44 protein-coding genes and 1 pseudogene (2 of these 45 cut by a window edge) are annotated in these 57,671 nt (G+C 70.3%); 30 read left to right on the top strand and 15 right to left on the bottom strand.

What is annotated here, in order from left to right:
* From LXT23_RS06490 to LXT23_RS06480, 3 genes are all read left to right on the top strand, one after another.
* Positions 1-289 carry the end of an ABC transporter permease gene (locus tag LXT23_RS06490; RefSeq protein ID WP_253979182.1) on the top strand. The gene continues 932 nt to the left of window position 1, outside the view, so only the last 289 of its 1,221 coding nucleotides appear in the window; the start codon falls outside the window, past its left edge; it ends in the stop codon at positions 287-289.
* Between the two features lie 175 nt (positions 290-464).
* Complete coding sequence (locus LXT23_RS06485) at positions 465-1,082, top strand: hypothetical protein (protein ID WP_253979181.1); 618 nt, start codon at positions 465-467, stop codon at positions 1,080-1,082.
* Between the two features lie 62 nt (positions 1,083-1,144).
* On the top strand, positions 1,145-1,663 hold the full coding sequence (locus tag LXT23_RS06480) for a hypothetical protein (RefSeq protein WP_253979180.1): 519 nt from the start codon (positions 1,145-1,147) through the stop codon (positions 1,661-1,663).
* A gap of 140 nt (positions 1,664-1,803) precedes the next feature.
* Here the strand turns inward: LXT23_RS06480 and LXT23_RS06475 are convergent, their stop codons facing one another.
* Both LXT23_RS06475 and LXT23_RS06470 read right to left on the bottom strand, forming a co-directional pair.
* The gene (locus LXT23_RS06475) at positions 1,804-1,971 is read right to left on the bottom strand and encodes a hypothetical protein (RefSeq protein WP_253979179.1); all 168 of its coding nucleotides are present in this window, start codon (positions 1,969-1,971) and stop codon (positions 1,804-1,806) included.
* Positions 1,972-2,154: 183 nt separating this feature from the next.
* On the bottom strand, positions 2,155-2,967 hold the full coding sequence (locus tag LXT23_RS06470) for a hypothetical protein (RefSeq protein WP_253979540.1): 813 nt from the start codon (positions 2,965-2,967) through the stop codon (positions 2,155-2,157).
* A 210-nt stretch (positions 2,968-3,177) separates the two neighbouring features.
* Between LXT23_RS06470 and LXT23_RS06465 the strand changes: the two genes are divergently transcribed.
* Entirely contained in the window at positions 3,178-4,425 is a 1,248-nt protein-coding gene (locus tag LXT23_RS06465) for a phospholipase D-like domain-containing protein (protein ID WP_253979178.1), read from the top strand.
* Positions 4,426-4,479: 54 nt separating this feature from the next.
* On the top strand, positions 4,480-5,007 hold the full coding sequence (locus LXT23_RS06460; RefSeq protein WP_253979177.1) for a GNAT family N-acetyltransferase: 528 nt from the start codon (positions 4,480-4,482) through the stop codon (positions 5,005-5,007).
* Between the two features lie 9 nt (positions 5,008-5,016).
* Here the strand turns inward: LXT23_RS06460 and LXT23_RS06455 are convergent, their stop codons facing one another.
* A complete protein-coding gene (locus LXT23_RS06455) occupies positions 5,017-5,988 on the bottom strand; it encodes a Xaa-Pro aminopeptidase (protein WP_253979176.1) in 972 nt (323 codons plus the stop codon).
* A gap of 53 nt (positions 5,989-6,041) precedes the next feature.
* Between LXT23_RS06455 and LXT23_RS50300 the strand changes: the two genes are divergently transcribed.
* Both LXT23_RS50300 and LXT23_RS06445 read left to right on the top strand, forming a co-directional pair.
* Positions 6,042-6,956, top strand: a complete 915-nt coding sequence (locus LXT23_RS50300) for a helix-turn-helix transcriptional regulator (RefSeq protein ID WP_253979175.1) — start codon at positions 6,042-6,044, stop codon at positions 6,954-6,956.
* 240 nt (positions 6,957-7,196) lie between these two features.
* On the top strand, positions 7,197-8,033 hold the full coding sequence (locus LXT23_RS06445; protein ID WP_253979174.1) for a hypothetical protein: 837 nt from the start codon (positions 7,197-7,199) through the stop codon (positions 8,031-8,033).
* Between the two features lie 1,115 nt (positions 8,034-9,148).
* Here LXT23_RS06445 and LXT23_RS06440 read toward each other — a convergent pair.
* Entirely contained in the window at positions 9,149-10,825 is a 1,677-nt protein-coding gene (locus tag LXT23_RS06440; RefSeq protein ID WP_253979173.1) for a type VI secretion system contractile sheath domain-containing protein, read from the bottom strand.
* A 133-nt stretch (positions 10,826-10,958) separates the two neighbouring features.
* On the opposite strand from LXT23_RS06440, the gene LXT23_RS06435 reads away from it, so the two are divergent.
* From LXT23_RS06435 to LXT23_RS06410, 6 genes are all read left to right on the top strand, one after another.
* Positions 10,959-11,369: a hypothetical protein gene (locus LXT23_RS06435; RefSeq protein ID WP_253979172.1), complete on the top strand. Its 411-nt coding sequence runs from the start codon at positions 10,959-10,961 to the stop codon at positions 11,367-11,369.
* 310 nt (positions 11,370-11,679) lie between these two features.
* Entirely contained in the window at positions 11,680-13,164 is a 1,485-nt protein-coding gene (locus tag LXT23_RS06430; protein WP_253979171.1) for a CoA-acylating methylmalonate-semialdehyde dehydrogenase, read from the top strand.
* Between the two features lie 58 nt (positions 13,165-13,222).
* Complete coding sequence (locus LXT23_RS06425) at positions 13,223-14,476, top strand: GTP cyclohydrolase II (RefSeq protein WP_253979170.1); 1,254 nt, start codon at positions 13,223-13,225, stop codon at positions 14,474-14,476.
* A complete protein-coding gene (locus LXT23_RS06420; protein ID WP_253979169.1) occupies positions 14,469-15,680 on the top strand; it encodes a URC4/urg3 family protein in 1,212 nt (403 codons plus the stop codon). The genes LXT23_RS06425 and LXT23_RS06420 overlap by 8 nt, the downstream gene beginning before the upstream one ends.
* 25 nt (positions 15,681-15,705) lie before the next feature.
* Positions 15,706-16,341, top strand: a complete 636-nt coding sequence (upp, locus tag LXT23_RS06415) for a uracil phosphoribosyltransferase (protein ID WP_253979168.1) — start codon at positions 15,706-15,708, stop codon at positions 16,339-16,341.
* 199 nt (positions 16,342-16,540) lie between these two features.
* Positions 16,541-17,905 carry a PASTA domain-containing protein gene (locus tag LXT23_RS06410; protein ID WP_253979167.1) on the top strand — a complete coding sequence of 455 codons (1,365 nt, stop codon included), beginning with the start codon at positions 16,541-16,543 and terminating at the stop codon, positions 17,903-17,905.
* A gap of 15 nt (positions 17,906-17,920) precedes the next feature.
* Here LXT23_RS06410 and LXT23_RS06405 read toward each other — a convergent pair whose 3' ends face one another.
* A complete protein-coding gene (locus LXT23_RS06405) occupies positions 17,921-19,120 on the bottom strand; it encodes a discoidin domain-containing protein (protein ID WP_253979166.1) in 1,200 nt (399 codons plus the stop codon).
* 136 nt (positions 19,121-19,256) lie between these two features.
* Here LXT23_RS06405 and LXT23_RS06400 point away from each other — a divergent pair, with 136 nt between their 5' ends.
* Positions 19,257-19,793 carry an MXAN_0125 family MYXO-CTERM protein gene (locus LXT23_RS06400; protein ID WP_253979165.1) on the top strand — a complete coding sequence of 179 codons (537 nt, stop codon included), beginning with the start codon at positions 19,257-19,259 and terminating at the stop codon, positions 19,791-19,793.
* 62 nt (positions 19,794-19,855) lie between these two features.
* Complete coding sequence (locus tag LXT23_RS06395; RefSeq protein ID WP_253979164.1) at positions 19,856-21,364, top strand: Kelch repeat-containing protein; 1,509 nt, start codon at positions 19,856-19,858, stop codon at positions 21,362-21,364.
* Positions 21,365-21,409: 45 nt separating this feature from the next.
* Here LXT23_RS06395 and LXT23_RS06390 read toward each other — a convergent pair whose 3' ends face one another.
* A complete protein-coding gene (locus tag LXT23_RS06390) occupies positions 21,410-22,798 on the bottom strand; it encodes an RluA family pseudouridine synthase (protein WP_323378796.1) in 1,389 nt (462 codons plus the stop codon).
* 343 nt (positions 22,799-23,141) lie between these two features.
* On the opposite strand from LXT23_RS06390, the gene LXT23_RS06385 reads away from it, so the two are divergent.
* From LXT23_RS06385 to LXT23_RS50855, 3 genes and pseudogenes are all read left to right on the top strand, one after another.
* Entirely contained in the window at positions 23,142-23,678 is a 537-nt protein-coding gene (locus LXT23_RS06385) for a peptide chain release factor-like protein (protein ID WP_253979163.1), read from the top strand.
* Positions 23,679-23,795: 117 nt separating this feature from the next.
* The gene (locus LXT23_RS06380; protein ID WP_253979162.1) at positions 23,796-24,215 is read left to right on the top strand and encodes a translation initiation factor; all 420 of its coding nucleotides are present in this window, start codon (positions 23,796-23,798) and stop codon (positions 24,213-24,215) included.
* A gap of 990 nt (positions 24,216-25,205) precedes the next feature.
* Positions 25,206-26,099 (top strand): annotated as a pseudogene (locus LXT23_RS50855) (Kelch repeat-containing protein); the annotation flags it as partial.
* A gap of 74 nt (positions 26,100-26,173) precedes the next feature.
* Here LXT23_RS50855 and LXT23_RS06370 read toward each other — a convergent pair.
* Complete coding sequence (locus LXT23_RS06370; protein WP_253979160.1) at positions 26,174-26,983, bottom strand: GNAT family N-acetyltransferase; 810 nt, start codon at positions 26,981-26,983, stop codon at positions 26,174-26,176.
* Between the two features lie 107 nt (positions 26,984-27,090).
* Positions 27,091-27,321 (bottom strand): hypothetical protein, encoded by a 231-nt coding sequence (locus LXT23_RS06365; RefSeq protein WP_253979159.1) that lies wholly within the window; start codon positions 27,319-27,321, stop codon positions 27,091-27,093.
* 606 nt (positions 27,322-27,927) lie between these two features.
* Here LXT23_RS06365 and LXT23_RS06360 point away from each other — a divergent pair.
* From LXT23_RS06360 to LXT23_RS06325, 8 genes are all read left to right on the top strand, one after another.
* A complete protein-coding gene (locus LXT23_RS06360; protein ID WP_253979158.1) occupies positions 27,928-28,464 on the top strand; it encodes a peptide chain release factor-like protein in 537 nt (178 codons plus the stop codon).
* 178 nt (positions 28,465-28,642) lie between these two features.
* The gene (locus tag LXT23_RS06355; RefSeq protein WP_253979157.1) at positions 28,643-30,139 is read left to right on the top strand and encodes a S28 family serine protease; all 1,497 of its coding nucleotides are present in this window, start codon (positions 28,643-28,645) and stop codon (positions 30,137-30,139) included.
* 135 nt (positions 30,140-30,274) lie between these two features.
* Positions 30,275-31,390 (top strand): serine hydrolase domain-containing protein, encoded by a 1,116-nt coding sequence (locus LXT23_RS06350; protein WP_253979156.1) that lies wholly within the window; start codon positions 30,275-30,277, stop codon positions 31,388-31,390.
* 112 nt (positions 31,391-31,502) lie between these two features.
* Positions 31,503-32,822, top strand: a complete 1,320-nt coding sequence (locus tag LXT23_RS06345; protein ID WP_253979155.1) for a CapA family protein — start codon at positions 31,503-31,505, stop codon at positions 32,820-32,822.
* A 190-nt stretch (positions 32,823-33,012) separates the two neighbouring features.
* Positions 33,013-35,232 carry a membrane dipeptidase gene (locus LXT23_RS06340; protein WP_253979154.1) on the top strand — a complete coding sequence of 740 codons (2,220 nt, stop codon included), beginning with the start codon at positions 33,013-33,015 and terminating at the stop codon, positions 35,230-35,232.
* 189 nt (positions 35,233-35,421) lie between these two features.
* Complete coding sequence (locus LXT23_RS06335; protein WP_253979153.1) at positions 35,422-37,542, top strand: putative metal-binding motif-containing protein; 2,121 nt, start codon at positions 35,422-35,424, stop codon at positions 37,540-37,542.
* A 155-nt stretch (positions 37,543-37,697) separates the two neighbouring features.
* Entirely contained in the window at positions 37,698-38,543 is an 846-nt protein-coding gene (locus tag LXT23_RS06330) for a hypothetical protein (RefSeq protein ID WP_253979152.1), read from the top strand.
* A complete protein-coding gene (locus tag LXT23_RS06325) occupies positions 38,540-40,660 on the top strand; it encodes a putative metal-binding motif-containing protein (protein WP_253979151.1) in 2,121 nt (706 codons plus the stop codon). The genes LXT23_RS06330 and LXT23_RS06325 overlap by 4 nt, the downstream gene beginning before the upstream one ends.
* A gap of 3 nt (positions 40,661-40,663) precedes the next feature.
* Here the strand turns inward: LXT23_RS06325 and LXT23_RS06320 are convergent, their stop codons facing one another.
* Positions 40,664-41,956 (bottom strand): chloride channel protein, encoded by a 1,293-nt coding sequence (locus tag LXT23_RS06320; protein ID WP_253979150.1) that lies wholly within the window; start codon positions 41,954-41,956, stop codon positions 40,664-40,666.
* A 222-nt stretch (positions 41,957-42,178) separates the two neighbouring features.
* Between LXT23_RS06320 and LXT23_RS06315 the strand changes: the two genes are divergently transcribed.
* Complete coding sequence (locus LXT23_RS06315; protein ID WP_253979149.1) at positions 42,179-43,267, top strand: SGNH/GDSL hydrolase family protein; 1,089 nt, start codon at positions 42,179-42,181, stop codon at positions 43,265-43,267.
* A gap of 101 nt (positions 43,268-43,368) precedes the next feature.
* On the opposite strand, the gene LXT23_RS06310 is transcribed toward LXT23_RS06315, so the two are convergent.
* On the bottom strand, positions 43,369-44,301 hold the full coding sequence (locus LXT23_RS06310) for a hypothetical protein (RefSeq protein WP_253979148.1): 933 nt from the start codon (positions 44,299-44,301) through the stop codon (positions 43,369-43,371).
* Positions 44,302-44,410: 109 nt separating this feature from the next.
* Here LXT23_RS06310 and LXT23_RS06305 point away from each other — a divergent pair, with 109 nt between their 5' ends.
* Together LXT23_RS06305 and lnt are read left to right on the top strand one after the other, a co-directional pair.
* Positions 44,411-45,049 (top strand): hypothetical protein, encoded by a 639-nt coding sequence (locus tag LXT23_RS06305; protein WP_253979147.1) that lies wholly within the window; start codon positions 44,411-44,413, stop codon positions 45,047-45,049.
* A gap of 68 nt (positions 45,050-45,117) precedes the next feature.
* Positions 45,118-46,674 (top strand): apolipoprotein N-acyltransferase, encoded by a 1,557-nt coding sequence (lnt, locus tag LXT23_RS06300; protein ID WP_253979538.1) that lies wholly within the window; start codon positions 45,118-45,120, stop codon positions 46,672-46,674.
* Positions 46,675-46,683: 9 nt separating this feature from the next.
* Here lnt and LXT23_RS06295 read toward each other — a convergent pair whose 3' ends face one another.
* Positions 46,684-49,311, bottom strand: coding sequence for a hypothetical protein (locus tag LXT23_RS06295; RefSeq protein ID WP_253979146.1), 2,628 nt, complete (start codon positions 49,309-49,311; stop codon positions 46,684-46,686).
* Positions 49,312-49,323: 12 nt separating this feature from the next.
* The gene (locus tag LXT23_RS50295) at positions 49,324-50,850 is read right to left on the bottom strand and encodes a GMC family oxidoreductase (RefSeq protein ID WP_253979145.1); all 1,527 of its coding nucleotides are present in this window, start codon (positions 50,848-50,850) and stop codon (positions 49,324-49,326) included.
* Positions 50,851-50,991: 141 nt separating this feature from the next.
* On the opposite strand from LXT23_RS50295, the gene LXT23_RS06285 reads away from it, so the two are divergent.
* Entirely contained in the window at positions 50,992-51,894 is a 903-nt protein-coding gene (locus LXT23_RS06285; RefSeq protein WP_253979144.1) for an alpha/beta hydrolase, read from the top strand.
* 3 nt (positions 51,895-51,897) lie between these two features.
* On the opposite strand, the gene LXT23_RS06280 is transcribed toward LXT23_RS06285, so the two are convergent.
* From LXT23_RS06280 to LXT23_RS06270, 3 genes are all read right to left on the bottom strand, one after another.
* Positions 51,898-53,352 carry a reverse transcriptase family protein gene (locus LXT23_RS06280; RefSeq protein ID WP_253979143.1) on the bottom strand — a complete coding sequence of 485 codons (1,455 nt, stop codon included), beginning with the start codon at positions 53,350-53,352 and terminating at the stop codon, positions 51,898-51,900.
* Positions 53,353-53,754: 402 nt separating this feature from the next.
* Positions 53,755-55,605 (bottom strand): SWIM zinc finger family protein, encoded by a 1,851-nt coding sequence (locus tag LXT23_RS06275; RefSeq protein ID WP_253979142.1) that lies wholly within the window; start codon positions 55,603-55,605, stop codon positions 53,755-53,757.
* Positions 55,602-57,671: the final stretch of a HEAT repeat domain-containing protein gene (locus LXT23_RS06270; protein ID WP_253979141.1), read on the bottom strand. The gene runs 4,464 nt beyond the window's last position; 2,070 of the gene's 6,534 nt are visible here — the last part of the coding sequence; the start codon falls outside the window, past its right edge; the stop codon is at positions 55,602-55,604. Before LXT23_RS06270 ends, LXT23_RS06275 begins: the two co-directional genes overlap by 4 nt.

Genomic DNA, 57,671 nt, shown 5'->3' with positions numbered 1-57,671 from the left:
GCGGGAGATAGGCATCCGCAAGGCGCTGGGGGCGAAGAAGCGGCGCATCCTGGCGCAGTTCGCGACGGAGGCGGTGGTGCTGTCGCTGACGGGCGGCGTGCTGGGCGTGGCGCTGGGCGTGGGGCTGGCGCACCTGGCGCGCTGGGTGCTGGGGCTGCCCACGGAGGTGCCGATGTGGGCGGTGCTGCTGTCGCTGGGGATGAGCTGCGGGGTGGGGCTGGGCTTCGGCATCTACCCGGCCGCGCGCGCGGCGAAGCTCGACCCCGTGGAGGCGATGCGGACGGAGTAGGGCGCGGGACCAAGGCACTGCCGTCTGCTAGACTGACGTCATGCGTTCAGGATGGCGGCGCTCCTGTCAGCTTGCGCTCGGGGTTGCGTTGGGTTGTGTATCACCCCGCGCAGTGGACCCTGACGTCGTAAGGCCCGGGCCGGGTCAGCCCTTCCTGGAGAAGCTACCGGGGCCGATGCTCGGGCCCTTCGAGAGCTACTCAGCCGCGCTGCTCGCTGCCTGCAAGAAGATTCTCGAGAAGCCTCACGCGAGCGCGGGACGTCAGGGGCAACAGGAGTCCGGTACATTCTGGCGGACCTCCAGCGAATACTGCGCATGGGTGTATTACACGCCGGACGACCAGTACCTGGTGAGCAAGCTGACGGACCAGTCGATGGTCGACCCGCTGAACCGGAGCAAGAACTGCGTGCTGCCTTCCGAGGTGGAGGACCCACGCCATCCTGCCAGCAGCATCAAGTACATCTTCGCCCTCCATAACCACCCCCACGGAAGCATGCTCTCCAAGAGCGATATTCGCGTCATCGTCGACAAGGGGAGCATGCATGGCTTCGAGACCCGGACACGTGAAGGCGTTGTCCGGCTCGCCGTCGTTGCGTTCTACTCCCACGACGTGTCGAATTCGACCTGCGATGGATTCCACCAATATGTCCCCGTGACCGGGCAGATCATGAACTGGACCCAGACGCGAGGTCGGTGGCGTTGTGAGCAGACTGGGCGCGTAACGTGGAACGGTGACGGAACCGACTTCTCCATCGAGGAGACCCGGGCTCCCTGCTTCGGAGGTTCCCCGTGAGGTGTTTGCTCCTCACGCTGGCCGTTGTGGCTTCTGGGTGTCCGAAGCATGCGGCGCCTCGCATGAGTCCGTTGGATGAGGACCCGTCCATCGTCTTCCCGAAGTTCTTCTCGCAGCCCGCGCAGAGGGTCGGTGCGTCGGGCATCATCCATGACCTGGATGGCGTGACATTCCAGGCCCTCCGCGTTGCTGCTGACGACTTCCTGCCCGTGCCCTCCCGGAGCGGTGCTTGCTGGGAGCGGCAAGCCGCGCACCGTTACCGGGTCATTCGCGAGGCAGACATCATCTTCGTCCGCATCGACATGGACCCCGCAGCTTGCGACCTCAAGGTGCTCCCATTGGATTCGGGAGTTGAATACGCCATCAGCCTCGACGGCCGCATCCTGAGGCGCCGCTTCGATGGCGAGCCCCAGAGCGCGACGGAGGTTCCCGACGCAGGAGCATCAATCGATGCAGGTGAGCCAGGTCCCGTGTCGCCAGTGGGAGCCACCTGGGGCGAGCCGGCACCGGACATCCCCCGAGCATGGCTGGACGGAGGAGTGATTCACGACGGAAGCACGCCGACGATGCCAGGACCGTGAGCGGAACCGCCACCGTCAGGAGCTGACTCGGGCGTACTGGCCCGGTGTCATGCCGACGATGCGCACGTGGCGCTCATGCGAGGGGCCCCACCCGCGTGACGCGGATGAGGCCCCGGTGCTTCAAGCCGTGTGCGGTGTGACTACGGACACGGGGTGCCGCAGATGATCTCCCCGGTGATGGGGTGCTTGTAGCAGGGCGGCTGGCACTCGGCCGAGGCCGAGGCGGGCGTCATGGCAACGCCGAGGCCGAGCACGGCGGCAGCGGCGGTGAGGACCACGGCGATACGGAGGTTCTTGCGAGCAGACATGGTGTGTCTCCTGTTGCGGTGTCCGTACTGCGACGCGAAGTCTCATGCTGGCGTCACCGGATGGCAACAGGCGCTGTGTCTCTGCGCATTCCAGTGCAGCGCCATCGGAAGCCTGCGCATGCAGCGCAAGCCACACGCGCGGCGTGTGCGCGACACGGCGCGCTTCATGCGGCGTGCGTGTAACTATCGCGCGTGTTCGTCCGCGCGCCGTCCTCCACCGGCCCACTGGTAGCCGAGCGTCGCACCGGCGCCGATGAAGCCCAGCGCGATGAGCTCACGCCCGGCCCTCAAGCGGGCATTCGGTCCGGAGAGCTTCGTCAGCACCGCGTGTGCAACGACGCCGAGCAGCGCGCCCGTCGCGGCGCCGCCGAGCGCGCCGAGGTACGCGTCACCACGGTTCCTGCTTCCTCCGAATGCGAGCTCGCCCACGCCCCACGTGCCGAGCGCGGCCAGCGGTGGTGTCAGCACGAGGCCACCGCCGAAGGCAACCACCTCCAGCTCCAGCCAGCGCTCCGGACTGGGCGCCACCGGCCGGAAGAAGAGCAGCCCGATGGTCAGCGAGCCCAGCAGCATCCCCGACGCCGTCTCCGACGCCGTGGCCGCCAGCCGCGTGTCCCCGCCCACGCGCGTCGCACCCCAGACACCTGCGAGCGGAAGGAGGGTCATCCCTCCGTGCGCCGCCCAGAGGCCCGCGGAGAGGGGACGCTCCTCGTCCTCCGGACGCCTGGGCCCACTCATTCCCGGCGGCCGCATGCCTCCGCTGCCCGAGGCGGCGGGGCCGTCCGCCGTGTCGTGAGCGCCACTGTCCGTGGGCGCCCAGTCTTCCGACCTGTCGTCACCAGCGGCTGCGGGGGCCGCGTGAGCTGCCGGCGCGGCCCCAGGCGCTTGTCTCAGCGGCGCATCCGAGGCCGCATGCGCCGCAGGCGCCAGCAGGTACGCCAGCAGCAGCACGGACACGGTGACGGAGGCGCGAGAGACGGAGCAGGGCAGGAACATAGGCACACACGGGCCGCACGTCCTCCGGCCTGGAGCACGGTGGCGGGGAACGGTGTGCACTCCCCGGGCGTGCTTCCACCCTTCCCCGGGCTCCGGGACGTCCAGCACACAGTGTCCCCGCGTCCATCTGTTCGCAGCCGGACGCCACAACCGTTCGGACCCTGCCCGCGGACAGGTGCGTCTGCGGCGCTGAGCGCTTAGCTTCCGGCGGTGAAGCTGGCCTGGTTCGCGTTCGCCGCAGTGCTGGTCACCGGGTGCCCTGCTCCCAACCACCGGCATGACCTGCGCCTGCGCTCGCTGCCCGGGGGCGGGCCGGAGACGCGCTCGCTCGCGTTCTTCCAGTCGCTCGGCGTGTCACTCGAGCCCGGCCACCGCGTGGAGCTGGTGGAGAACGGCCGCATCTTCGACGCCATCGAGGAGGAGGTCCTCGCCGCGCGCACCAGCATCCACATCGCCAGCTACATCTGGCGGCCGGGCGAGCCGTCGGACCGGATGGTGCGCGCGCTCCAGCAACGCCAGCCCGGCGTCACCTGCCGCATCCTGGTGGACCCGCTGGGCAGCATCAACTTCGAGGCAGTGGCGCCCGCCCTGACCGAGGCCGGCTGTGAGACGCGCGTCTACCGCCCCATCCAGGGGGCCTTCGCCGCGCTGGATGCCCAGCGCATCAAGACGCGCATGCACCGCAAGCTGGTGGTGCGCGACGGCGAGGTGGGCCTCACCGGGGGCTGGGGTATCTGGAAGAGCTGGCTCGGCGACGCCGAGGGCCCGGACTTCTGGCGCGACATGAACGTCCGCGTCGAGGGCCCCGCCGTGCGCGAGATGCAGGTGGCCTTCGCCCAGAACTGGCAGGAGTCCGGCGGCGACTTCCTCCGGCCCGAGGACTTCCCGGCGCCCCGGTACTCCGGCGACGCGCGCGCCGGCTTCGTCGCCAGCACCAACAGCCGCTACCTCTCCGATGCCCGGCGGATGACGCTGCTCACCATCGCCGCGGCGAGGCAGCGGCTGTGGATTGCCAACTCGTACTTCATCCCCTCCGACGCCATCAGCGACATGCTCATCGAGAAGGTGAAGCAGGGCGTGGACGTGCGCGTGCTCGTGCCCGGGCGGCACCACGACATCGCCCCGGTCCACGCGGCGCAGCGCGCCTCCTACGAGCGGCTGCTCGAGGGCGGCGTGCGCATCTGGGAGTACGAGCTGTCCATGATGCACGCCAAGACGATGCTCGTGGACGACTCGCTGTCCGTCATCGGCTCCACCAACATGGACCCGCTGGCGCTGAGCACGTCGGACGAGTGCTCGGTGGTGGTGGAGGACGCGGAGCTGGCCGCGCGGCTGGCCGGGGCCTTCGAGAAGGACCTGGTCCGCTCGCGCGAAATCCACTGGGAGGGGTGGAGGCGGCGCGGGCTCTTGCAGAAGCTGGGCGAGCAGCTTCCTTGGATTATCGGCGACTACCTCTGAGCGGCCCCTCTTGGGAGCGGCACGCGTCGCGGCACCATGCTAGAGCGCGGGGGCATGGACAGCAGGAACGTGGCGGACCGGGCCCTCGTCCGCGAGGCGCGGCCCGAGGATGACGCGGTGGTGGGAGAGCTGCTCGTCGAGGCCTTCATCACCCAGTACGCGAAGAAGCTCCCCGAGGTCGTCTACACCGAGCAGCGCAAGGCGGAGCTGCGTGACGTGGCCGCGCGCCGCAAGGTGGCCACGGTGCTGGTGGCGGAGGTGGACGGCGAGGTGGTGGGCACGGTGGCCCTCCTCCCTCCGGGCGCGGAGGGCTCCGAGGCGTGGCTGCCGAACTCGGCGGACCTGCGCGGTCTCGCCACGTCGGTGCGCCACCACGGCTCGGGCCTGGGCAAGCCGCTGCTGGACGCGGCCGAGGCCCTGGCGCGCAAGTGGAACATGGACGCCGTGTGCCTCCACGTCCGCAAGGGCGCGGAGGGCGTGGCGCGCATGTACATGAAGCGCGGCTACGTGCGCGAGCCGGTGGGAGACATGTCGCTGCCGAGCGTCTTCCTCGAGGCGTACGTGCTGCGCCTCAAGGGCTGACGCCGGGGCTCACAGGCCGAGCACGCTCATGGGCACGCGGTAGATGTCGCCCGTGCCGCTGCCGATGCCCTGGAGGGGCGGTGTGCCGGTGAAGGGGCGGGTGCTGCTGAAGTAGAGCCACTTCCCGTCCGGCGTGACGCTGTGGTTGTAGTCGCTGGCTCGCGAGTTGATGCCCTCTGCGAGCCGTTGTGCCTGCTCCCAGCGTCCGTCAGGGAGCCTGCGGCTGAGGTACAGGTCATACCCGCCGAGGCCATCGGGGCGGCGCAGGGCGCTGAAGAGGAGGTAGCGCTCGTCCGGCGCAATCCAGGGCTCCAGCTCGTGCGCGCTCGTGTTGATGGCGTCGCCCAGGTTCTCCGGAGGCTGGTACACGCCGTCCACGAGGCGGGAGACCCACAGGTCGCTGCCGCCCCGGGTGCCGGCGCGCTCGCCGCCGAAGTAGAGGTTTCCATTGGCGGCCACGGCAGGGGACCACTCGTCGAGGCTCGCGTCATTCACCGGAGCGGGGAGGCGCGTGGCTTCGCCCCATTCGCCGTCGGGTTGCAGAGAAGCGGACCAGATGTCGTAGCTCGCGCGTGGCTCCGTCTCTCCGGGATGATGTGGGCGGTTGGAGATGAAGAACACGGTGCGCCCGTCCGGGGAGATGTGTGGGTCCGCGTTGCTCCACTGGGTCGCGAAGCGTGGCTTGATGGGCTGGGACCACGTCCCGTCCTCGCCGAGCCGGGTCTCGAACAGCTCGTAGCGCTCGAAGGCGTCATCGGCGCGGCCGAAGAGCACGCGCCGCTGGTCGGAGGAGAAGGCCAGGAAGAAGTCCCAGGCGCCTGTGGTGAAGAGGCCCACGCCATACAGCTCCGGGGCGCCGGGTTGCTTCGCCGGTGTGAGCTGCGGCGTGGGCGCGCGACAGCTGGCGATTACTGTGAGCAGTAACAGGACGAGCCACGACGGAGTCGAATGGGCGGTGGTGGCTTCAGGCAGGTCGAGCATGCTTCGGGCCTCTGGCTTTCCGGTGCAGTGGCTCGTGGCAGTAGCATCGGGCCGTGGCGCGAAACTTTGGGAATGTTGCGGCGTCGCGGCCAGGTCTCCCCGACAGGCCGAGCGGCTACTACGTGCTCGCGGAGGACGCGTCATTTGGCGCGGGGGACTGCGTGTGTTGCGCGGACGCTCGCAGCCCGCTCTCCGAGGGAGAGCACCCGCGTGCCCACATCAGCGTGATGCTGGCCGGTGCCTTCCATGCCCGGTCTCGGCAGGGTGCGCGGGTGGTGGGGCCGGGCGCGCTGCTGCTCGGCAACGCGTCGGCGCCGTACGAGTATCGGCACGTCGACGCGGGCGGAGACCGCTCCATCGTCTTCGACTATGGGGAGGCGCTGCTGGAGGACATGGGGCGCTCGCTCGGGATGCGGCTGACCGGAGCGCGGGCTTTCGAGGGAGTCTGCATTCCCGCGTCGCCGGCCTCGGCGGAGGCCGTGGTCCTCGCGCAGGAGGCGCTGCGTGGTGGCGAGCCGGACGCGCTGCGCGAGGCCGCGCTGACGGTCGCGGAAGTCGCACTGGCGGCGGACCGTGGTGGTGCGGTTGCCGGAGCCGAGCTGTCCTCACGGCAGGCCCGGCGAATCACCCGGACGCTGCGGTACGTGGAGGCCCATGGCGCGGAGGACTGCTCGCTCGACGCGCTGGCGGCGCTCGCGGGGCTGAGCAGCTTCCACTTCCTGCGGCTCTTCCGGGCGATGACGGGACAGACGCCGCGGCAGTTCGTCATCGCCACCCGGCTGCGGATGGCGGCAATGGCGCTGCGGACACGGCGCGAGCCCATCACAGAGGTGGCGATGGACGCGGGCTTCGGGGACCTGTCGCACTTCACGGCGAGCTTCACGCGCGTATTCGGTGTGTCGCCGCGCGACTACCGGAAGCGGCATGGGGTCGCTGCTCGCGCCGGCTTCCTCGCGAGGCGTCCCTGAAAGGAATCCGTGGCTGGGCCTGCCCTCGAGGGGTGGGCAGTTCGGCACGTCAGCCGAAGCGACACCTTCTGACATACGGGGATAGCCCAGTGTGGCCGAAGAAGCTGCGGAACCGAGGCAACTTCAGGCTGTTGACTTCCACACGACGCGCAAGCACCTTTGCGTCCGCGTTGGGGCATCCGGTCGCGTGCAGCATATCTGGAACTTCCGAGAGCGCGGTATTCGCGGGGGGCACGGGGTTTGGGGCTGCGTAAGTTCCCAGCAGGGGTTGAGACGGTCGCGAACGAATGGGCGCAGACGGCCATTCTGGAGCGCGCTTGGAAGCACACGGCGGAGGCTCCACTTGGCGAGTCCAAGCCGTTCTACGTCCGTAGCGGCGACCTTGCCGGGGTCGCCAAGCCGAGGGAGACCAAGCCTCCCCCAGAGACGTGGCCCCGCGCCGCCATAGAGAAGATCTGCGCTGATCTCGCCTACGAGTTGGATCTGCCGGTTCCACCTGCAATCCTGTGGAGGGCATCCAAGAAGCTGGATCTCCCTATAAAAACGCTTTCTGTCTCCCTCTTTCCTTTTGATGGCCCCATCGTTCCCTGGGGAGCTGTCGAAGATGACCCCGCCTCTGTGGAGCATCTTCTCCCACACTTCCTTGAACCAGGATCGGCACTCGTGGCCTTCGACTCTTGGGTCGGCAACACCGACCGCAAGAACCCGGGTAACCTCATTTTCAAGGAAGAGGAGGACCCGAGCCTAGTCCGGGTCGCGTACATTGATTTCGCGGGGTCACTTATGTTCGGGCTCTCTGCTGGCGCGGATCCCAGCGCCGTAGCTCCTGTGCTCGCCTACCCGGACGCTAGCCAACTGGACGTTCACGTACTCAAAACTACGATTGAAGCAATCGAGCGCCTGCCTCGCTCGAAGATTGGTGAGATTGTGGGTCGGATTCCCGATGAGTTTCTGTCAGCTAGTCAGAAGCACGGGATACAGAGCGGACTGGTGGAGAGGCAGTCGACTCTGCGGGCGTCGTTGGTTAAGTTCTTTGGGGAGCTAGCATGGGCTGGAGAGCCGGAAACATGTGGGTAGCCCTTATCGAGTTCCGACGAGATCCCACCCGTCCGTCCGAGGACCGAATCCCATTGGGCCTTGCCATGGGGTTTGAATCTCGGAACGGGAAGACGCGGTTCCTTGTGTTGTGGACTCGCGACCCGGAGCAATTCTCTCAAAGGGAGCGTACCGCACTAGGCCCCACTTATCGTCGCCTGCTCCTCGAACGCCCAGGATACATCGCCCGTGCCTTCGAGCGGGCCGCGCGCGGTACACAGCGGCCACTTGAGGCCCTAAAGAATCTTGCTGAGGAAAACAGGGCGGCTCTATTCGTGACGGAACCGCAGGAAGTCGAGGTACCGCGCTCCTTTCTGGTACCGATGCAGACGCGAGTCCGCACTGTCTTCCACGAAGTCGTCACAGCATTTATGGCAGGGGCTCGGCCACAAGACTTGGCGACCCCTCGTCGGAAACGATTCCTCCGCGAGCGCTCCGTTCCCGCTGAACTGCCAGATCCTTGGATGCTCGGACGTCGGTTCAACGGTCAGAGCTGGGCTGCGGCGGTTAGTTAGAGGAACTCACAGGCGTATTGTGACAGGCCCTCCAAGCTGGGTTTCGTTTCAATTGGGGGCCTCAAGGAGCTTGGTTTCCTAGCGAATCAGGGACGAACGACCGGCTACATGCACTGGCGTTTCGTAGCCGCGTGTTCCTCCCGTGCAACGAAGTATCGGAGCCTGTACTCCCTCGGAGCCAACAAGGCCCTCTGTGCATCCCTCAAGACCACCTCGGCACGCATGAGACGCGCTGCTAGGGCTCGCCGCATCTCCATTCGGGTCTACATTCGCAATAGGGGAGCGCCTGCACGGCGGTGCTCGCCGTCCTCAGAATCGCCGGTGAGATTTTCGCGGTGCCGATCGACCCCGTTTGCTCCGCCCGCTTCCCCCCGTAGCCCCAGCTGACAACACCACGACGCCGCCCCCCACCCCCTTGTTCTGCGAAGCGCCCGCGCGCCCGGAGGCAGGGGGTTTGGGGTCTTGACGTCACCAACATGAACGTTGTCGGTTCATCCCTCGGCTCGCCGAGCCTCTTCGCCTCGTGGAAGGAGCGTTCCTTCCGGCCAACGAAGCACCGAGGGGGTACGTCCCTGCCCTGGCTCAGTCGCGCAGCGGCAGCACGAAGCCGAGCTGGAAGCGCGTGCCGGCGTGCTCCGGACGCACCGTGGCGCTGACGGCGACGCCCCGGCCATTCTCGGTGGAGACGACCTCGGCGCGGAGCTGCCCGTTCTCCGTGGCGCCCCGGAAGAGGAACACCTCGGCGGCCTGGGTGAAGATGGCGGAGACCTCCTCGCCGCCCGAGCCGGCCGGGAGCTGGTCCCTCACCCAGGTGGCGAAGCGGACGATTCGGCCCGTCAGCAACTGCGCCGGCAGCGGCACCGCATAGCCTCCGCCGTACACCGTGGGCGCCGCGGCCAGCAGCACCGCGTCCGTGTTGCGCCCGCTGCCCAGTCCCATGATGCCCCGCTCCTCCAGACGCGCCTGCGCGCGGATGGGGAGGAAGTGCTCGGTGGGAATCGACAGCCCCTTGTCCCGGCCCGCCGGCAGCTCCCACATCGACGGAGCACGCACGCCGCCAGGCTGCCCCATGATGCGCGCGAAGGCGCCCGTGTCGCGGAAGCTCGACACCATCATCGTCGCCACCGCGAACGCGGGGCTGGTGAAGCACGTGCGCTTCCCCTGGCCACGGCCCTCGCTCGTCGCCACCACGCGGTTGAGCACCGCGCACAGCCAGCGCGCCGACTCGTCCTGTCGCAGCTCCTTCCACGCGTCGGAGACGTTGTCGCGCTCCTCCTCCAGCGCCAGGGACAGCTCGCCCGGCGCCACGCCCAGCAGTGACGGCGACACCGCCGCCACCACCGGCACCTGTGCGCGCTCACCCAGCGCCGCGAGCTTGCCGAGCAGCCCGACGTCATCCGTGGCGTCCACCACGAACACGGCATCCGGCCGCTCGAACGGCTCGGCCGCGAGCTCGGCCTGGAGCGCGTCCATGAGCCAGGGGCGGGCCACGTCGAGCACCTCCACCGCGAGCCCCGAGCCCTTGGGGTTCTGGTCCACCAGCCACTTCAGGCCGCGCCACGCGGACTCCAGCTGCGCGACGGGCTCCGCGGCGAGGAGGTCCTTCGCCGTGCTCAGCATCGCCTCCTCCACGAGGTCCCGGGCCGTCTTGCTCGCGGAGACGGGCTTCGACGCCGAGCCGGAGGACGACGCGGGGACCTTCGGGTTGATGGCTCGCAGGAAGGCGTCCACCGCGCGCGACGCCGCGGCGGGCGAGCTCGGGTCGGCGCGGTTGAGCAGGGACTCCACCAGGTCGTCCCCCTTCCCGGGCTCGGAGGGCTCGGAGGGCGGCGGGGGCGCGACGGGCAGGGGCGTCACGGTGGCGCGCAGCGCCTCGGCCACCGCGTCGGGGAGGCGGCCTGGCCCAGTGATGGTGGCCACGCGGGTGGCGGCCTCCTCGGCGGACAGCGCGCGGAGCGGGTCCGAGCGGGACAGCTCCTCGTGCAGGGCGTGGAGCGCGCGCAGCTCTGGGACGGTGGTGACGAGGTCCGCGAGGCCGAAGGCGCGGAGCCGGTCGAACGACAGCTCCACGGTGCGCGTGTCACTGGCGCCCAGCCGGTCCGGCACGGTGACGCGCAGGCCGGTGGCGGCGCGCGCGAGCTCGGAGGCGAAGGACTCGGAGGTGACGTGGAAGCGCCGGCCGGAGGGAGACGGAGAGAAGGCTCCCGCCACCAGCCACCGCACACGCGCTCCCTCTGCACTGCTGCCGCTCTGACTCATGGACCGTTCCCGCCTGCCAGTATCGTGGAGGCCGCTACGTTACCGCGTCGGAGGGCCAATGGAGGAAGGGGGTTCGCATCACTCCGCCAGCGGGCGTGCACCGACCCCGCACCGCCATTAGCCTTCACACGCCATGTCCATCCGCAAGGACTACATCGAGCGGCTCATCGAGCAGTTCGTCGCCGCGCTGGCCCGCATCGTCCAGGCCCGCCGGGAGCAGCGCCATGCCGAGGCCCAGCAGCTCATCCATGACACCGCGCTCTCCTCGCTCGGCATGGAGTACGGCGCCCTGCTCCTCGCGGACCCCGCTTCCACGGCGCGGCTGCTCGGAGACCCCACGCGGGTGAAGGTCCTCGCCCGCCTCGTGGCGGAGGACGGGGAGAACCTCCTCGCCCAGGGGGACCCGGCCACCGCCGCCGCCCGCTTCCAGTACGCGCTCGCGCTGTACGCCGAGGCCCGGGCCGCAGGCCTCCAGCCGGACGCCGACGACACCGCGACGCTCTCTCGGCTCCTCGCGCACCTGGGCCAGGACGCTCGCGCCTGAGGCCTCGGGGCGTCGCTTCCGACCCGCCCGCCTCAGCGGAAATGATCTCGCACGTCCGGGGAGCCGGCCCACCAGCACTCGCCCGCCTGCTCGCGAGATGACGCTCCGCGTCCCGTCGCATCCCCTCGGAATCCGGCCATCTGTGAGACATGACGCCCCGCATTGGTCGCCTATCCAGCACTCGCCCTGGCTGAAGGCGCGAGTTTCGGCCCGGTCCACGACAGCGCTGCTCTGGCCCGGGTTGCCGGGTCATCCACGCTCGCGCTTATGATGGGGCGCACTGCCTCACGCAGCCACCTGGGGGGTGCGCGTGTCCTTCATCAAGCTTCCTGAGAGTGTTGTCTCCTGTCGCAACCTGGTGGGCGGTGAGTGGCTCGTGCCTTCGGGCGCGAGCCTGCTCGACGTAAAAAGCCCCTACACCGGCACCGTCATCGGCCGGGTTCCTCTAACGCCCGCCGCGGGAGTCTCCCAGGCCGTGGAGGCCGCGCGTCCCGCCGCGGCCCTCTGGCGCAACACCGCGCTGCGAGAGCGCACCCAGCACCTGCTGCGCTTCCGCCAGCTGCTGGAGCAGCACCTGGACCGGCTCGCCCACCTCGCCGCCAGCGAGGCCGGCAAGACGGTGGGCGAGGCCCGCGCCGGGCTCCTCAAGGGCATGGAGGTGACGGACTTCGCCCTGTCGCTGCAGAACCTCGACACCGGCGGCCACATGGAGGTCAGCCGCGGCGTCACCTGTGAGTTCCGCCGCGAGCCGCTGGGCATCGTCGCGGGCATCACCCCCTTCAACTTCCCGGCGATGGTGCCGATGTGGATGTTCCCCATCGCCGTCACGCTGGGCAACGCCTTCATCCTCAAGCCCTCCGAAAAGGTGCCCCTCACGGCGTGCGCGCTCGGCGAGCTGATGTGCGAGGCGGGCTACCCACCCGGCGTCTTCTCCGTCGTGCACGGCGGCAAGGAGGCCGTGGACGCGCTGGTGGCCCACCCGGACGTGCAGGCCATCGGCTTCGTGGGCTCGTCCGCCGTCGCGCGGCACCTGTACGCGGAGGGCTGCAAGCGCGGCAAGCGCGTGCTCGCGCTGGGCAGCGCCAAGAATCACGTCATCGTCGTCCCCGACGCGGACCCCGAGCTCACCCCGCAGGCCGTGGTGGACTCGTTCACCGGGTGCGCGGGCCAGCGCTGCATGGCCGCCAGCGTGCTGCTGGCCGTCGGCGACGTGGAGCCGCTCATCCAGGACATCGTCCGCCGCGCGTCCCGCATGGAGGTCGGCCCCGGCATGGGCGCCCTCATCGACCGGGGCGCGGTGGACCGGCTGGAGACGGCCATTGCCCGCGCGACGGAAGAGGGCGCGAAGCTGCTGCTCGACGGGCGCGGCCGTCGCCCCACCGGCGAGGCCTGGGCGGGAGGCAACTGGCTGGGCCCCACGCTGCTGGACGGCGTGCGCCCGGACATGGAGGCCGCGAAGCGCGAGCTGTTCGGCCCCGTGCTCTCCATCATCCGCGTGCCCACGCTGTCCGCGGCGCTGGAAATCGAGAACGCGTCGCCCTACGGCAACGCGGCCTCCATCTTCACGACCAATGGCGCGGTGGCGCAGACGGTGGTGGAGAACGCGCGCGCCGGCATGGTGGGCGTCAACGTGGGCGTCCCCGTACCGCGCGAGCCGTTCTCCTTCGGGGGCACCGGTGACTCGCGCTTCGGCCACGGCGACATCACCGGCCCGTCCAGCCTCGACTTCTGGACGCAGGTGAAGAAGGTCACCCGCAAGTGGTCGGCCCGCACCGACGGCTCGTGGATGAGCTGAAGCCTCCTTCCCACCTCGCGCTCGAGCTCCGCACCGCGCCCGCAAGGAGGGCGCTCCCATGGCAGACAAGAAGCCCGTCAACCACATCCGCCTCACCTCGCACCCCGATGGAGACACGCCCCGTGTCCCCATCCGCTGGGGCGACGCCGAGCCCCTTCGTCGCGGCCCCGTGGTGGCCACCCTCACCGAGCCCGCGCACCGCAACGTCATCGGCACGCACGCCGGCGCGTATGCCGTCTACCGCGCGCTCGCCGTGGCCGCCGGCCAGCTGCCGCAGGACCACCGCGCGGACCTGAAGAACACCTCGCCCGCCGCGCAGGTGGGGCCGTACCCGTCCTGGAACGACCCGGAGCGCATCGTCTCGCTGGACCCGTGGGGCGCGATTGCGCCGCAGGTCTTCCGCGCGTACTCCGAGCAGGACATCGACTTCCGGCCGACCATCGCCGTCACCAAGGCCCACATCAACCTGCCGGAGGTGCGCGACGCCATCGTCGCCGGGCGCCTGACGCCGGATGGCGACCTGCTCGCGGCCAACGGCGACATCAAGGTGACGAAGGCCGCGGTGGACCCGGTGTGGTACCTGCCGGGCATCGCCAGGCGCTTCGGGCTGACGGAGAGCGCGCTGCGCCGCGGCCTCTTCGAGCAGACGGGCGGCATGTTCCCGGAGCTGATTACGCGCCCGGACCTGCACATCTTCCTGCCGCCCATCGGCGGGCTCACGCTGTATGCCTTTGGCGAAATCGCCTCGCTGGCGGACCGGGACGTCCCGCTGGCCGTTCGCGTGCATGACGAGTGCAATGGCTCGGACGTGTTCGGCAGCGACATCTGCACGTGCCGGCCTTACCTGGCGCACGGCATCGAAGAGTGCGTGCGCAGCGCGCAGAAGGGCGGCTCGGGCCTCATCGTCTACCTGCGCAAGGAGGGCCGCGCGCTGGGCGAGGTGACGAAGTTCCTCGTGTACAACGCGCGCAAGCGGCAGGAGGGCGGCGACTCTGCGGCCACCTACTTCCAGCGCACCGAGTGCGTGGCCGGCGTGCAGGACATGCGCTTCCAGGAGCTGATGCCGGACGTGCTCCACTGGCTGGGCATCACCCGCATCCACCGCTTCGTGTCCATGAGCGACATGAAGCACGACGCGATTACGCGCTCGGGCATCGAAATCCTGGAGCGCGTGCCGATTCCGGAGGACCTCATCCCCGCCGACGCCAAGGTGGAGATGGAGGCGAAGAAGGCGGCGGGCTACTTCACGAAGGGGCCGGTGGCGGACGCGGCCACGCTGGCCCAGGTGAAGGGACGGGGCCTCGATGTCTGACAAGCCGCTGGCGAGGTCCGACGTGTCTCCCGCGGTGGCCTGGCTGCGCACGCCGGCCGCCATCCGCGAGCGCTGCCACCAGCTGTTGGACCTGGGCCTCGCGGGACGGCTGGCCCACTTCCGGGTGGAGCCGTCGCGGCTGCCGGCGGTGGTGGACACGGTGCTGGAGGTGACGCGCGAGGCGTACCCCACGCTGGACGTGCCGCTGCACAGCCGCTGGCGGCACTTCGACGCGGGCGGCGTGGCGCGGCTGGAGGAACTGGACGACCGGCTGAAGGACGCGACGGCGCACGAGCGCGCGCGGGCGAAGCTGGACCTGGTGGTGGTGAGCGTGCTGCTGGACGCGGGCAGCGGGCCCAAGTGGCGCTACCGCGAGCGCGGCGGCGGCACGTGGGCGCGCTCGGAAGGGCTGGCGGTGGCCAGCTTCCGCATGTTCATGGACGGGCTCTTCTCGTCGGACCCGGACCGGCCGCTGCGCGCGGACGCGGAGGCGCTGGGGCGGCTGACTCGCGAGGCGCTCGCGCAGGGGATGCAGGTGTCGGACTCCAACCCGCTGGACGGGCTGGAGGGGCGGCTGCACCTGATGCACGGGCTGGCGAAGGTGCTGCCCCGGCCGGGCGCGCTGTTCGACATCATCACCGCGCAGCGGCGCAGCGTGCGGGCCGCGGAGCTGCTGGGGCTGGTGCTGGAGATGCTGGGCCCCATCTGGCCGGGCCGCGTCATGGTGGACGCCGTCAACCTGGGTGACGTGTGGCCGCACTCGGCGCTGGGGCCGGTGGAGAGCGTGGACGCGCTGGTGCCCTTCCACAAGCTGTCCCAGTGGCTGACGTACTCGCTGGTGGAGCCGCTGGCGGAGGCCGGCGTGGTGGTGACGGAGCTGGACGGCCTCACGGGGCTGCCGGAGTACCGCAACGGCGGCCTCTTCGTGGACCTGGGCGTGCTGGTGCCCCGGGAGCCGACGCTGACGACGGTGGCGCTGCACCCGGGCGACGAGCCGATTGTGGAGTGGCGCGCGCTGACGGTGGCGCTGCTGGACAGGGTGGGGGCGCTGGTGCGGGGCCGGCTGGGGATGAACGCGGAGGAGCTGCCGCTGGGCAAGGTGCTCCAGGGCGGGACGTGGACGGCGGGCCGGAAGGTGGCGGCCGAGCTGCGCCCCGGGGGCGTGCCTCCCATCCGCGTGAGCAGTGACGGCACGGTGTTCTGAGAGTCGCTGACAGAGGGAGGACGCAATGGAGTTTCCGAACTGCACGGTGGTGGACCATCCGCTGGTGAAGCACAAGCTCACGCTGATGCGCCGGGCGGAGACGAGCACTGCGTCCTTCCGCGCGCTGCTCCAGGAAATCTCGCTGCTGCTGGCGTACGAGGCGCTGCGGGACCTGAAGGTGCGCGACGAGGAAATCCAGACGCCGATGGCGAAGATGTCGGCGCCGGTGCTGGACGGGAAGAAGCTGGTGCTGGTGGCCATCATGCGCGCGGGGCAGGGCATCCTGGACGGGATGCTGCAGCTGGTGCCGTCCGCGCGCGTGGGGCACATCGGCCTGTACCGGGACCCGGAGACGCTGTCGCCGGTGGAGTACTACTACCGGGTGCCGGGCCAGCTGGCGGACCGCGACGTGGTGGTGTGTGACCCGATGCTGGCCACGGGCAACTCGGCGGTGGCGGCGCTGCAGCGGCTGAAGCGCAACAAGCCCGGCTCGCTGCGGCTCGTGTGCCTGCTGGCGTGTCCGGAGGGGCTGATGAACCTGCGCGAGCACCACCCGGACGTGCACGTGTACACCGGCGCGGTGGACGAGAAGCTCGACGAGCACGGGTACATCATCCCGGGCCTGGGCGACGCGGGAGACCGGCTGTTCGGGACGAAGTAGCGGGCGGGCTCCTCCCGCCTCCCAGTCGGGGTGGCGGGAGTCGAGCCAGGGTCCAGGCCACAATCCATCCCGGGAGCGGAGCGCCAGGCCGTGTCTTGCCTGGCAGCGCATACCCGTGAGCGCGGGCAGCCGAGAGCTGTCTTGACACGATGGATGACATTGCCATGTTTGCCCTGACCCTGCTGCAAAGGATTTCGCCATGAGCTGGGGCTTGGAAACCCAATCACTGGGTGGGACCTGGACGTCAGGCCCCGGCGCGGTGCTCCAGACGGGGGGACGGCTGGTCGTCTTCGACCGGGGCACCGACAACGCCATGTGGCACCGCTGGCAGCTGACCCGGAACGGCGCCTGGTCGGACTGGGGGCCGCTCGGTGGCACCTGGACGTCGGACCCTGACTGCGCCCTCAATGCGCCTGGCGGCCTGGTCGTCTTTGCCCGGGGCACGGACGGCGCCATCTGGCACTGCTGGCAGGAGGGCCCCGACGGCGACTGGTCCGGCTGGGCGTCGCTCGGCGGCCAGTGGACGTCCGGGCCGAGCGCCCTCCTCCAGACGGGGGGACGGCTGGTCGTCTTCGCCCGGGGCACGGACAACGCCATCTGGCACCGCTGGCAGCTCAGTCCCAACGGCGACTGGTCGGACTGGGGGCCGCTCGGTGGGACGTGGACGTCGGACCCCGGCTGCGCGCTCAACGCGCCCGGCGGCCTGGTCGTCTTCGCCCGGGGCACGGACAACGCCATCTGGCACCGCTGGCAGGAAGGCCCCGACGGCAACTGGTCGGGCTGGGCGTCGCTCGGCGGCCAGTGGACGTCCGCGCCATCGGCGGCGTTGTTGCCCGGCGGGAAGCTGAGCGTCGTCGCGCGCGGAACGGACAGCAAGCTCTGGCAGCGCTCGCAGGTCTCGACCAACGGCAGCTGGGGGTCGTGGACGCTGTTCGGCGGCACGGCGACGTCGGACCCCGACGTGGCCCTGAATGCCGATGGCTCACTCGTCGTCTTCGCGCTCCAGCCAGGCAACGCCGTGGCCGTGCTGCGGAAGTACTGGGTCCCGGACCCCGCGCCCGAGCCGGAGAGGACCACCGTGCCCCGGCTGGTGGGGCTGCTGAGCAGCCAGATTCTACCGCTGCTCCAGGCGGCCCGGCTGCAGCTCGGGCAGATTGCGAACACGACGGGGGAAATCCGGAGCGACCGGCTCCGCGTCATCGCGCAGGACCCGGCGCCCGGCGCGAGCGTGGCGGTGGGGACGCGGGTCAACTACCGCGTGGAGCTCGCCCAGCAGCTCCAGGGCATCGCGTCCATCCAGGTCCAGAACCGCCACCAGCAGGGCCGCCCGGTCGAGATATACGTCCACGACTCGGCGACCGGCGTCTGGACCCACAAGGGCTCGCTCACCATCGGCGCGAACTCGACGCTGTCGTTGTCCTCGGGACGCATCTACACCATCGTCGCGGTGGACCCCGGGCTCACCAACTGCAACGGGCGCCCCGACAACGTGAGCTGCCAGCGGCTCATCTGGGGTGCGCGGGGCGACTCGGAAGGCGTCCCCGTCACGCTCACCATCTTCTAGCGCGCCGAACCTCGGTCAAGGGGCAGGGGAGGGCGGCGCGGCCTGGACGTCGGAGAAGTCCACCTCGGAGACGCACGCGTCCGCATGGCGGCTGCCCGGGTAGACGGCGAGCACCTCGAGCTTCACGGACTCGAGGGCGCTCTTCGTCTCGAGCAGGATGTCCTGTGGGGACGCGCTGTCGTCGAGGTCCGCGTCCTGGCGGGTCCCATCGGAGAAGTGCAGGCGCACCCGCTTGAGGCGCGCGTTGCGGCGCCAGACTTCGGGGCTCTTGTTGTAGCCGGCCACGAGCGTGAGCTCCCCGACGGTGACGGGCGTGTTGAAGGTGAACTTCAGCCACTCCCCGCGGCCCGTTCCCTTCGCGCCCTCGCACCAGGCGGTGGAGTCCTCTCCGTCGCGCACGTTGTCCGAGTCATACGTGGGCGCGTCGGCCTTGCCGCTCTTCAACTCGGATGAGGTGGTCACGACGCGCACGAGGCAGTCGTCGCTCCGCGAGTAGCGGGTGCCCTCCCAGCAGATACGCTCCACCCGCTTCTCACTCCTGCACTCCTCGTCGGTGTCGCAGTAGTGCCCGCTGACCCTGAGCGAGAGGTCCGAGTAGCCTTCGTGGACGCTCGGCTGCGTGTCGAATGCCGCGTCCTCGCGCTCATGCGGATAGCCGGAGCCGGAGCTCGGCGTGTACCGGTCCTCCATGATGCGCTCGAGCACCCCGTCCTTCTTTCCCGTCCCGGCCAGGAACTGGAAGAAGGTGAGCGCCACCCCCGAGCCCTCGCCATCGTTGTGCGAGCTGATGTCGACCAGGATGACCTTCTCCCCCTTCTTTCCGTCGAGGGCCGTGGAGACCGAGGCCTGGTACTCGCCTACCCCCGATGGGGTCGGAACGCGCTCGCGTGAGAGCACCGTGAGCGCTTTGCCCACACCGCGCACCACGGCAAGCTCGGCCTCGAGCCCCGGGCGGAGGGGTTCATATTCTCCGGGAGCCTGGCCCGAGGTGACGACCAGCACGGCCTCTCGCTGCGTATCAAGTACAACGGTATCCAGCTTCACCAGGAAGCGTCCCGGTGTGACCTCTCCCTCCTCCAGCTCGGCGCCCTTCGCGGGCGGATGCAGCACCTCGAGGAGTGCGCGTTCCCTGGCCTGGGACGCTGGAGGAGCCTGCTCGTTCGCCTGGGCGGGGAGTGCCGTGAGGAGGGCGAGCAACGGAACCAGGGAAGCCATGGACATTGGGGCTCGGCGGGGACTCATTCGTGCGGCGTCGGGGTGAATCGTACAATGCAGTGTGGGGTCCCAGCTGGAGCTGGGGCAGGATGCACCTCGCGAGGGCCGGCGTGACCAGGAGCAGGGGAGTCTGGAAATGCGACGGAATCGTGTGTGGGCCCGGGGTGTGGCTGTAGCGCTGGGGTTGTTGGCCGGAGGTCAGGCCCTGGCGGAGAGTGAGCCGTGTCTCTGTGACTCCGAGAACCAGCGTGTCGTCTCGGACTACAGCTCGTGCCTCCTCATCCGTGCCGAGGTGGGCTGCAGCCTCAGCGAGGTGAGCAAGCGGCTCAGCGAGGTGAGCAACCAGTGCGGCAGGCCCGTGACGCTGTTGGCCTGGCCGCTCGTGACGGAGTCGTGCCAGGGCACGGCGTGTACCGTGGAGCTCCAGCCGGGAGCTTCGGAGCGCTTCAACTTCGCGGGGATGGCTGACAAGGCCACGAGCGGTCCCGCGGAGGCCACGTACCACGTGCGGGTGGATGGGCAGGACAGCCCCGTCACCATCAGCGCGGAAGTGACGTGCAGGGAACGCACCTCACCGCCGCCGGAGGGCTGCTCCTCCGCGCCTGGCTCGCTCGCGGCGCTCGGCTTGCTGCTGCTGGCGGGGCCCGTGGTGCGAGCGCGGCGGCGCGGCTGAGTCCGCACGGCGGAAGGTTCGCGGCTCCTTCGCACTTCGCTCCTCTCTTCGTGGAGTCATTCATGTTCAGACTGTCCATGTTCTCGACGCGAGAAGCGCTGTCGTTGCGTGCCGTGCTGCTGATGGGCCTGCTGGCCCTCCTCCCCGGCTGCCTCAAGACCGAGGACCCCCAGCCAGGGGAGGACGCGGGGACAGGCTCCGATGCCGGCATCCCCGACGGTGGGGACTCCGGTGCACCGGTCTTCACCCGGCTTCCCCCTTCCTCTGTGTCTGTGGAAGGAGGGGGCACGCTGACCTTCCAGGTCCTCGCCGAGGACCCGCAGGGCAGCAGCCTGCGCTTCGAGTGGACCGCGAATGTCGGCACCTTGCAGGTCGTGTCCCTCTCCTTCGCCAGCGAAGCCGAATGGACTGCACCTGGCTGCCTGGCCCCGGGTGTCACGGCGTCTTTCAGGGTCACCGTGACGAATGACCTGGGCCTGTCGAGCGCCTTTGAGTTCTCGGCGGTGGGCCTTCCCGTCTGCCCGACGTGGACTCCCACTGGCAGCATGGCCCTCGGACGCTCACGGCACGAGGCCGTGCTGCTTCCTTCGGGCAAGGTGCTGGTGGTGGGCCCCTCGGCGGAGACCGAGTTGTACGACCCGGAGACGGGCACCTGGGCTTCCGCTGCCAGCCTCGCGATGGCGCGGTGGGACCCGACGGCCACGCCGCTGCCTTCCGGCAAGGTGTTGGTGGTGGGCGGTGAGCCAGGGATTGAAGAGGTGGAGGTGTACGACCCGGCGACGAATACCTGGGCTTCCGCTAGCGGTCCCAACGCTCCCCGTCGTTCCGGGCACGTGGCGACGCTGCTCCGCTCGGGCAAGGTGCTGGTCAGCGGAGGCCCGCTGCCCTCCGGCCCGAACCCCACCGATACCGCCGAGGTGTATGACCCGGCGACGGGCACCTGGTCCTTCACCGGAAGCCTCGGCGCGGCCCGTTCCGAGCACATCGCCACGTTGCTGCGCTCGGGCAAGGTGCTGGTGACGGGTGGCTTCGGACCGTACCCCGGCGGCGACGCCCCCAGGCCCATTCTCTGGACGGCGGAGGTGTATGACCCTGAGACGGGGGCCTGGTCTTCGATCAACAGTCCCTCCACCCCGCGTGTCGAGCACACCGCTACGTTGCTGCCCTCGGGCAAGGTGCTGGTGACGGGCGGCTATACCCGCTACCGACACGGGTCTTCGCCTCCTGACTACACCCGGTACCTCGAGACGGCGGAGGTGTATGACCCTGAGACGGGGGCCTGGTCTGCCACCGGCAGCCTCGCCACGGAGCGCACGGACCACACGGCCACGCTGCTTGCTTCCGGCAAGGTGCTGGTGACGGGCGGCCGTAACGGCACCCACTGGCTCGGGTGCCTCGCGACGGCGGAGGTCTATGACCCTGAGACGGGGACCTGGGCCTCTGCCAGCAGCCTCGCCACGGCCCGCTGCGAACACTCCGCCACGTTGCTGCCCTCCGGCAAGGTGCTGGTGGCGGGGGGCTCAGGCGAAGGCGGCGTGAGGCGGACAGCGGAGCTGCATGAGGAACCCTGACCGTCCGTGCTGGCGCATGCAAGGCCCGGTCGCGTTCCGAATGGGTCAGAACGGCGGGAAGCTCTCCTGGTGGATGCGCTCGCCCGTGCGCGGATGAACGAGCGTCAGCGCCTCGGCGTGGAGCATCAGCCGGGTGTCCTCACGAGCTCCGTACAGGGTGTCTCCGACGATGGGGGCACCCATCCCGAGCGGGTGCGCGGCGTGGGCGCGGAGCTGGTAGGGGTGCCGGGTGCGCGGCAGGAGTGAGACGCGGGTGCGCGTGCCGGTCCGCTGGGTGACGCGCCACTCGGACACGGCCCGCTTGCCGTGGGCCGGGTCGACGCGCTGCGCTCCTGCCTCGGACCGGAGCGGCAGCTCGATGACGCCGCCCTCGCCGGTGACCGGGCCGTCGACCCAGGCGGCATGACGGAGGTCCGCCTCACGGCGCGCGAAGAGTCGGTGGAGCGCCGCCTGGACGTCCAGGTCCTTCGCCAGGAGCAGCAGCCCGGAGACCTCCGTGTCGAGCGTGTGCACGGCGTGCAGCTTCGAAGCGCCTGGGGCTGACTGCTGGAGACGCACGAGCACCGAGTCGCGCAGCGGGGCATGGCGGCTGGGAAGCGAAGGAAGTCCGGCGGGCTTGTCCACGACGACGAGCCACCGGTCCTCGAACACGACGCGGGGTGCCTCCTGTGAGGCGCGGGCCGGAGGTGGCTCCACCGGGAGGCCTTCGAGCATGTACGGCAGCACCTGCCCGCACTTGCTCTGACAGGCCGGGTAGTAGTGGCCCGCGAGTCGCTCCCCCGTGAGCGGCGGAGCGCCCCACCAGAGCTCCGCGAGGGCCAGGGGGCGCAGCCGGTGCTGGTAGGCCCAGGCGAACAGCTTGGGGGCGGCGCAGTCGCCGGCACCGCCGGGCGCGGGCTCGGGGGAGAACAGCGCCGCCAGGGACTGGCGCTCGCCGCGTGCGTTCGGAAGGACATACGTCTCGGTGAGCTGCCGCCACAGCCGCCGTGAGCGCTCCGCGCGCTGGTGCTCGACGTGGGCCCGGCGCTCATCGGATTCGAGCAGTCCGGCATGCTGGAGTCCCAGCTCGCGCAGCTCGGCCTGGCCCTCGGGCCAGAACGCGTCGAGCGCGCGCGGGTCGAACAGGGGCGGCGCGAAGCCCTCGACGTGCCAGCGTCCTCCGAGCATGCCGGAGAAGCCACGGAGGTAGCCGATACGGCCGTCCCCCGTCGCGACGACCAGCACCCCGAACATCTTTCCACCCCCTGGTGCGTCCAGCGCCCGAGGGTCGAAGTCCGCTACCAGGCCGCCGCTGCGCAGGCCTTCCTGGAGCTCCAGGGCGGCACGTCGTGCGAGGGGATGTGGAGGGCCGGAGTCGAACGGGCTCGTGAGCCGCACTGGCACCTCGTCCGCGGCCGGTTGCGGCTCGAAGTACGTCACGACACCTGGCAACACTGCCCCGTTCAAGGCGCTCCCTTTGACAGCCAGGCGGCGCACGGGACTGGGGTGTCCTCATGCCGCACCTTCTCCAGTACACGAACAGCGTCCCAGGTGTCAGCACGCTCGCTCACTGACGGAGCGGCCGCGCTCGGAGGCGTCAGGTCTCGCACCTGCCCACCGTCCGGGCCGCTTGAAGCATCGGAGGTCACCATGGAAGCAGTCATCGTCGAAGTGAGGGCAGGAGAGGGCGGGCAGGATGCCCGGCTCCTCGTCCGTGAGCAGTTCTCCGTCTACTGCGCGATGGGGGCTCGGAGGGGGCTTTAGCTTCGAGGTGCTGGAAGAGCGCCCCGGCCTGCTCGTGTTCCGAGCCGAGGGCCCGCGCGCCTCGCACCTCTTCCGTCACGAGCCCGGCGGACACCGCTGGCAGCGTGTCCCTCCCAACGAGAAGAAGGACCGCATCCAGACGAGCACCGTGACGGTGGCCGTGCTGCGCGAGCCCGCTGAAGCTGAGTGGGTGCCGCGCCCGTCGGAGCTGGAGTGGCGCACCACCAAGGGCAGCGGCCCTGGCGGCCAGCACCGCAACAAGACCGAGAGCGCCGTCATCCTCACGCACCTGCCCTCGGGTCTCACCGTGCGCTGCGAGGCCGAGCGCAGTCAGCACCGCAACCGGGAGCTGGCGCTGCGGCTCTTGCGCGCCCGGTGGTTGGCGCAGGCCGAGCAGGGCGCCGCCGCCCAGGCCAACGCGACACGACGGCAGCAGACGGGCACGGGCATGCGTGGCGACAAGGTGCGCACCGTGCGCGAGCGGGACGGGCAGGTGACGGACCACCGCACCGGCCATCGCCTGCGCCTGGAGGACTACCGCCGCGGGTCCTGGGGACCGCTGAGTGACTGATGCTCCGCCGTCTGGGAGTGACGTCCGGCCCGCCCGGGCTGCTGTCCCGCGTGCCGTGCGCGGCCGCGGGCCAGCGGGTCGAGGCGCGGCGGCATCTCTGGCACACTCCCCCGAACGATGGCACGCAACACACGCAAGGGCCCCCCGCCGCCGAAGCCCGCGAGCACGCCGCCTGGGAAGGCCTCCCCAGGCGGCTTCAACTCCCCGTTCGCCGCGCTCTCGAGCCTGCGTGAGGCGCTCCCGAGCAAGACTCCCCAGCTTCGCGCGGAGGACTTCCCCGCCGTGCCCCCTCCCGACGGTCCCGAGCGAGCGCGGGTGCGACTCGCGCGCCGCGAGCGCGACGGCGCCGAGGTGACCCGGGTGGAGGAGCTGGCGCTACCCCCCGAGGCGCTCGAGGCCTGGTGCCAGGCGCTGCAGCGTGGACTCGCCTGCCGCTGCGGCGTGGAGGGCGATGCGCTCGTGCTGGAGGGAGACCAGCGCCGCAGCGTGCCGGACCTCCTCCTGCGCCGGGGCGTGCGGCGAGTCGTCCAGGGGTGAGCACCACCCGCTGAAGGCTTGCGAACTTCCTGAAATGAAAATCTGTATGTCATTTCCCCTGCGAGGCCTCTCGGACAGCGCAATCCATGTCAGACGCGTCTCGGCACTGTAGGTGGCGCGCGGCCTGCCAGCTTTCCGGACCCATGCTCGCGGCTCTTTCACACTTCGCGTGGGTCGACAGCACGGCGCAGGTGAGCCGGAGCCATGCAGCGCTATCCGCTGTGCCTGATACCCGATACAGTGAGGGAGCGTCACAGGGGCCGGGCAGCTTCACTTCTTTGTTGGAGTCATCATGTCCGAGCTCGAGCTGTTCTCCCTGGGAGACGCGCGGTGCGTCTTCTCCACGATGAGTCACCACGTGACGCCGACCTTCCTCTCCGGGAGGTGGCCATGAGCACGCGGTCCTTGCGAGTCGCGCTGCTGACAGGGCTCCTGACCCTGTTCACCGGTTGCACGGACACCCCGGACCCCGACCCCCAGCCAGAGGAGGACGCGGGGACAGGCGTCGATGCCGGACTCCCAGATGCCGGCAGCCCGGATGGCGGTGAGGCCGCGCCACCGGTCTTCACCCGGCGTCCCGCCTCCGCTGTGGTTGTTGAGGGTGGGGGCAGGCAGCACTTCCAGGTTACCGCCGAGGACCCGCGGGGCCGCCCGCTGACCTTCGAGTGGTCGGCGAATCTTGGCACCCTGCAGGTCGACTCCCAGGCTTCCGGCAGCGACGCCGAATGGATTGCACCTGGCTGTCTCGTCTCAGGCGTCACGGCCTCCTTCAGCGTCACCGTGACGAATGACCTGGGCCTTTCGAGCTCCATCGAGTTCTCGGTGGTGGGCCTTCCTGTCTGCCCGGCGTGGACGCCCACCAGCAGCCTCTCCATCACACGTGGGGGGCACGCGGCCGTCCTGCTTCCTTCGGGCAAGGTGCTGGTGGTGGGGGTCTCTTCTACAACCGAGGTGTATGATCCGGAGTCGGGTACCTGGGCATCCGCCGGCAGCCTCGCCAGGGCGCGGACGTCCCTTAGGGCCACGCTGCTGCCTTCCGGAAAGGTGTTGGTGGCAGGCGGTGGCGGGGACCCCGGGTTGGAGGTGTTGGAGGTGTATGACCCGGCGACGAACACCTGGGCCTCCGTTGGCGACCTCGGGTTTCCCCTTCGCATCGAGCTCACGGCGACGCTGCTCCTCTCGGGGAAGGTGCTGGTCAGCGGAGGGCTGCCCTTCGGCCCGAATCCCATCGAGACCGCCGAGGTGTATGACCCGGAGACGGGCACCGGGGCCCCCACCGGCAGCCTCGTCAAGGCCCGCTTCGGCCACACCGCCACGCTGCTGCCCTCGGGCAAGGTGCTGGTGACGGGAGGCCTCGGACCGTACCCCGGCGGCGAGGCCCCCAGGCCCGCGGTCGCGGAGGCGGAGGTGTATGACCCGGCGACGGGGACCTGGTCTTCCGCTGGCAGCCTCGCCATTTCTCGCGCCGGCCACACCGCCACGTTGCTGACCTCGGGCAAGGTGCTGGTGACGGGCGGCTTTACCGTCATCAAGGAGAGCCCCACGTCGGGCATGTATTTCACCAGGTACCTCGATACGGCGGAGGTGTATGACCCGGCGACGGGGACCTGGTCTTCCACCGGCAGCCTCGCCACGAAGCGCGGGGCCCACACGGCCACGCTGCTTCCTTCGGGCAAGGTGCTGGTGACGGGCGGCAATATGGGTGGCTCTGGGAGCCTCGCGACGACGGAGGTGTATGACCCGGAGACGGGCACCTGGTCCCAGGCCAGCAGCCTCACCACCGGCCGCTACACGCACACGGCCACGTTGCTGCCCTCCGGCAAGGTGCTGGTGGTGGGGGGCTCGGGCAAGGACGGAAGTCTCGCGACAGCGGAGCTGTACGAGGAGCCCTGAGCAGGCACCAGGGCCTCCACCGGGGGCTCCCGCCAATCTCCTCGCCGGTTCCAGCGGTGCGGTGACTACCGGGGGCTCGCCGTGGCCATGAAGAAGTGGATGCGCGTCACGGGCCGGTAGCCCATGCGCAGGTACACGGGGTAGCCGGCCGCCGTGGCGTGCAGCACCGTGCGGCTCAGCCCCTGCGTGCGGTGCGCCTCCGCCAGCGCCTTGCGCATGACGGCCTCGGCGCAGCCGACCTGGCGGTGCTGCTTCATCGTCGCCACCAGCGCCACGTAGGCGACGCCGTCGATGGGGAAGACGGTGGTGCTGCTGGCGGCCTCTCCGTTGCGCCAGGCCACGTAGCCCACGCCCTGACCCTCGCCCGCGAAGTAGGCCGGCACGTCGAGCGCGGCGCGCACCACGTCCTGGGGCGCGTCGTAGGCATGGGCGTTGATGTCGGCCACGTCGTTGCGACCCTTCGTGTCCACGGCCTGGCGCAGCTCCACCTCCGGCAGGGGCCGCAGGGGCGCCGCGAGCGAATCGGTGACCATGCCCGTGGTGTCCATGCCCGTCTGCAGGCCGTAGGGGGCGAGCAGCTCCGCCGCGCGGGGCCGGAAGTCGGGAGCCAGCCAGTCCTCGCACACGGCGAGCATCCACGGGTTGCCCCGCGGGGCGAAGTAACCGGCGGCGGCGGCGCCGGCGCGCTGGAGCTCCTCCGCCGACTTCAGCGGCGAGCGGAGGAACGCCACGTTCAGCATCATCCACGAGACGTTCGATGAAGCGATGTGGACATCGGGCAGGTCGAGCACTTCTCCGGTGGCGCTATGACGGGCGAAGAAGCGCCAGGCCTTCAGGAACTGCTCGTTGGATTCCAGAATCTCGTCGATGGGCATGGTCCGGCGAGCCTACGGCGCTTCCCCCACGGCTTGGAATGCGCCCCGCCCCGGGGGAGGCGGGGCGCGGCGCCCGGTGCAGCTCCCGTCAGGCCGGCCTCGGGCCGTCAGGTGCCGTCGTAGACGAAGGGGTAGACCCGGTAGACGACAAGCTCGCGGTCCGAATACAGGGTGGGCGAGTTGATCTCCAGGGTGAGCTCCACGGCCACGCCGTCCAGGGAGATGTACGGGTAGGACGTGCAGCTGTACTCCCAGATGTTCAGCGCCGCCGGGGTCGTGAAGGCGGTGGGGGGCCCGCCCTGCCGCGTGAAGGCGGTCTTCACGGACTCGAGCGTCATGCCCACGTTCGGGTTGAAGGTGTAGGAAAGCTGGCCGTCCTTCAGGGCCGACCAGGGCCTCGTTGTCCTTGTAGAGCTTGTGGCCCGTGTCGTAGGCCTTCAGCAGCTGGGAGCCGAGGTTGGTGCCCGCGCCCGGGCTGGCGTTGTCCACCAGCTCATTGAGGGTGAACTGGGTGGAGTTGAGCTGGATGGTGGACTCGTTGATGCCCCAGATGTCCACGTGGAACCTGGTGTCCGGGTGCCGGTTGGGGTCGTAGCCCATCACCACGAAGTCCGCGTACGCCCAGCCCTGGAACTGCGAGACGCGCCCCATGTTACCTGGGGAACGAAATCAGGCGGAAAGAGTCACAACTCGGGAACAAGGGTTCACGGGTTGTGCTTGTGGCCCGCTCCGCGCGGGAAGGCGTCAGGTCTCGCACCTGCCCACCGTCCGGGCCGCTTGAAGCTCGGAGGTCACCATGGAAGCAGTCATCGTCGAAGTGAGGGCGGGAGAGGGCGGGCAGGATGCCCGGCTCCTCGTCAGTGAGCAGTTCTCTGTCTACTGCGCGATGGGGGCTCGGAGGGGGCTTTGAGATAGAGGTGCTGGAAGAGCGCCCTGGCCTCCTCGTGTTCCGAGCCGAGGGCCCGCGCGCCTCGCACCTCTTCCGCCATGAGCCTGGCGGACACCGCTGGCAGCGGGTGCCGCCCAACGAGAAGAAGGACCGCATCCAGACGAGCACCGTGACGGTGGCCGTGCTGCGCGAGCCCGCTGAAGCCGAGTGGGTGCCGCGCCCGTCGGAGCTGGAGTGGCGCACCACCAAGGGCAGCGGCCCTGGTGGCCAGCACCGCAACAAGAGGGAGAGCGCCGTCATCCTCACGCACCTGCCCTCGGGTCTCACCGTTCGGTGTGAGGCGGAGCGCAGCCAGCACCGCAACCGCGAGTTGGCGCTGCGGCTCTTGCGTGCCCGGTGGTTGGAACAGGTCGAGCAGGGCGCGGCTGCCCAGGCCAACGCCACCCGGCGCCAGCAGACCGGCTCCGGCATGCGCGGCGACAAGGTGCGCACCGTGCGCGAGCGGGACGGGCAGGTGACGGACCACCGCACCGGCCTCCGTCTGCGCCTGGAGGACTACCGGCGCGGAGCATGGGGCTCACTGAACGACTGAAATCCCCCACCCTCGGGGCCGGTGTCGGAGTGACGTCAACTGCAACCGTGTGTCAGTCCCGTCTGGGATAACCACCGTCCTGAAACTAATCGCGCCTCCGGCGCAATATCGCCTGCCTTCCGACGTTGGGAGGCTGACCGGATTTTCCCGGGATTTTCCAGACAGGAACGTCGAACCCATGCGGACGTTTTTCCGAAGCTCGTACACCTCCCTGGTCTGTGCGCTCGCGGTGGGACTCCAGGCCTGTGGGGATGGCCTGCCCCAGGTGGAAGAGGGCCAGCAGCCGCCGGTGGCTCCGGCGGCGGTGGTCTCCCAGGCGCTCCAGTCCGGCGCCCTGGACGACACCCAGGACATCCTGACCGCGCTGCAGGCCATCCCCGGCCTCACGGTGGTGCGCGAGGGGCCCACGCGCTTCCCCGGCACGCGCTTCTTCGTGCTCTCCTATGACCAGCCGGTGGACCACAAGCGCCCCGAGGTCCGCCGCTTCCAGCAGCGCATCACCCTGCTGCACCGCTCGACGCAGGCGCCGATGGTGCTCGCGTCCTCGGGCTACGGCATCGGCACGTCGTCCACCCAGTTCGAGCCCACCGCGCTGCTCCAGGCCAACCAGCTCCTGGTGGAGCACCGCTTCTTCGCGCCCTCCTCGCCCCAGCCCGCCACCTACGAGCACCTCAACCTCGAGCAGGCCGCGGCGGACCACCACCGCATCGTCAAGGCCTTCAAGGCCCTCTACGGCGGCAAGTGGGTGAGCACCGGCGGCAGCAAGGGCGGCATGACGTCCATCTACCACCGCGCCCTCTTCCCCCGGGACGTGGACGCCACCGTCGCCTACGTGGCCCCCAACAGCTACGGCCCCAAGGACCCGCGCTACATCCAGTTCCTCAGCCGCGTGGGCGACGCCGCCTGCCGTGAGCGCATCAAGGCCTTCCAGCGCGACGTCCTGGCCCGGCGCGACGAGCTGACGCCGCTGGTGGTGGAGAGCGTGACGGCCCAGGGGCTGAGCCTCGACTTCCTCGGCGCGGACAAGGCCCTCGAGTTCGCCGTCCTGGAGCTGCCCTTCTCCTTCTTCCAGTACACCCCGGTCGAGTTCTGCACCTTCGTCCCCTCGCCCGGCGCTCCGACCCCGGAGGTGATGGAGGCGATGGAGGGTATCGTCGGCTTCTCCAACTTCACCGACCCCGTCCTCGACTACTACGCGCCCTACTACTTCCAGGCCGCCACGCAGCTGGGCAGCTACCGCTCCGACGAGCGCCACCTGCGCGACCTGGTGCAGTACCCCGGCCAGTACGTCGCCCGGAACATGGTGCCCTTCTCCATGGAGGGCTACGACTTCAACTACTGGTCCATGCCCCTCATCGAGGCGTGGGTGAAGGCGCTCGGCGAGCGCATCCTGCTCGTCTACGGAGAGAACGACCCGTGGTCCACCGGGGCCTTCGAGGTGCGCCAGCGCAACGACTCGTACCGCTTCTTCGTGCCCGGCGGCACCCACGGCTCCAGCATCTCCAGCCTGCCGGAGGCCGACCGCGCCGTGGCCCTGGAGCGGCTGGCGACGTGGGCGGGCGTGTCCCCCGCGGCCCAGGAGCAGGTGTCCCTGAAGGCCCGGGCCCTGGCCGCCGGCCAGGAGCCGTTCGACCCGATTGCCCATGACCGGCGCAAGCGCCCGCTGATGGAGTAGCGGGAAAGGTCGTACCCGGCGGCCGTCCACTTTGTTGGGACGGCCGCCGCGCAGGCGCCTCTTCCTGTGGAGTGACAGACGCGCGGGCCTCCGGTGCTGAGTACGCACACCGCGGATTCAACTGGAGGAACCCGGATGTTCACGTGTCGGTTGCTGCTGGGCGTTTCCCTGTCGCTATGGCTGTCGGGCTGCGGAAAGGACGAGGACGATGACGACAACGTCTCCACCTGCGAGCGGCTCGCGCCCCGGCTGCAAGGCGCGCTCGAGGAAGCCGCCGAAGCCGAGGACCTCCCTGGGGTCACGGTCTCGCTTCGGCTCCCGGACTGCACGTGGCGGGGCGCGGCGGGCCTTTCCAAGGTGGAGCCCGCTGCTGCCCTGAAGGTGGACGACCGGCTGCGCGTGGGCAGCATCACCAAGAACTTCGTCTCGGTGGTGGTGCTGCAGCTCCAGGCCGAAGGCAAGCTGTCTCTTGACGCGCCCCTGGCGACGTGGAGGCCGGACTTCCCGCGCGCGGACCGCATCACCGTGCGCCAGCTGCTCAACCACACCAGCGGTGCGTTCAACTACACCCGCAGCCAGGAGTTCCTCGCCCGGGCGCAGGCGGAGCCCGGCAGGACGTGGACGGACGAGGAGGTCATCGCGCTGGGCGCCGCGCAGTCCCCGGTCTTCGAGCCGGGCACGGACTGGGACTACTCCAACACCAACTACATCCTCCTCGGCCACATCCTCGAGCAGGTGACGGGGACGCCGGTGGCCGGGCTGATTCGCGCGCGCATCCTCGAGCCGCTCGACCTGGATGACACGGGCCTGGAGGGCGCAGAGCCGCTCCCGCCCCTCACCGTGCGCGGCTACGAGCGGAACCCCGCGGACAACACGTGGGTGGACTACACGGACTTCATCCACCTGTCCGCCGCCGGCGCGGCCGGGGCGCTGGTCTCCACCGCCGACGACATCAGTGCCTTCTACCTGGCCCTCTTCGAGGGTGACGTGCTGGCCCCGGCGCAGCGGGCGGAGATGATGCGCTGGGCGGAGGCCTCCGTTCCCGGCGCGCCGAAGTACGGCCTGGGCCTCTTCGAGTCCGACACGCCGGTGGGGCCGGGCCATGGCCATGACGGAGAGATTCCTGGCTTCTCTGCCCTGGCCTTCTACCTGCCAGAGCACAAGGCCTCGCTCGCGGTGCTGACCAACCGCGAGAACTCCGGGGTGACCGGAGTCACCGACCGGCTCCTCCAGGTGCTCGCCAGGGACTGAGGCCCGCGGTCTGACAATGCGAGAAGGGCTGGGGCGCGCGGCACCCGGGGGAGGGGGGCTTCCGTGAGAGTCGGGTGATTGGACTAATGTCGCGCAGGTGACTCTTCCCGCGTTGCTCCTCATCCCCGTGCTGTGCGCCGCCACGCCCACCCGCGTGGAGCTCGTGTTCGGTGGGGACGTGATTCCCCACGGCGAGGTGAAGCGGGTGGCGCGGGAGCACGCGCGCACCGGCGCGAAGCCCGAGGGCGGCGGCGCGGCACCGTCGCTCAACCACGAGGGGTGGGGCCATGTCTTCGGTCCCATCACCGACGTGCTGCGCACCGCGGACGTGGGCGTGGTGAATCTGGAGACGCCCGTCACCGACAACCCGAAGGCCGTCACCCGGGAGCTGCTGTTCAACGCGCCGTCGGCCATGGCGCACGCGCTGGCCTCCGCCGGGGTGAAGGTGGTGTCCACCGGCAACAACCACGCGAGGGACCAGCACCTCACGGGCCTGGTGGAGACGCTGCGCCACCTGGACGCGGCCGGCATCCAGCACACGGGCACGGGGGCCTCACAGGCCGCCGCGTGGGAGCCCGCCTTCGTCGACGTGCGCGGGGTGAAGGTGGGCTTCCTGTCCTTCACGCGCCTGCTCAACGGCTTCAGCAACCCGAAGGACGCGGCGCAGCCCCACGTCGCCTACGTGCCGTACCCGCGGTACCGCGCCCACCGCGGGCTGACGCCGGACGAGGCCGTGGAGGCGGTGCGCGCCGCGGCCGCCCGCTGCGACGCGCTCGTCGTCCTGGTGCACTGGGGCACCGAGTACAAGGACGCGCCCATTCCGGAGGACCAGAAGCTGGGCCGAGCGCTGCTGGACGCGGGGGCGAAGGCCGTCATCGGCCACCACCCGCACGTGCTGCAGCCGCTGGAGGCGTACACCACGGCGGACGGGCGGCGCGGCCTCATCGCGTACTCGCTGGGCAATCTGGTGGCGAACCAGGGCCGCTTCTACCGCCACGTGCCGGGGCAGAAGGGCGAGGAGGGCGACAAGCGGGACTCCATGCTGCTGCGCGTGTCGCTGGTGCGGCCCGCGCCCGGCGCGCCCGTGGTGCTGGAGGACGTGGCGGTGCTGCCCGTGTGGATTGAGAACAACGCGGTGGGGCGGGCGCGCAAGGAAGCGCGCAACATCCAGCCGGTGCTCATCGACCGGGAGGTGGAGGCGGTGACGGAGCGCCTCACCGCGCTGGCCTCCCGGCCCGCGCCCCTGGACAAGGAGGCGCGCAGGGAGAAGGCGCTGCTGGAGCGGCGGCTGGCGGGCTCGCGGCACCGGCGCGAGCGCATCCTCCGCATGCTGCCCGAGGGCTTCGCCGTGGCCTCCCCGGCCCTGCGCCAGCGCGAGGCGAGCGTGCCGAGCGCGGTGAGCGGGGGCATGGCCGCGCAGTCCGCGCCCTGAGCACGCGGCGGGGCCTTCCGACTCCGGGTACACGCTCCGACGCAGCACGTCTTGAACCCCGGGTGCGGGGTGGCGCTTCATGGGCGGCTCACCTCGAAGGGAGCCCCCCGTGTCTCACCCCCGCCTCTGGAGACGCTGTTCCGCCGCCGTGCTCGGCCTGGCCCTGGCCTGTACCCCCGTGGAGGAGCCCATGGAGGCTCCCCGGCCGGAGCCGACCTCCGAGACGGCCCAGGAGCTGGGCGTGGGGGGCTTCGCGGAGCTCCACCACCACATGTTCGCGGAGGAGGCCTTCGGTGGGGGCTGGTTCCACGGCACCGTCACCGACGCGCTCACCCGGTGTGACGGCGGTTGGCCGGAGAGCGACCACGCCCGCGTCCGCATGGACCTGAGCGGCCTGCTCAACCTCTGCCCCAACTCCGGCGGCGTGGACCTGAGCGGCGTGCCGATTCTGGCGGGGCTGTTCGGCATCGGCGGCGCGGTGGGCTCGGAGTTCATCGGCAAGATTGAGGGCACGCAGGGCGACACCGGCCTGCACGACGGGCGGCGCAACCCCAATACGCAGTGGCCGCGCTGGGACACCATCGCCCACCAGCAGTCGTGGGAGGGCTGGCTGCGGCAGGCGCACCAGGGCGGCATGTCGCTGGTGGTGGTGTCCGCGGTGAGCAACCGGTTCCTCTGCGAGGCGCTGCCCCCGCAGAACCGCACGCGCCCGTGCGACGAGATGGTGGACGTGGAGGTGCAGCTCCAGAAGGCGCGCGACTTCGCGGCCACTCGCGACTGGGTGGACCTGGCGCTGACGCCCGCGGACGCGCGCCGCATCATCTCCGAGGGGAAGCTGGCGATGGTGCTCAGCATCGAGACGAGCCGCCTGTTCGGCGCGGCGGACTGGCGCGCGGAGCTGAACCGCTTCCACGGGCTGGGCGTGCGCACGCTGCAGCCGGTGCACCAGCTGGACAATCGCTTCGGCGGGGCGGCGCCGCACAACGCCATCTTCCAGGCGGCGCAGTTCCTGGAGAACTGTCACATCGACTCGGACTGCGGGCTCACGGTGGGCGGGCTGACGCTGGGCTTCGACGTGGACTCGCAGTGCAAGAACGTGAAGGGCCTCACGTCGGAGGGCCAGCAGCTGATGCAGGCGATGATGGACAAGGGGATGCTCATCGACCTGGCGCACCTGTCCGAGAAGGGCATCCGGGACGCGTACTCGGTGGCGGAGCAGAACCAGTACTACCCGCTCTACGTGAGCCACGGGCACTTCCGCGAGGTGATGAACGGCAAGCTGGCGGAGAACGAGAAGACGACGCCCGCGTGGGTGGTGCAGCTCTTGCGGCGCACGGGCGGCATGTTCGGCCTGCGCACCGCGCATGACGAGACGCGCACGTATACGAAGTCCGGAGTCGCGAACAACTGCCAGGGCTCCAGCCGCTCCTTCGCGCAGGCGTACGAGTTCGGCAGGCAGGGCTTGAAGGTGCCGATGGCGTTTGGCGCGGACCTGAACGGGTTCATCCAGCAGACGCGGCCGCGCTTCGGGCCGAACGGGGCGTGCTCGGCGGGCTTCCAGGCGGAGGCGGACGCGCAGGCGCGTGAGCAGGTGCTGTCCGGCCCGGGGCGGCTGGGCACGGCGTTCGACGAGCAGGGCCTGGCGCACGTGGGCCTGCTGCCGGACTTGCTGCAGGACGTGACGCGGCTGGGGGCGAACACGGCGGGGCTGGCGGGCTCGGCGGAGACGTTCATCCGGATGTGGGAGCGCGCGTCGGGGCCGCGGGCGGGCATGGCGGACGCGGCGCTGGACATCGACACGAGCGGCGTGGCGCCGTGGGTGAAGCCGGAGGACCGCGAGCAGGCGTACCCGACGGTGTGCGGTGCGCACTACGCGCCGGACAGCAAGGTGCTGAACCAGGGCTGCCGGTTCGACGCGGAGTGCCTCAGCGACCAGTGCACGTCGGTGCTGTGCAACACGTTCGATGGGCGGTGCGTGTGCAATGACGACGGGGACTGCGGCTCGGCGGCGTACTGCCAGGACGAGATTCCGGGCAACCCGGGGGACAACGACTGCGTGGCGAAGAAGGGCGAGCACGTGTCGTGCAGCCGGGATGGGCAGTGCGCGTCCGGCGCGTGCGGCGGCTGCGCGAACCTGACGGGGTGGTGCTACACGCCGCGGTCCAAGGCGTATGGGCAGACGTGCAAGGCGGACCGGGAGTGCACGACGGACCGGTGCAGCGCGGACTGCTATGTGAATCCGACGGGCAGCTGCCTGTGCGACAGCGACTCGCACTGCGGCAGCGGCCAGTACTGCGGCTGGGGGCTGAACTCGGGCAAGTGCCAGAACAAGAAGGGCCGCGGGGCCGCGTGCTCGGCGGACCGCGAGTGCCAGTCCGGGACGTGCCGGTGGTCCTTCACCTGTAAATGAGGGGGCGGCCGGACCCCGGGAGGGGCCTGTCGGCCACTGAATTCTTGAATTTCGGAAGGGCCCGGGTGAGCGAGCAGGCGGAGGCGTTCACCCGGGCTGTGACATGTCCGTGGTGCTTCACTCGGGACGGGCTGGAGGGAGGGCTTCCAGGCGGGCTTCGGACACTGAGCTGGGGTAGAGTGCGCGCCCATGCGTCACGTTGCCATTGCCTCCCTGTGCGTGCTGTTCCTCGCCTGCAGCAAAGAGCAGGCGGGGGTCCCGGTCCTGATCAACTACACCTCCAACTTCACGAAGGGCTGCTTCATCGTTCGCGTGTATGACGCGGCGAAGCCGGACGTGGAGCTGGACAAGGACGAGATCACCGAACTCCCTGGACGCGCCGAGATCAAGGTGGCTGTCCTCCGGAAGGAGGGCTGGGGAGAGAAGGTCAATTTCGTCGTCGAGGCACATGAACAGACCTGCGATGGCCCCGAGGTGGACAAGGAGTCGCGGGAGCTCGACCTCAGCGGGGAGGGTCGCGCCGAAACGGTACAACTCAGCTTGGAGACGCCCGATGGGGACGGCGACGGGTACGTGCCCACGGCGAATGGTGGCACGGACTGCGACGACACGACCCGGGACATCACGCAGCGCCGGTACTACCGCGATGGGGATGCGGACGGCGTGGGCGCGGGAGCCGTCGTGTTCGCCTGCAACCTTCCGGCGGGGCACGCGCTCAGCAATACCGACTGCAACGATGCGGTGGCGACCATCCGGCCTGGTGGCACGGAGGCGTGCAACGAAGTCGATGACAACTGCGACGGGCGGACGGACGAGGGCTACGAGAGCGAGAAGCAGTGGTACCTGGACAATGACAGCGACACCTACGGCCGTATCCAGGTGGACCTGAGCTGCACGGCGCCCAGCATGAAGCATGTAAAGCGGTCGGGCGACTGCAGAGACGATGTCCCCACTGTCAACCCGGGGGCCCAGGAGCTGTGCAACGACCAGGACGAAAACTGCAATGAAGAGTTTGACGAGGGCCTGGGCAAGGGTGACAGCTGCACGGACAATGAAAGCTGCGCCGGAGTGAGGGAATGCGACGCCGCCCGGATGGGCACCATCTGCAAGACGCCGCCCCGCGCGACCTACTTCCGAGACGTGGACATGGACGGGGAGGGCGGGAGCACGACGGTGTCGGTGTGTGCCGAGGCTTCCATGCCGGTCGGGACGGTGGCCACCAGCACGGACTGCGACGACGCGGATGCGGACGCGAAGACGATGGGCTCGTCCGAGGTATGCGATGGCCTCGACAACAACTGCGCAGGTGGGGTGGACGAGGGACTGACCTGCAATGGGGCGTTGCGGCGGGTCTCCGACGCGGCCGCGAGTGGCGCCGACGACGACTGGAGGGTGGTGGCTACGGGGTCAAGCGGGTATCCGGTCTGGATTGCGGGCCTGGGCGGAAAGCTGATTCGGCGCACGGCGGCGGGGGTCGCGTTTGACAACTTCAGTCACAATGAGGGCGGTGCCAGTTGTGGCGACTATGACTGGTATGCTGCCTGGGTGAGGTCCGACGGCCACGTGCTCCTGGCGGGCGAAGGTGGTCGTGTGGCGCGGCACGATGGGTCTGGATGCCACAGTCAGGATGATATTCCTGGTGAGGCCAATCTGACTGGCATGGTCGGCTTCGGTTCGGGCGGTGGGACCAGACTATACTTGGTCAATGAGCTGGGGGACGTGTACTTCTGGGCGCCGGGTAGTGCTCCCTCAGAGGTGGATGATACCGCCCATATCTATTACGCCATCCACGGATTGGATGCGGAGCAGATATTCGTGGGCGGCAGGACCAACGGCAAGCAACACATTGTCGAGTATGACAAGGATACCCTGGGCACGCCTGTGGAACATACGCTTGCTGCCTCGGTGGACGCGAACGTGACGGCCCTGTGGATGAATTCGTCCAGTCTTGCCTATGGGGTGGGGGACTTGAGCGCCATCTGGAGGTGGACCAGCGGGACGAACTGGACCACGGTTACCCCGCCGACCTTGCCCACTGGAGGGACAGTCAACTTCACCAGCGTGGCCATGCCTTCGGGGCGCGACATCCTCTACGTCGTCGACAAGGGTCCCAGTGGCACCGATGGCCAGCCTGGCAGGCTGCACCGAAGGACGCCGGCCGGCTGGGCACGCGCTCCGGCGATTTCGCCGCGCAACGCCAGCGAGGCGTCCAGCATCGATGTGTCGCTGCATGACATCGCCATGACGTCGACGGGCGACTTCTGGATGGTGGGCAACGACGGACGCGTCTACCACTACCCGGAGCCGTAGCGCTCAGCTGTGCTGCTCCCTGGGCCCGAGTGGCCCGGGGCCGCAACGGGAGAGCTTGTTGCCACCTGGGTGCAAGAGCCGCAGGTGTTCAATTCCTGGTCCTTCCTCTTGTGGCGGTTTCTTCCAGAATTCGAGGGATGCCCTAGAGTCTTGGCATGTCCAAGGCTCGCCTGTTGGGAAGAGGCCTGACGCTCGCCGTGTGTCTGTGGCTCGTGCTGCCACTGCACACGGCCTGGGCACAGGGGCCGTTCGAACGCCATGTCGCGGAGGCCGTGCGCCTCTACGAGGACCTCGAATACGAGCAGGCGCTCGCAGTCCTTGAAAGCGCCGGTACCGTGGCCCGAGGCCCGGATGAGGAGGCCACCCTCGGCCTCTACAAGGGCATCATCAGCGCCGACCTCGGCAGATGGGATGCGGCCCGAGCCCGGTTCCGGGCCGCGCTCCAGCTCAAGCCCGATGCCCGGCTTCCCCTGAAGGTATCTCCCAAGGTGTCGCGGGAGTTCGAGTCCCAACGCGCGAAGGTCCAGGCGGAGCTGACGCGGAAGCGGAAGGTCGCGCAGTCGCGGCCCGTGATTCCAGTGCCCGAGCCGGTGACACCCGTGGAGCCGTCCCTGGAGCCGCCTCCGCCCACGGAGACCCCGGTGGCCGAGGTGGCTCGGCCGGACCTGGTGCCTTCCTCGTCAGAGGCCGCCGCGGAGGCGGAGGTCGCGGCGTCGCGGAAGCGCCGTGTGCCCGTGGTGAGCCTGGTGCTGCTGGGGGCGGGGGTTGCCGCCGGCGGCGTGGGGACGGTGTTCGGCCTCTCGTCCCGAAGCCAGCTCGAGGATGCTCGCCTGGCGCCGCAAGAGAGGCAGCTCGAGGACCTTCATGGAAAGGCGCAGAGCAGTGCGACCACGGCCAACATCCTCTTCGGCACGGCAGGATTGGCAGCGGCTGGAGCGGTGGTCACCTGGCTCCTCATGGGAGATTCAGAGGCGCCCGTGGCGCAGGAGGGTGCGCGATGAGCCGCTTGTTCCCGTGGTGCGCGGTGCTGGCGCTCGTGGGTTGCTCCGTGCCCAGCTTGGAGGAGCTCAAGAGGGAACGGCCCGAAGTCCGGGTCAACTACACCTCTGGCTTCACGAAGGGCTGCTTCGTCGTGCAGGTCGTCGACCCGGCGAAGCAGGGCGCGGAGCTGGAGCGCGACCAGGTCACTGAGCTGGATGGCACGTCCCGGTTCTCGGTGACCGTCGTCCGAAAGAAGGGCTGGGGGGAAAAGGTCACGCTCGTCGTCACCGCGCATGAGCAGACCTGCGACGGCCCGCAGGTGGACAGGAAATCGCTGGAGCTCGACCTGAGCGGCGAGGGGACGAAGCAGCCACTGGATCTGACGCTGGAGACGCCCGATGTGGATGGCGACGGGTTCGTGCCCACCTCGAACGGGGGCACGGACTGCGACGACCGGACTCGGGACATCACGCAGCGACGGTACTACCGCGACGGGGATGGCGACGGCGTGGGAGCGGGGAGCGCCGTGGTGGCTTGCACGGCTCCGGCGGGGCATGTGGCCAGCAGCAACGACTGCAACGATGCGGTCGCGAGCATCCGGCCTGGAGCCACGGAGACGTGCAACGAGGCCGACGACAACTGCGACGGGAGGACGGACGAGGGCTTCGAGGACGTGAGGCAGTCGTGGTTCCTGGATGATGACGGCGACACCTACGGCCGCAACGAGGCGGCGACGTTGAGCTGCGCGGCGCCCAGTGCGATGCACGTGCAGCGGTCGGGCGATTGTGATGACACCAACGCTGCTGTCCGTCCTGACGCCTCGGAGCTGTGCAACAACCGGGACGACAACTGCGCGGGGGGCGTGGACGAGATTTTCGCCAACAAGGGCACGGCCTGCACGGACACCGGCGATGGCTGCGTTGGGGTAGTCGACTGCAACGCCACCGGGTTGGACACCTTCTGCAAGACGCCGCCTCGGCACATCTACTACCGAGACGTGGATGGCGACGGGCAGGGCGGGACCGCGATGGTGTCGGTGTGTGGTGGGGCTTCCATGCCGAACGGGACGGTGGCCAACACCACGGACTGTGATGACTTCGATGCGGATACGAGGACGGGCGGGACCGAGGTGTGCGATGGCCTCGACAACAACTGCGTCAATGGGGTGGACGACGGACTGACCTGCAATGGGGCCCTGAGGCGGGTCACCGATGAGGCCACAGGTGGCATGGACAGATACTGGATGACGGTGGCCACGGGGGCAGGCGGGTATCCGGTCTGGATTGCAGGCCTGGGCGGCAATCTGATCCGGCGCGCGTCAGTGGGGGTGCCGTTCAGTGTGGCCACTGGCTGCGGAGACGTTGACTGGTATGCGGCCTGGGTGAGGCCAACCGACGGTCACGTGTTCCTGGCAGGCGAAGGTGGTCGTGTGGCTGAGCACACAGGCAGCGGTTGCACCCATCAGGATGATCTTCCTGGCACGGCCAATGTGACCGGCATCTGGGGCTTCGTTTCGGGCTCTATGACGACGCTCTACATGGTCAATGATGCAGGGAACCTGTACACCTGGATGCCCGGCAATGCCCCTATGGCACAGGATGATGCACCTGAAGCTTATTACGCCATCCACGCGGTGGACCCGGACCGGATGCTCGTGGGAGGCCGAGTCATCAGCACTCCAGAAAGGCAGCATATTGCCGCGTATGGCATGGGTGCTTTGGCCACCCCTGTGGTCCATACGCTCGCCAGTCCAGTGGAAGGCAATGTGAATGGCCTGTGGATGAATACGCCCAGTCTTGCCTATGGAGTGGGGGACTTGAGCGCCATCTGGAAGTGGAATGGCGCGCAGGCCTGGTCGATGGTCACTCCGCCGTCTGGGGGCCTGTTCAACTTCACCAGCGTGGCCATGCCGCCGGGGCGCGACATCCTCTACGTCGTCGACAAGGGCCCCAATGGGCCTGGCAAGCTGCAGCGAAAAACGCCGGCCGGCTGGGCGCGCGCACCGGCGCTTGCGCCGCGAAATGCCAGCGAGGAGCCCCTCGTGGACGCGGAGTTGTTCGACATCGCGATGACGTCGGTGGGCGAGTTCTGGATGGTGGGCGGCAACGGGCGCGTCTACCACTATCCAGAGCAGTAGCTCTCAGTCGCGCTCCCCGGGCCCTCGTGGCTCGGGGGCTTCCCCGGGCAGTTCCCGCAGCGGCACCAACCTCCCCAGCAGCGGCCCGCCGTGCTTCAGCCTCGCGAGCCGCTGCGCCGGGTAGATGCCCCGGTGCCCCGTGAGCAGGTACGCCACCGTGGCCACTATCGCCACGTGTGGCAGCACCGTGGCGCCCAGCAGCTCCACCGCCATGATGGACAGCGCCAGCGGCGTGTTCGCCGCCGCCGCGAACAGCGCCGCCAGCCCCACCGCCGCGCCCAGGTCCACCGGCAACCCCAGCAACCTCGCCAGCACGTTGCCCAGCGCCGCGCCGATGAAGAACAGCGGTGTCACCTCGCCGCCGAGGAACCCCGCTCCCAGTGTCACCGCGGTGAATGCCAGCTTCCACGCGAAGGCAGACACCGGTAGCGCCGGGTCTTCAAAGGCTCGCAAGATTCCAGGCACTCCCAGGCCCAGGTACTCGTCCGTCCCCGCCAGCTTCCACAGCCCCACCACCGCCACTCCGCCCAGCGCCATGCGCAGCGGCAGCCACGGCACCCGCCGCTCCGACAGCTGCTTCAGCCGGTGCGTCAGCTCCATGAACACCACCGCCACCGCCGCCACCGCCACCGCGAACACCAGCCACTTCGCCAGCACCCACGCCGTCAGCGGCAGCGCCTCCGGCACCGGATACACCGTGTGCCCGATGCCCAGCCCCCGCGTGACCAAATCACCGACCACCGCCGCCACCAGCGCGGGCAGCAGCGCCTCGTAGCCCAGGCGCCCCACCACCACGACCTCCAGCCCGAACACCGCCCCCGCCACCGGCGTCCCGAACACCGAGCCGAACCCTCCCGCGATTCCCGCCGCCAGCAGCTCCCTGCGCGTCTCGGGCCCCACCCGCAGCCGGCGCGCCACCGCGTCCGCGAGGCTGCCTCCCATCTGCACCGCCGTGCCCTCCCGGCCCGCGCTCCCTCCGAACAGGTGCGTCAGCACCGTCCCCACCAACACCATGGGCGCCATGCGCAGCGGCACCTGCGCGTCCGTCTCGTGCACCGCGTCCAGCACCAGGTTGTTGCCCCCGCGGATGGGGCCTCCCCACCGCCCGTACACTGCCCCCAGCACCAGCCCCGCCACCGGCAGCCCGTACACGAGCCACCCGTGCCCCTCCCGGAAGCGCGTGGCCTCGTCCAGCAGGTACAGGAACACCGCCGACGCCACGCCGCACACCGCGCCCACCAGCCCTCCCAGGAGCAACCACTGCGTCAGCGCTCTGGCCCCACGGGAAAGGTTCACTGCGACCCACTCCGGTCCTGATGAAACACGATGAAACACCGCGTCAAACATTGCGTCGCGTCAAACATAGAACATCTCGCCACCACGACATGGGGTCTGTTTATACCCTGGCTTTCTGACTTAGTGCGTTATTCAGGTTTTGGGGTGATTGGCGAATCAAGAGCGTGTACCTTGCGCGCTCCCCCACAAACCCCCCTAGGGGAAACAAACAAGGAGCGGGGCATGTCCTTCCGTCTCAGCGGGCAGTCCATCGTCGCGATGTGCGCGGCGTTCACGGTCGGTGGCAGCGCGATGGCCAGCACCATCAACCAGAACGTCTCGTGGACCATCGACCGGTCCACGGCCACCACCAAGTACCGCGTGGTGGCGTACGGCGACTCCATCTACGCCGGCTACAACGGCGGCCTCAGCTCCGTGGCCCGTCGCGCCGCTCCGACGGTGCAGGGCGAGTACCTGGCGCAGAAGTGGAACGCGGACATCGAGGTCTATCGCCGCACCAAGTCCGGCGCCAAGGCCGACGACATCTACAACAACAAGATTGTCTCCGAGCGCTCGTACATGCAGGCGGCCAACACGCGCGTCGTGATGTTCGAGATGTGCGGCAACGACTACCTGCAGGCCCGCAGCGCCTTCACGGACCAGACGGGCACCTGTAGCTACGCCGGCCTGGAGAGCGCGCTGGCCGCCTGCACGACGTACACCGAGCGGGCGATGCAGGCCATCAACCAGTACGCCACCACCGCGAAGGTGAAGATCGTCTCCAACATCTACTACCCGGGCTTCGCCGCGGACAACGTACAGACCGCCTGCCGGGACTCGGTCACCGGGCAGACCATCAACAAGCAGACCAAGTTCCTGCCGCTGCTGGCGCGCAGCAACTGGCGGACCTGCAACCTGGCGGCCCGCTACGGCTTCCAGTGCGCGGACTCGTTCGCGGAGATGATGGGCGCGGAGTACGACTCCAACGGCGACGGCCAGATTGACTCCGAGGCCCTCCGCTACCGCGCGGGCGAGACCGAGGACGCGTACGTCACGCGCATCTCCTCCACGCTGCGCTCCACGCTGCGCGACGCCAACACGCACTTCGTCAACGCCAGCACCAGCTACGACTACATCCAGTCGGACAACACGCACCCGACCTACTTCGGCACCACCGTCAGCGTGGGTATCTTCGGCGGCACCGGCTCCGGCACGGCGGCGCCCCAGTTCACCGACGCGCAGATGCCCGGTGGCAAGAACCCCGAGTGGAACAAGAACGGCCACGACAAGATGGGCTGGGAGTCCTCGAAGTTCAATCCCGCCACGCCGTGATGCCCGCACCCGCGCACCGCGGGTGAGCGCAGCGACAGGGCCTCCGACCTTCTACTGGGGTCGGGGGCTTCGTCGTTTTCGGACGGGCGGCCTCGCGCCGCTCAGTAGCCCACGAGGATGCGCAGGGCGAGCAGCGCCAGCAGCACCACGTAGTAGGCGAACCGGTTCAGCCACTCGGCGCCGCGCCGCACACCTCGTGCGTAGGAGGGCGTGAGCCATGCCGCCGCGAAGGAGACCCCCTCCACCAGCGCTCGGAGGAAGCAGGCGACGAGCAGGAAGTTCACGAACACCTGCGCGTAGTCACGCCCGAACGAGCGCAGCCAGGCCGCGAGCCCGTAGCTCTGGTACTCACCGAAGGGGCTGCCGTAGGTGATGCGCTGGCTGAGCTGGAAGAAGATGCCCGTGGGCAGCATGGGGAAGAGCACCAGCTTGCCCACGAAGTGGTACCAGCGCCGACGCCAGAACGCGTGCCGCACCTGCGCATAGCGCATCAGCGGGTGCGCGCGTGCCGTCTCCAACCGGGGCACGTGCCGGCCGAGCGCCGTGAGCAGCGGCACCGGGTCCTCCAGCTCCAGCCCGTAGCCGAAGGCGCGCCCCGACTTCATGAGCAGCGAGAGCCCGGGGCCCGGCAGCGGCAGCCTCCAGGGGCGCACCGACTCCACTGCCTCGTAGGGAATCTCCAGCCGCGCTCGGCTGCGCAGGGTGAGCACCAGGTGGGCGCCATCCACCTCCGCCGTCGCTCGGGTGCTCCAGCGGAGCACCGTGGAGAGGAGCCACGGGAGTGGCACTCCAAGCCCCAGGCCCCACACCAGCGGTCCGGGCGGGAGGGGGTATTCGCCCGGGAGGAGGGCGTCCAGGACGAGCCAGCCGCTGAAGAAGAGCAGGCAGCCCAGCATCCCCCCCCGCGCCGCCACGCCGATGCCCCGTAGCAATGGGGACGCGGCGTGCACCGTGAAGCGCTCGGGGGCGGGCGCGCTGTCTGGAGTCGTGACCGAGGGTGAGTCGGAGGCCGTGGCGGTGGACGTGGGACTCATGGGGGGCGAGCGAGAGGGGCGGGCGGCGTCGACCGGTGGGGGCCGCATTGCCTCGGGGGAGGGCGCTCCGTAGCATACGCAGCCCGATGGTTCGCGGGCGAGGGCGCGCATGAAGCCGCAGCATCCAGCTCCACAACGGCGCGTCGACAGCGACGGCGTCACGCACATTGCTCCCGAGCGCTCTGGCAGTGGCCTGGGCCTCTGGCTCGTGGGTGGTGCGCTCGCCTTCACCGTCGTGTGCGTCGCGCTCAGCGTGTGGTGGCTCTCCACCGACGTGGAGGTGGCGGAGACGCCCTTCGAGGCGCCTCCCGCGGTCGTGGCCGCGCCTGCGCCGGTGGCTCCTGCTCCGCGCCGTGTCGCCCCGCGTCCGCAGCCCGTGGCCGCTCCGGCTCCCGAGGTGGCGGAGACCGTCACTCCCCTTCCCGTCGATGAGCCGGAGCCGCCGTACACGGGGCCCACGGGGACGCAGCTCTACAAGGCCGGCACCAAGCCGCTGAAGCGCGGCATCGTCGTGCCCGACGACTTCAACCTGCCCGACGGCTACGTGCGGCACTACCAGTCCACCGACAACGGGCAGCCCGTGGCCGCCATCCTCATGTTCCATCCGGACTACGCGCCGAACGACGAGAGCGGTCAGCCCATCCCGCTGCCCGAGAATCGCGTGGTGCCCGTGGAGATGGCGCCTCCGGGCCTGCCCATCCAGATGCTGGAACTGCCCGAGGGCGCCGAGGCCGGGGCCTCTCCGTGACAGACGCGGGAGCGGGGCGCTCGCGGCGCCTCGGTGTGGCGGTGCTCGGCGTGGTCGCCACCACGGTGATGCTGGCGCTGTACTCGGGCCTGCGGATGCCGTGGACGCTGCTGGGCTGGGTGGGGCTGGTGCCCTGGCTCGCGGTGGTGGACCGGGCCCGCTCGGCGCGTGAGTCATTGGCGTTGGGACTGGCGCTCGCGGCCGCGTTCTCCGCGGCGGTCTTCGGCTGGTTCGCTGGCTCGGTCCAGGCGTACTCGCAGGCGCCGCTCTGGGTGTGCTGGCTGGCGCTGCTTCTGATGGCTCCCGTGGTGCAGCTCCAGTTCCTGCTCGCGGCGGTGGCTCGGTACTTCGCTCGGCGAGTCATGGGAGCGCGCATGGCGTGGCTGCCTCCGGTGGTGACCGCGCTCGTGTACGTGGGCGTGGAGTGGTTCGCGCCGAAGCTGTTCGCGGACACGCTCGGGCTCGGGCTCGTGTCCCAGGAGTGGCTGCGGCAGGGCGCGGACCTCGCCGGAGCTCCGGGGCTCACGCTGGTGCTGCTGCTGGTGAATGAGTGCGTGCTCGCGGCGCTTCGTTCTCTTCGTGTTCCTTCCTCGCGTCGGCGTGCGTGGGTGCCGCTGGCGCTGGCTTCGGCGCTGGTGCTCGGGCTCACGGGGTATGGCGCGTTCCGCTACTCGCAGGTGAGCGAGGCCTCGCGGCGCGAGGGCGGGCTGGTGGTGGGCGCGGTGCAGGCCAACATCACCAACTACGAGAAGCTGAAGGCCGAGCGCGGCACGTACGAAGTGGTGCGGATGATTCTCGACACGCACTACGCGCTGTCCGACACGCTGCTGCGCTCCGGCCCGGTGGACCTGCTGGTGTGGCCGGAGACGGTGTACCCCACCACCTTCGGCGTCCCTCGCAGCGAGGCGGGCGCGGAGCTGGATGCGGAGATTGCCGGCTACGTCGCCCAGCGCGGAGTGCCGCTCGTCTTCGGCGCGTATGACCTGGAAGGGGAGACCGAGTTCAACGCCGCCATGTTCCTGGGGCCCTCCGCCCAGGGCGACAGGCTGGAGCGCACCGCGTACCGCAAGACGATGCTCTTCCCGCTGACGGAGTGGGTGCCGGACCTCATCGACACTCCGACGCTGCGCGAGTGGCTGCCGTGGACGGGACGCTGGAAGAGGGGCCCCGGGCCGAAGGCCGTGCACTTCCGGCTGAATGGCGGGCGCTCGCTCACCGTGGCGCCGCTCATCTGCTACGAGTCCATCTTCCCCGCGTTCGTCGCCGATGGCGTGCGCCAGGGCGCGGAGCTGCTGCTCACGCTGTCCAATGACTCGTGGTTCTCCGGCACGCCCGCGCCCCGCCTGCACCTGGCGCACGCCGTCTTCCGCAGCGTCGAGACGCGCCGGCCCCAGGTGCGCGTGACGAACTCGGGCATCTCCGCGCTCATCGACGCCACCGGCACCGTGGTGGCCGAGGTGGAGGACAACCAGCGCTCCGGCCTTGCGATGCGGGTTCCCGTCACCGCGCCGCTGTCGTCACTCGCACTGGCGTGGGGGGACTGGCTCGGCCCCGTGGCGCTCGTGCTCGCCGGGGCGTTGCTGGGGGGCGCGGTGCTCGCTGGCCGCCGGGGGCGCGGGTCCTGAGACGAGAGGCTACGCGTCTTCTTCCTCGCGGAAGGAGTCGACGCTCGGTCCGTCGAGCCCGCTGGCCGCGGTGAAGATTTCGCCATCCCCGTCCGCTTCGTCAGCCTCCTCTCCGCGCAGGAGCGCTTCCACTCCCGTGCGCCGGGTGGGGAGCCCCACCTCGTCGAGCACCTCGGCGGCGTTGACGTTGAGCCCCCAGAAGGACTCGTTCCCCACGAGCGTCTGGAGCACCTCGCGCTGGGCGCTGGAGAGCTCGTCATCGCCTCCTTCCGCGAACGCGACGGCGAGCGCCGCGCGCGCGACTCCGAAGACCGAGCTCGGGTCCGCCTCGGACAGGGCCTGGAGGAGCGAGCCCAGGTGCCGTGCCCGCTCACTGGAGGGAAGCAGCGTGAGCACCACGGCCGGCTCCGTGTGCCCCTCCTTCACCTGCTCCACCAGCACCGCCACCGCCCTGTCATTCTTCGGGAGGTGGAGCCGCAGCCAGCTCATGGCGGCCTCGCCCCGGACGTGCGCGTCCTCCGAGCCCAGCGCGCGTTCGAGCGCCGCACGGCTGGCGTCGGTGGCCGGGTGGAGCGACAGCAGCCGGGCGGCGTCCTGGTGGAGCTCCGAGCTCGCCGGGCCTGTGAGCCGCGTGCACAGCGCGCTGGCGGCACGCGCGTCGTCCGTGAGGCCGAGGAGATACATCGCGGCCTCGCTCACCTTCGGGTTCGCATGTCCGGCCAGCCGGACCCAGGCCTCCACGGTGTCCACCAGCGCGAGCAGGAAGGGGCCATGGGCGGGCTCGAGGTCCGCCTTCTCCAGGGCCTTGGCGGCCTGGGCCGGCTTGTTTCCCTTTCGCTGGCGGAAGGCCTTCTTCAGCGTGTTCGCGGCGTCGAGGTCGTAGTCGCGGGTGCCGACCTCCGCGAGGAACGAGAGCAGCCGCCCGAGTGCCGCCTCGTTCTGGAGGTTCGCGGCGATGGCGCACAGGAACGGGAGCACCGGACCGGCCAGCTCCGAGACGGTGCCCTGGTGGTACAGGTCATTGCTCAGCGCGTCGAGGCCGTGCTGGACAGCCGCCGGGTGGTCGAGGGCGATGATGCGCAGCAGGTTGGGGACCTGCTCCGGGTCGAGGCCGAAGTAGGAGTCGAAGTCCTCCCACTTCACGCCCATGGCCTTCTTCAGGAAGGGAGGGACGGGGCTTGCTTGCAGCTGGGCGATGAGCGGCAGCAACGTCCCGACGTCCGCCGTCGCGACGAGCGCGAGTCCGTCGACGTCGAGCTCCGTCCCCTTCGCTCCCGCCGGGTGCAGGGTCCACCGGCCGGAGAGCTCCTCGCCGTCGGCGCCGCCCTCGGCCACCACGGTGCCATGCTCGTCGAAGGCGCGTCCGCGCCCCTCGGCCGGCAGCAGCTCCGTCCGCAGCCGGCCCTCGTCGTCGAAGCAACGGACGCTGACGAGCTCGTCCTGGGCATTCGAGCGCTCCTCTTGCCAGATGCGCTCCGGGAGCTTCCCCCATCGCGCGATGGACTCGCCCGATGGGAGCGACTCCACCTCGCTGAAGCCTTCCGGTTGGTCGTAGCGCCGACGACGGACCCGGCGGCCCGTCTCGTCGAACCAGGCCTCCTCCTCCTTCTCGCCGCCCTCATCCGGGCCCCAGTAGTCGCATTGCCAGCGCGGGCGCCCTCCCTGGAACTCCACCACCTGGAGGCTACCCTCCAGCTCCCCGTCCGCGTCTTCTCCGGTGAGCTTCCACAGCTTCCAGGTCCCCACCGGCCCCTGCTCCCGGTCCATCCTTCCGGCAATCCATTGCTTCCGGGCAGGGACCCAGACCGCTTCGGTGGGGAGTTGCTTCGGACGCTCGGGCCGCGTGTCCTCGTCGAGAGGGTGGAAGGGCTCACCGGGTGGGAGCGCGAGGAGCCGCTTCGCCAGCTCCGGCGGGCCTTCGAGCGCGGCGTGCAGCGCGGCGCCGGGCTCATGTCCGAAGCCCAGCGACAGCAGCGCCTCGACGGCCGCGGTGTCCCCTTCCGTGGCGGCGTGAATCAGGGGGTTGCCGTCCGGCTGGAAGTCGGGGGACCGGCTGCCCACGGTCATCCGCTTCTCGGAGTGGTAGCGCACCACCACGGGCTCGCCCTGCAGCGTCCAGTGCCGATGCAGGCCCTTGAACCCGCCCTGGCCGTCGAAGAGGCCCGTCTTCCACGCGTCCGCTTCGTCGGTGAGGTAGGTGTCCTCCGGGAGGCTGGCGGGCCTCGCTGGAGCCGGCTTACCTGCCAGCGTCAGGGGCTGGCCCGCCTCGCCGAGGAACTGGATGAAGCTCTGCCAGCCATCCTCGTACCGCATATGGATCCGCCGGATGACGGGGGGCAGCTCGGGGTTGAGCTCGTCGGTGGGCTTGTCGGTGAGGTGGAGCATGAGCTCGACAGCCCGGCCCTGTTCGACTCGCTGCTCCGCGGAGATGGAGCCGTCGGGGTGGTACCGCACCGAGCGCCCGTGCTCGACGTCCTGCTGGTAGTCGCTCTCTTCCTGGAGCGAGCCCGCCTTCCGCCAGAAGCGCCAGCGGCCATGCCGCTTCCCGCCGACGCGGGGGCCTTCGGCCCACTGGTTCGTTTCGGTGAGGTACTCGGCGCCGGTGGGGACGGTCTTTGGACGGGCGGGGGTGGCCATGATGCCACCGGGTTACAGCCGACCGGACTTGAGTTCCATCACAATGTGGGCGCACGCGCGCACGGTGAGCGCCATCATCGTCAGCGTGGGGTTCTGCGCGCCCTGCGACACGAAGCAGGAGCCGTCGGTGACGAAGAGGTTGGGCACGTCCCAGCTCTGGTTGTGCGCGTTGAGCACGGACGTCTTCGGGTCCGTGCCCATGCGCGCGGTGCCCACCTCGTGGATGGCCATGCCCGGGGTGGAAATCGTGTCGTTGACCTTCTCCACCGTGAAGCCGGCCTCCTTCATCATCTCCTGGCAGGCGGCCACCGAGTCCTCTGCCATCTTCAGCTCGTTCGCCGAGTGCTTGCAGTCGATGTGCGCGGCGGGGATGCCCCAGCGGTCCTTCACCGTGGGGCTCAGCGTCACGCGGTTCTCCGCACGCGGCACCATCTCTCCGAAGGGGACGAAGTGGCAGCTGTCCGCGAAGGTGAAGACCTGCACGCCATAGCCGCGCGCGAAGCCCTGCTCCCGCGTGGCCACGTTGCGGAACTGGGGGATGTACGCCCAGCTCTGCTCCTGCCGCTGCTGGTCGGCGGGCAGGTTCATCTTCGCCTCGATGCCCAGCAGGTACGTGTGGTCCATCAGGTTGCGGCCGAGCTGTCCCGACGAGTTCGCCAGCCCGTCCGGGAACGCGCTGCTGCGCGAGTGGAGCAGCAGGCGGGCGGACTCAATCGTGCCCGCCGCGAGCACCACGATGCGGCCGTGGGCCTCGTACGACTTGCCCGACTCCGCGTCGAGGTAGCTCACGCCGGTGGCGCGGCCCGTCTTCGCGTCGTAGAGGACCTGGTTCACCACCGCGTGCGTGCGCAGCGTGAGGCGGCCCGTCTTGAGAGCGGCGGGAATCGTGACAGGGGCGTTGGCGGTGCGGCGGGCGACGACGCGGCGCTCGGGCCAGCGGCGCTCCACGCGCTCCTTGAGGCGCTGCTCCGCGGGCGTCAGGGCGATGGGCTCGGCGAAGAGGGAGTCGGGCAGGGTGTCCAGCCCGTCGGTGTTGCCGCGGATGCCCATCCACCGCTCCACCGTCTCGTAGTGCGGCGCGAGCTCCGCCAGCGACAGCGGCCAGTCCGGGCCTTCACCGTCGCGGCTGCCCGCTTTGAAGTTGAAGTCTGACAGCCGGTAGAACTGGCGCCCGTGCGCCTTCACCGACGTGCGCCCGCCCACCTGCCGCGCGCGAATCCAGGTGAAGGGCTGGCCTTCCGGCGTGGTGTACGGGTTGTCCACGTCGTCCACGAAGGCGTGCGGGTGGAAGGGCCACGCGAAGGTGGTGGACTGGATGGACTGGCGCGCCTTGCGCTGCGTGTCCGCCTCCGTGCGGTAGCGCAGCAGCTTCTGGCGCAGCCGGTGCCACAGCCACAGCCACCTGTCGGCGCGGTCGCTGCGCCCGGCCTCGAGGACGAGGACTCGCAGCCCCGCCTCCGTCAGCTGCTTCGCGGCCCAGCCGCCACACGCCCCGGAGCCCACCACCACCGCATCGAAAGTCTGACTGGACGTGCTCACAGCTTCCCTGGCCCTGCAGGGCGCTCAGTGGCCCTGTGTGTTGTGAGGCCGGAGTGTAGACTGCGCGCCTCGGGATTGACCATTCACGCCCCCGGCCTGGCGCTCGGGCGGCCGAGCGCGGGTTCGAGGAGGCAGGCGGGCATGAAGTGGCGGTGGCTCCTTGGGGGAGTGGTGCTGCTCGGGGCGCTGGGAGCCCTGGCGGTGTTCGGGCGGGCGCTGCGGCACTCCGAGGCGTACTTCCACTACCCGCGTCCCCAGGCCGTGCGGCCGGCGGACTTCACGGACGGCGTGCGGGACGTGGCGCTGCGGACGGCGGATGGGCTGACGCTGAAGGGCTGGTACGTGCCCTCGAAGAACCGCGCCGCGGTGGTGATGGCGCATGGCCTGTCGCAGACGCGGATGGACCTGCTGCCCGAGGCGCGCATCCTGCGAGACGCGGGGTATGGCGTGCTGCTGTTCGACTTGCGAGCCCACGGCGAGAGCGAGGGTGAGACGTCCACGTGGGGCGACCAGGAGCGCCTGGACGTGCGGGCCGCGCTGGAGTTCGTGCGTGCGCAGCCGGACGTGGACCCGGAGAGGGTGGGGGCGCTCGGCTTCTCGATTGGTTCCGCCGCGGTGGCGGAGGTGGCGGCGGCGGACGCGGGGGTGCGCGCGGTGGTGCTGCTGTCCCCGTTCAACACGCTGTGGCTGGCGGCGGCGTATGACTTCCGGCGCTTCGGCTTCGTGTCCCAGTCCGGGGCGCTGGTGCCCTTCTTGCGGCGGGGCATCGCGATTGAAGAGGTGCGGACCATCGACGCGGTGGAGCGCATCCAGCCCCGGCCGCTGCTCATCGTCATGGGGACGGAGGAGTCCGGCCAGCCGCTCGCGGACGAGCTGTTCGCCAAGGTGCGCGAGTACGCGCAGACGTGGCGAATCCCGGGGGCGGGGCACGGCAACTTCACAGCGACGGCGCCCGAGGAGTACCCGCGCCGGCTGCGGGCCTTCCTGGACGCGGCGCTGGTGCCGGGCGGCGGCAGCGCTTCCGAGGCACCGACAGCACCCTGAGCGTCACGCCGCCGGGGGTTGCTGCTCCTTCGCCGCCAGGGTGTCCAGGCGCTTCATGAAGGCCTGGCCCTTGGCCGGGTCCGTCATGTGGATGAAGGCGGCCATGCCCTTGAGCTGCTCGAGCGTCTCGCCCTCGCGGGCCGGCTTGCCCTTCTCTCGGTTGTGGATGGCGGCGCGCAGCCGGCGCACCACGTCGCGCGGGACGCGGGCCTCGGGCTGGCCTTCCTTCGCCGCATTCACCACCAGCCCCGTCACCCGCTGGCGCGTGCCCTTGCGCGCCACGCGCGTCTTGTCCGGGTGCAGCCGGAAGCCCTCGGCCTCCACCACGCCCTGCACGCGCGACAGGAGCACCGCCACCGGCGCCCCCTGGGCCCGCTTCGCCTTGGGCTGCTTCGCCTTCGTCCAGGAGAACGTCAGGTCGTCCGCGTAGCGCGTGTACGTGAAGCCCAGCCGCTTCGCGAGCGCCGACAGCCGCTTGTCCAGCCGCAGGCACAGCGCGTTGGTGATGCCCGGAGACGTGGGCGCCCCCTGCGGCAGCGAGCGCGGCCCCTTGGCGACGTACAGCTGCTTGCCGCGGAACTGCACCGCCTCGCGCGGCGCCTCGGTGGCCATCAGCGACAGCAGCGTGGCCGCGCTCTCCGGCAGCCCGCCCTTGCGCAGCAGGCCCTTCACCCGGCGCCACGTCACGGAGGGGAAGAAGTCCTTCACGTCCACCTTCACCACCACGTCCGCGCCCTTGTGGGCCAGCGCGTTGGTGAGGATGGAGCGCCCGGCCACGAAGCCGTGCGCCGCGCCGTGCACCGGCAGCCGCTCGACGACGTTGGACAGCACCCAGCGCTGCGCTTGCTTCAGCTCCGGCTTGGGGGACGTAATCGTCCGCGAGCCGCCGTCGCGCTTCGGAATCTTCCAGGTGATGTAGTGCGTGCCCGTGTCCACCTCGCGGTGGAAGGCGAACCAGCGCAGCTTCGACACGCTCAGGCCCAGGGCCTTGGCGAGGTCCTCCGCGGAGTCCAGCTCCGGCAGGCCGTTGGCGCGGGCGCGCTCCTCGCGGTCCTGAAGGTCGAACTTGTCGGCGCCGGCGTCCTCTTCCCAGTGCACCCCGGCGCCCAGGTGGGCCACGTGGGTGGCCTTCCAGGCCTCGTGGGCCTGGCGCTCCAGGGCGCGGCGCTCGGCGGCCTCGGCCTTCTTCTTCTCCTTCCAGGCGTTCTTCTCCTTCTCGGACGCCTTGGAGAAGTCGAGGTCGGCCACCGCCGCGCCCTTGGAGACGAGCTGGCCCTGCACCCAGGAGTCGGCGTCGCCGGACTCGACGATGGCCTTCCAGCGGGTGAGCAGGGCCTCGTGGGCGGCGCGGCGGGCCTCGCGCTGGGCGACGGCGTTGGCGGCCGGGGCGGCGGGCGCGGGAGTGGGGACGGCCTGCGGCGAAGCTGCGGGGACGAACGAGTCCAGCCTGGCGGTCATGTCAGCACCTTGGGCGGGGGCGGCGGCATCGGACGGGACGTGGCGCGAGCAGTCGAGGGAGGCCGGGAAAGCACCACCTTCTTACCTGGGGCACGGTAGCCTCACCGGCTCTCCACTCCTAGGCACTGCGCCCGGGGTGGGTAAACGGCGTTCGCGTCGTTGGCTCAGCTACCCACCCCGGGCGCAGTGCCTAGGAGTGAGAGAGCCAAGAACAGGCTACCTTGCGGAGAGTGTCCTGCATTTCAACCGGAGCGGCGCAACACCGCTCCCGCGCTCGAGGCGCTCAGGCTGATGAGTTCCAGACCTCTCTCGGCTGCTCGCGCGTGAAGCGCATTCCGTCGTCGTTCCGTCGCTCCTGTCCTGCCGGCCACCGCTGAGGCGGCCGGGCCGTGGGAATGGGGTTTACACCAAGGCCGAGGCCGCGTCGATGTAGCCTTCAGCCGCCAACTTCTCCAGGCGCGAGAAATAGGCCCCGCGCGCCTCCGCGTCCGAGTCGAACCAGAGCCGCTGGTGCCGGGCCTCACCGGTGCGCGGGCCCCACTCGACGGAGACGAGCTGCCCGTCCAGGGAGACGCGGTACACCGTCTCCTGGCCGCTCTCCGCGTCGCGGCGGACGTAGGAGCGCGTCTCGGCGCGGATGAGCTTGCGGCCCTCGGGCGTCTGACGCAGCGCCTCCTCCTCGGCGCGGCGGCGCGAGTAGGCCAGGCGCAGCGCGAGCAGGTGCTCGCAGGGGCCCTCGCGGACGCCGGAGCGGCGGTGGTGCGGGCAGCCGCAGTTGGCCTCCCGGAGGCGACCCTCCACGTCCAGCATGAAGCTGGGGAAGAAGCTGCGCACGGCCTCGCGGTCCACGACTTCTCCGTGGATGCGCAGGCCCTCGCCGATGACTTCGTGCACCTTGGTGAGCTTCACCTCGCCCGCGCCCGGGCCGCCGTCGCCCAGCAGGCGGTGGGCGCGTGCCTCGCGCTCGCTGCCGTAGCGGATGACGGCCTCGTCCACCGGCGTGGCCATCAGCTCGCGCGGGCGGTACTCGCCCCGCGCCAGGTCGAAGAGGACGCGCCCGCGCAGGCACTCCAGCTGGAGCGCCGCGCGCACGGACTCCTTCGGGGCACCGGCGCCCGCGACGAGCGTGTCGAAGGACAGCGGCCCTTCGGCGCGCAGCCGGGAGCGCAGCTTCTCCGCCAGCCCGTCCGGCACCGCGCGGGGCATGAGGGCGTCGAAGGCGGCGGCCGAGGACCAGCCGCTCTCCGTCCAGCCCGTGAGGCCCAGCGTCAGCGTGGCCGCGCCCATGTCGATGACCCAGAACACCGGCAGGCCGGGCCCGAGCAGCTGCACCCGCACCGAGTGCGCATGGGGCAGCAGGCGCGCGAGGGCCGCCAGGCGCTGCCGGCCGAAGGTGCGCACCACCGCGGGCGCGCTGCCCGTGTACGTGCCGCCGTGCGCCTCCAGCACCAGCTCCCAGGGCTCCAGCACCAGCCGGGGCGGGGCGCCGGGGACGAGCTCGAAGCGCAGGGCGCGCGGGGCCTTCTTCGCCTTGCGGGAGCGCAGCGCGAAGAGGAGGTTGTACAGGTCGATGGGGGCCAGCCGGCAGGTGCTGGCGGGCAGCGTGGCGGCGGACTGCACCTGGAGGAAGCCGCGCAGCCAGGCGTGGGGCACGTCCACGTTGCGCGGCTCGCGGGCCTGCTGCGAGGGCCGGGCGGGCAGGGCGACGTGGGCCTCCAGGGACATGGGCACGTAGGTGCGCAGCCGGTCGATGCGCGCGGGCAGGTCCGCGGGCACGTCCAGGAAGGTGGAGCCGTGCGCGGCCTCGCGGCCCTCGAAGAGGGCGTTGTCGAAGGACAGGCGCGCGTAGGCGGACTCGTCGCGGGAGAAGACCTCCAGGGAGACGCTGTCCGGGTCCACCGTGAGGACGGGGTCCAGCACGGCGTCCTGCTTCTCCTCGCCCTCCAGCGCGTTGTCGAGGAAGGCCTTCTGCGCCTCCCAGATGAGCGCGCTGGCCCGCTTCCCCTGCTTCATCAGATACGCGAGGTACGCGGTGCGGTCCTTGCCCCGGTAGCGCAAGTCGCTGGAGAGGATGCCGAAGGTGGCGGCGAGCGCGTCGCGGAAGAGGGCGGAGTCGCGCACGCGGCCGCGCACGCCCACGGTGCCGCGCGAGCCCTCCAGGGCCAGCAGCACGCGCGAGGCGTCCGTGGCGGACTCCACGTCGCTCGCGGTGGCGTAGCGCAGCTCGACGGGGTGCCGGGTGGCGGTCGTCACGACGGGGTTCCTTCCTTCCGGGCGCGCTCGGCGGCGCGGCGTGCACGTTTGTGGGCGCGCCAGGCGGCCTTGCGCAGCTCCACGGAGTTCGAGTTGTCGAAGGCGGCATCGTGCAGCAGCTTCGCCGCGGCGTCACCGCCCAGCCGGCCCAGGGCGGCCCAGGCGTCCTGCTTCACCTCGGGCTTCGCGGTCTTCGCCAGGGTGGCGAGCGGCTCCAGCGCCCTGGCGCCCAGCAGCGTGGGCTCCATGAGGCGGCGGCCCTCGGTGGTGGCGAGCAGCTCCGGCGCGGCCTTCACGCCCGTGGGGCCCAGGGCCACCGGGTCGAAGGGCTTCACCTCCAGCGCCCAGCCGGCGGCGCGCTCGGGGGCGAGCTTCGCCAGCGAGTCCGCCGCCGCCGCGCGCACCCGCGCGTCCGGGTCGCCCAGCGCCGCGCGCAGCGTCTCCGCCGCGGCCGCGCGCTCCTTGTCGTGGGAGAGGACGGGCGCGGAGGCCGTGCCGCCCTTCAGCGTCAGCGTGCCACCCGCCGTGCCCAGCCGGCCCAGGGTGCGCGCGGCCTCCTGGCGCACCGGGGCCGGGGCCGCGGCCTCGCCACCCTGGAGGATGGCGCGCGCGGAGTCGGACAGGCCCGCGGCGCCCAGCCGGGAGCCGGCCCACACCAGCCGCTCCCAGGCCGACGACAGCGCGGGGCGCTTGGGTGCCGGAGCGGCGGCCCACTCGGTGGCGGAGCGGCGCTCGGCCGTCACCAGCGCGCGGGAGAGCGCGGCCACGTCCGCGGGAGCCGGCTCGCGGGCCTCGCCCGTCCAGGTGCCCAGCAGCGACGCCGCCTCCTCGCGGGCCTCCGGGGTGTCGTGGCCCAGCAGCGCCACCACCTGGGGGACGGGCATGGCGCCACGGCGGGCCAGCCCGCGCCGCAGCCGCAGGCGCAGCGCCACGTTGGACAGCGTGGCCAGCCGGGGCACCAGCAGCGCCGGGTCACCCTCGTCGGAGAGGTAGGCGGCGGCCGGCTCGGAGATGTCCGCGTGGCGGCTGGCGACGGCGTGGAACTCCACCCGCGTGCGCTCCTTGGGGAAGAGCACGTCCAGCGCCTTGCGCGCCTCGCTGCGCAGCTCCTCCTCGGAGTCGTCCAGCGCGGCGGCGAGGGCGGCCTCGGCCTCCGTGTCCTTCAGCTTCGCCAGCTCCTGCGCCGAGGCCATGCGGACCAGCACGTCGGAGTCCGTGTCCGACAGCAGCGCCTCCAGCTTCACGCGGGCGCGCTCGCCGCCAATGGCGCGCAGGCCGCGCACACCGGCCTGCTGCAGCTCCACGTTGGAGCCCTCCACCGCGGCGGCCTCCACCTTCTCCTCGACGCGGCGGCGGTCCTCGCCGTCCGGCAGCTTCGCGGCCAGGCGGCCCAGGGCCTCAATCGCCGCGCTCACCATGGACGGCTCAGTGGGGGCTTCCGGCGTGCCACCGGCGGCCACCGTCTCCAGCTCGGCCAGGGCGCGCGCGTCACCCAGCGTGCCCAGGGCCAAGAGGGCGCGCTCGCGCTGCCCGTCCTCACCGGCGCGCGCGTACAGCAGCAGGGGCCGCAGCGCGCTGGCGCGGCCCTGGTGCGCCACGCCCTCGGCGGCCGGCAGCATCAGCTCGCGGGCGCCGCCGCGCAGCACCTCTTCCAGCGGCTCCACGCTGGCGCCGTGCTCGATGACGCGCTTCGCGTAGCGCGCCACCGCCTCCGCGCGCACGGTGACGTCGCGGTCGGTGAACAGGCCCACCAGCGTCTCCGACTGGCCGGCCTCGGTGCCGTACTCCAGCTCGCGCACGGCGGCCTGCCGCACCGCCACGTCCTGGCTCTTCACCGCCTGGCGCAGGAAGCGCACCGCCAGCGCCGCGTCGCGCTTCTTCACGTCCGCGCCGGCCACGTTCATCGCGGCCGTGACACACGCCGCGCGCACGGCGGCGGACTCGTCCTCCAGGCACCGGCGCGCCAGCACGTCCACGGCGTCCGCGTGGCGGGTGTTGCCGAGCGCCGTCACCAGCCGCTGCCGCTCGTTGGCATCCGGCGCCGCCTGGAGCCGCGCGGCCAGGGC

The organism is Pyxidicoccus xibeiensis (genome assembly GCF_024198175.1).
GTDB classification, from domain to species: domain Bacteria; phylum Myxococcota; class Myxococcia; order Myxococcales; family Myxococcaceae; genus Myxococcus; species Myxococcus xibeiensis.
This window is presented reverse-complemented; position numbering and strand designations above follow the sequence as displayed.

Coding starts and splice junctions, on each gene's coding strand:
- LXT23_RS06485 (WP_253979181.1), top strand. CDS start 465: ATGCTCGGGCCCTTCGAGAGCTACTCAGCCGCGCTGCTCGCTGCCTGC.
- LXT23_RS06480 (WP_253979180.1), top strand. CDS start 1,145: ATGAGTCCGTTGGATGAGGACCCGTCCATCGTCTTCCCGAAGTTCTTC.
- LXT23_RS06475 (WP_253979179.1), bottom strand. CDS start 1,971: ATGTCTGCTCGCAAGAACCTCCGTATCGCCGTGGTCCTCACCGCCGCT.
- LXT23_RS06470 (WP_253979540.1), bottom strand. CDS start 2,967: ATGTTCCTGCCCTGCTCCGTCTCTCGCGCCTCCGTCACCGTGTCCGTG.
- LXT23_RS06460 (WP_253979177.1), top strand. CDS start 4,480: ATGGACAGCAGGAACGTGGCGGACCGGGCCCTCGTCCGCGAGGCGCGG.
- LXT23_RS06455 (WP_253979176.1), bottom strand. CDS start 5,988: ATGCTCGACCTGCCTGAAGCCACCACCGCCCATTCGACTCCGTCGTGG.
- LXT23_RS06440 (WP_253979173.1), bottom strand. CDS start 10,825: ATGAGTCAGAGCGGCAGCAGTGCAGAGGGAGCGCGTGTGCGGTGGCTG.
- LXT23_RS06435 (WP_253979172.1), top strand. CDS start 10,959: ATGTCCATCCGCAAGGACTACATCGAGCGGCTCATCGAGCAGTTCGTC.
- LXT23_RS06425 (WP_253979170.1), top strand. CDS start 13,223: ATGGCAGACAAGAAGCCCGTCAACCACATCCGCCTCACCTCGCACCCC.
- LXT23_RS06420 (WP_253979169.1), top strand. CDS start 14,469: ATGTCTGACAAGCCGCTGGCGAGGTCCGACGTGTCTCCCGCGGTGGCC.
- upp (WP_253979168.1), top strand. CDS start 15,706: ATGGAGTTTCCGAACTGCACGGTGGTGGACCATCCGCTGGTGAAGCAC.
- LXT23_RS06410 (WP_253979167.1), top strand. CDS start 16,541: ATGAGCTGGGGCTTGGAAACCCAATCACTGGGTGGGACCTGGACGTCA.
- LXT23_RS06405 (WP_253979166.1), bottom strand. CDS start 19,120: ATGGCTTCCCTGGTTCCGTTGCTCGCCCTCCTCACGGCACTCCCCGCC.
- LXT23_RS06400 (WP_253979165.1), top strand. CDS start 19,257: ATGCGACGGAATCGTGTGTGGGCCCGGGGTGTGGCTGTAGCGCTGGGG.
- LXT23_RS06395 (WP_253979164.1), top strand. CDS start 19,856: ATGTTCAGACTGTCCATGTTCTCGACGCGAGAAGCGCTGTCGTTGCGT.
- LXT23_RS06380 (WP_253979162.1), top strand. CDS start 23,796: ATGGCACGCAACACACGCAAGGGCCCCCCGCCGCCGAAGCCCGCGAGC.
- LXT23_RS06370 (WP_253979160.1), bottom strand. CDS start 26,983: ATGCCCATCGACGAGATTCTGGAATCCAACGAGCAGTTCCTGAAGGCC.
- LXT23_RS06365 (WP_253979159.1), bottom strand. CDS start 27,321: ATGACGCTCGAGTCCGTGAAGACCGCCTTCACGCGGCAGGGCGGGCCC.
- LXT23_RS06355 (WP_253979157.1), top strand. CDS start 28,643: ATGCGGACGTTTTTCCGAAGCTCGTACACCTCCCTGGTCTGTGCGCTC.
- LXT23_RS06350 (WP_253979156.1), top strand. CDS start 30,275: ATGTTCACGTGTCGGTTGCTGCTGGGCGTTTCCCTGTCGCTATGGCTG.
- LXT23_RS06340 (WP_253979154.1), top strand. CDS start 33,013: ATGGAGGCTCCCCGGCCGGAGCCGACCTCCGAGACGGCCCAGGAGCTG.
- LXT23_RS06335 (WP_253979153.1), top strand. CDS start 35,422: ATGCGTCACGTTGCCATTGCCTCCCTGTGCGTGCTGTTCCTCGCCTGC.
- LXT23_RS06330 (WP_253979152.1), top strand. CDS start 37,698: ATGTCCAAGGCTCGCCTGTTGGGAAGAGGCCTGACGCTCGCCGTGTGT.
- LXT23_RS06325 (WP_253979151.1), top strand. CDS start 38,540: ATGAGCCGCTTGTTCCCGTGGTGCGCGGTGCTGGCGCTCGTGGGTTGC.
- LXT23_RS06315 (WP_253979149.1), top strand. CDS start 42,179: ATGTCCTTCCGTCTCAGCGGGCAGTCCATCGTCGCGATGTGCGCGGCG.
- LXT23_RS06310 (WP_253979148.1), bottom strand. CDS start 44,301: ATGAGTCCCACGTCCACCGCCACGGCCTCCGACTCACCCTCGGTCACG.
- LXT23_RS06305 (WP_253979147.1), top strand. CDS start 44,411: ATGAAGCCGCAGCATCCAGCTCCACAACGGCGCGTCGACAGCGACGGC.
- lnt (WP_253979538.1), top strand. CDS start 45,118: ATGCTGGCGCTGTACTCGGGCCTGCGGATGCCGTGGACGCTGCTGGGC.
- LXT23_RS06295 (WP_253979146.1), bottom strand. CDS start 49,311: ATGGCCACCCCCGCCCGTCCAAAGACCGTCCCCACCGGCGCCGAGTAC.
- LXT23_RS06285 (WP_253979144.1), top strand. CDS start 50,992: ATGAAGTGGCGGTGGCTCCTTGGGGGAGTGGTGCTGCTCGGGGCGCTG.
- LXT23_RS06280 (WP_253979143.1), bottom strand. CDS start 53,352: ATGACCGCCAGGCTGGACTCGTTCGTCCCCGCAGCTTCGCCGCAGGCC.